The 57671-nt window shown below is 48.5% G+C and carries 52 protein-coding genes and 2 pseudogenes (1 of these 54 running past the window's edge); 23 read left to right on the plus strand and 31 right to left on the minus strand.

Annotation, left to right across the window (positions count from 1 at the left end; all coding sequences use genetic code 11):
- Together Q0380_RS06895 and Q0380_RS06900 are read right to left on the minus strand one after the other, a co-directional pair.
- Nucleotides 1-1588 (minus strand): formate--tetrahydrofolate ligase (locus Q0380_RS06895; RefSeq protein WP_298961829.1); only part of this gene is annotated, 1588 nt, incomplete at its 3' end.
- A gap of 141 nt (nucleotides 1589-1729) precedes the next feature.
- Nucleotides 1730-2488: an exodeoxyribonuclease III gene (locus Q0380_RS06900; protein WP_295152225.1), complete on the minus strand. Its 759-nt coding sequence runs from the start codon at nucleotides 2486-2488 to the stop codon at nucleotides 1730-1732.
- A gap of 67 nt (nucleotides 2489-2555) precedes the next feature.
- Here Q0380_RS06900 and Q0380_RS06905 point away from each other — a divergent pair, with 67 nt between their 5' ends.
- The 4 genes and pseudogenes from Q0380_RS06905 to Q0380_RS06920 all read left to right on the plus strand — a co-directional run bounded on the left by Q0380_RS06905 (nucleotide 2556) and on the right by Q0380_RS06920 (nucleotide 9244).
- Nucleotides 2556-2918, plus strand: coding sequence for a diacylglycerol kinase (locus Q0380_RS06905; protein ID WP_298961832.1), 363 nt, complete (start codon nucleotides 2556-2558; stop codon nucleotides 2916-2918).
- Between the two features lie 380 nt (nucleotides 2919-3298).
- A complete protein-coding gene (locus Q0380_RS06910; protein ID WP_298961844.1) occupies nucleotides 3299-4399 on the plus strand; it encodes a PepSY-associated TM helix domain-containing protein in 1101 nt (366 codons plus the stop codon).
- 34 nt (nucleotides 4400-4433) lie between these two features.
- Nucleotides 4434-6569, plus strand: coding sequence for a TonB-dependent siderophore receptor (locus tag Q0380_RS06915; protein ID WP_298961847.1), 2136 nt, complete (start codon nucleotides 4434-4436; stop codon nucleotides 6567-6569).
- A 220-nt stretch (nucleotides 6570-6789) separates the two neighbouring features.
- Nucleotides 6790-9244, plus strand: a pseudogene (locus Q0380_RS06920) (molybdopterin-dependent oxidoreductase).
- Nucleotides 9245-9272: 28 nt separating this feature from the next.
- Here the strand turns inward: Q0380_RS06920 and Q0380_RS06925 are convergent.
- From Q0380_RS06925 to Q0380_RS06950, 6 genes are all read right to left on the minus strand, one after another.
- Nucleotides 9273-10301 (minus strand): hypothetical protein, encoded by a 1029-nt coding sequence (locus tag Q0380_RS06925; protein ID WP_298961850.1) that lies wholly within the window; start codon nucleotides 10299-10301, stop codon nucleotides 9273-9275.
- A gap of 556 nt (nucleotides 10302-10857) precedes the next feature.
- Nucleotides 10858-12138, minus strand: a complete 1281-nt coding sequence (locus tag Q0380_RS06930) for a dihydroorotase (protein ID WP_298961853.1) — start codon at nucleotides 12136-12138, stop codon at nucleotides 10858-10860.
- Nucleotides 12135-13064: an aspartate carbamoyltransferase catalytic subunit gene (locus Q0380_RS06935; protein WP_298961855.1), complete on the minus strand. Its 930-nt coding sequence runs from the start codon at nucleotides 13062-13064 to the stop codon at nucleotides 12135-12137. The genes Q0380_RS06930 and Q0380_RS06935 overlap by 4 nt, the downstream gene beginning before the upstream one ends.
- 279 nt (nucleotides 13065-13343) lie before the next feature.
- A complete protein-coding gene (locus Q0380_RS06940) occupies nucleotides 13344-13874 on the minus strand; it encodes an NAD(P)H-dependent oxidoreductase (RefSeq protein WP_291935840.1) in 531 nt (176 codons plus the stop codon).
- A 514-nt stretch (nucleotides 13875-14388) separates the two neighbouring features.
- Nucleotides 14389-15162 (minus strand): hypothetical protein, encoded by a 774-nt coding sequence (locus Q0380_RS06945; protein WP_298961870.1) that lies wholly within the window; start codon nucleotides 15160-15162, stop codon nucleotides 14389-14391.
- A gap of 11 nt (nucleotides 15163-15173) precedes the next feature.
- Nucleotides 15174-16304, minus strand: coding sequence for a CinA family protein (locus Q0380_RS06950; RefSeq protein WP_298961873.1), 1131 nt, complete (start codon nucleotides 16302-16304; stop codon nucleotides 15174-15176).
- Nucleotides 16305-16422: 118 nt separating this feature from the next.
- Here Q0380_RS06950 and ileS point away from each other — a divergent pair, with 118 nt between their 5' ends.
- From ileS to Q0380_RS06985, 7 genes are all read left to right on the plus strand, one after another.
- Nucleotides 16423-19182: an isoleucine--tRNA ligase gene (ileS, locus tag Q0380_RS06955; RefSeq protein WP_298961876.1), complete on the plus strand. Its 2760-nt coding sequence runs from the start codon at nucleotides 16423-16425 to the stop codon at nucleotides 19180-19182.
- A gap of 96 nt (nucleotides 19183-19278) precedes the next feature.
- On the plus strand, nucleotides 19279-20637 hold the full coding sequence (gatA, locus tag Q0380_RS06960; protein ID WP_298961881.1) for an Asp-tRNA(Asn)/Glu-tRNA(Gln) amidotransferase subunit GatA: 1359 nt from the start codon (nucleotides 19279-19281) through the stop codon (nucleotides 20635-20637).
- Between the two features lie 2 nt (nucleotides 20638-20639).
- Nucleotides 20640-22091 (plus strand): IMP dehydrogenase, encoded by a 1452-nt coding sequence (gene guaB / locus Q0380_RS06965; protein ID WP_177386726.1) that lies wholly within the window; start codon nucleotides 20640-20642, stop codon nucleotides 22089-22091.
- On the plus strand, nucleotides 22088-23194 hold the full coding sequence (locus Q0380_RS06970; protein ID WP_298961885.1) for a homoserine O-acetyltransferase: 1107 nt from the start codon (nucleotides 22088-22090) through the stop codon (nucleotides 23192-23194). Before guaB ends, Q0380_RS06970 begins: the two co-directional genes overlap by 4 nt.
- On the plus strand, nucleotides 23184-23369 hold the full coding sequence (xseB, locus tag Q0380_RS06975) for an exodeoxyribonuclease VII small subunit (protein ID WP_005872361.1): 186 nt from the start codon (nucleotides 23184-23186) through the stop codon (nucleotides 23367-23369). Before Q0380_RS06970 ends, xseB begins: the two co-directional genes overlap by 11 nt.
- Nucleotides 23370-23378: 9 nt before the next feature.
- Nucleotides 23379-24554, plus strand: coding sequence for a carbon-nitrogen hydrolase family protein (locus tag Q0380_RS06980; RefSeq protein WP_298961887.1), 1176 nt, complete (start codon nucleotides 23379-23381; stop codon nucleotides 24552-24554).
- The gene (locus Q0380_RS06985) at nucleotides 24551-25216 is read left to right on the plus strand and encodes a ThiF family adenylyltransferase (RefSeq protein ID WP_298961890.1); all 666 of its coding nucleotides are present in this window, start codon (nucleotides 24551-24553) and stop codon (nucleotides 25214-25216) included. The genes Q0380_RS06980 and Q0380_RS06985 overlap by 4 nt, the downstream gene beginning before the upstream one ends.
- 9 nt (nucleotides 25217-25225) lie before the next feature.
- Here Q0380_RS06985 and Q0380_RS06990 read toward each other — a convergent pair whose 3' ends face one another.
- The 4 genes from Q0380_RS06990 to Q0380_RS07005 form a co-directional block, all read right to left on the minus strand.
- On the minus strand, nucleotides 25226-26419 hold the full coding sequence (locus Q0380_RS06990; RefSeq protein WP_298961892.1) for an ankyrin repeat domain-containing protein: 1194 nt from the start codon (nucleotides 26417-26419) through the stop codon (nucleotides 25226-25228).
- A gap of 319 nt (nucleotides 26420-26738) precedes the next feature.
- The gene (locus Q0380_RS06995; protein WP_298961895.1) at nucleotides 26739-27149 is read right to left on the minus strand and encodes an Rrf2 family transcriptional regulator; all 411 of its coding nucleotides are present in this window, start codon (nucleotides 27147-27149) and stop codon (nucleotides 26739-26741) included.
- Between the two features lie 80 nt (nucleotides 27150-27229).
- Nucleotides 27230-27865 carry an NAD(P)H-binding protein gene (locus tag Q0380_RS07000; protein ID WP_298961898.1) on the minus strand — a complete coding sequence of 212 codons (636 nt, stop codon included), beginning with the start codon at nucleotides 27863-27865 and terminating at the stop codon, nucleotides 27230-27232.
- 127 nt (nucleotides 27866-27992) lie between these two features.
- Nucleotides 27993-28367, minus strand: a complete 375-nt coding sequence (locus tag Q0380_RS07005) for a cupin domain-containing protein (RefSeq protein WP_298961901.1) — start codon at nucleotides 28365-28367, stop codon at nucleotides 27993-27995.
- 166 nt (nucleotides 28368-28533) lie between these two features.
- On the opposite strand from Q0380_RS07005, the pseudogene Q0380_RS07010 reads away from it, so the two are divergent.
- From Q0380_RS07010 to Q0380_RS07030, 5 genes and pseudogenes are all read left to right on the plus strand, one after another.
- Nucleotides 28534-29409: pseudogene (locus Q0380_RS07010) on the plus strand (ABC transporter six-transmembrane domain-containing protein).
- A 52-nt stretch (nucleotides 29410-29461) separates the two neighbouring features.
- Complete coding sequence (locus Q0380_RS07015) at nucleotides 29462-30418, plus strand: cation diffusion facilitator family transporter (RefSeq protein WP_298961904.1); 957 nt, start codon at nucleotides 29462-29464, stop codon at nucleotides 30416-30418.
- A 354-nt stretch (nucleotides 30419-30772) separates the two neighbouring features.
- Nucleotides 30773-31327 carry a hypothetical protein gene (locus tag Q0380_RS07020; RefSeq protein WP_298961907.1) on the plus strand — a complete coding sequence of 185 codons (555 nt, stop codon included), beginning with the start codon at nucleotides 30773-30775 and terminating at the stop codon, nucleotides 31325-31327.
- Between the two features lie 323 nt (nucleotides 31328-31650).
- Nucleotides 31651-32034 carry a transporter gene (locus Q0380_RS07025; protein ID WP_297902057.1) on the plus strand — a complete coding sequence of 128 codons (384 nt, stop codon included), beginning with the start codon at nucleotides 31651-31653 and terminating at the stop codon, nucleotides 32032-32034.
- 62 nt (nucleotides 32035-32096) lie between these two features.
- On the plus strand, nucleotides 32097-32663 hold the full coding sequence (locus tag Q0380_RS07030; protein WP_298961911.1) for a hypothetical protein: 567 nt from the start codon (nucleotides 32097-32099) through the stop codon (nucleotides 32661-32663).
- Here Q0380_RS07030 and ribD read toward each other — a convergent pair.
- Nucleotides 32655-33812, minus strand: coding sequence for a bifunctional diaminohydroxyphosphoribosylaminopyrimidine deaminase/5-amino-6-(5-phosphoribosylamino)uracil reductase RibD (gene ribD / locus Q0380_RS07035; RefSeq protein ID WP_298961914.1), 1158 nt, complete (start codon nucleotides 33810-33812; stop codon nucleotides 32655-32657). The genes Q0380_RS07030 and ribD overlap by 9 nt on opposite strands.
- Before the next feature lie 533 nt (nucleotides 33813-34345).
- Between ribD and Q0380_RS07040 the strand changes: the two genes are divergently transcribed.
- A complete protein-coding gene (locus Q0380_RS07040) occupies nucleotides 34346-34600 on the plus strand; it encodes a hypothetical protein (protein WP_069435689.1) in 255 nt (84 codons plus the stop codon).
- A 141-nt stretch (nucleotides 34601-34741) separates the two neighbouring features.
- Nucleotides 34742-34912, plus strand: coding sequence for a hypothetical protein (locus tag Q0380_RS07045; RefSeq protein ID WP_298023624.1), 171 nt, complete (start codon nucleotides 34742-34744; stop codon nucleotides 34910-34912).
- 719 nt (nucleotides 34913-35631) lie between these two features.
- Here the strand turns inward: Q0380_RS07045 and Q0380_RS07050 are convergent.
- Together Q0380_RS07050 and rbfA are read right to left on the minus strand one after the other, a co-directional pair.
- Nucleotides 35632-36051, minus strand: a complete 420-nt coding sequence (locus Q0380_RS07050) for a ribosome maturation factor RimP (RefSeq protein WP_297882894.1) — start codon at nucleotides 36049-36051, stop codon at nucleotides 35632-35634.
- Nucleotides 36044-36409: a 30S ribosome-binding factor RbfA gene (rbfA, locus tag Q0380_RS07055; RefSeq protein WP_298961918.1), complete on the minus strand. Its 366-nt coding sequence runs from the start codon at nucleotides 36407-36409 to the stop codon at nucleotides 36044-36046. The genes Q0380_RS07050 and rbfA overlap by 8 nt, the downstream gene beginning before the upstream one ends.
- 65 nt (nucleotides 36410-36474) lie before the next feature.
- Here rbfA and Q0380_RS07060 point away from each other — a divergent pair, with 65 nt between their 5' ends.
- A complete protein-coding gene (locus tag Q0380_RS07060; protein ID WP_298961922.1) occupies nucleotides 36475-36729 on the plus strand; it encodes a hypothetical protein in 255 nt (84 codons plus the stop codon).
- Between the two features lie 521 nt (nucleotides 36730-37250).
- On the opposite strand, the gene Q0380_RS07065 is transcribed toward Q0380_RS07060, so the two are convergent.
- From Q0380_RS07065 to bamA, 8 genes are all read right to left on the minus strand, one after another.
- Nucleotides 37251-37469 carry a hypothetical protein gene (locus Q0380_RS07065; RefSeq protein WP_298961925.1) on the minus strand — a complete coding sequence of 73 codons (219 nt, stop codon included), beginning with the start codon at nucleotides 37467-37469 and terminating at the stop codon, nucleotides 37251-37253.
- Between the two features lie 83 nt (nucleotides 37470-37552).
- Nucleotides 37553-40258 (minus strand): translation initiation factor IF-2, encoded by a 2706-nt coding sequence (gene infB, locus Q0380_RS07070; protein ID WP_298961928.1) that lies wholly within the window; start codon nucleotides 40256-40258, stop codon nucleotides 37553-37555.
- On the minus strand, nucleotides 40242-40469 hold the full coding sequence (locus tag Q0380_RS07075; protein WP_040304108.1) for a hypothetical protein: 228 nt from the start codon (nucleotides 40467-40469) through the stop codon (nucleotides 40242-40244). The genes infB and Q0380_RS07075 overlap by 17 nt, the downstream gene beginning before the upstream one ends.
- 21 nt (nucleotides 40470-40490) lie before the next feature.
- Nucleotides 40491-41372, minus strand: a complete 882-nt coding sequence (thrB, locus tag Q0380_RS07080; protein ID WP_297948777.1) for a homoserine kinase — start codon at nucleotides 41370-41372, stop codon at nucleotides 40491-40493.
- 8 nt (nucleotides 41373-41380) lie between these two features.
- The gene (locus Q0380_RS07085) at nucleotides 41381-41779 is read right to left on the minus strand and encodes a glycoprotease (protein WP_298961930.1); all 399 of its coding nucleotides are present in this window, start codon (nucleotides 41777-41779) and stop codon (nucleotides 41381-41383) included.
- A gap of 63 nt (nucleotides 41780-41842) precedes the next feature.
- On the minus strand, nucleotides 41843-42727 hold the full coding sequence (lpxC, locus tag Q0380_RS07090) for a UDP-3-O-acyl-N-acetylglucosamine deacetylase (protein WP_298961933.1): 885 nt from the start codon (nucleotides 42725-42727) through the stop codon (nucleotides 41843-41845).
- A 50-nt stretch (nucleotides 42728-42777) separates the two neighbouring features.
- Nucleotides 42778-44157, minus strand: coding sequence for a M23 family metallopeptidase (locus Q0380_RS07095; protein ID WP_298961936.1), 1380 nt, complete (start codon nucleotides 44155-44157; stop codon nucleotides 42778-42780).
- A gap of 564 nt (nucleotides 44158-44721) precedes the next feature.
- Complete coding sequence (bamA, locus tag Q0380_RS07100) at nucleotides 44722-46977, minus strand: outer membrane protein assembly factor BamA (protein WP_291935735.1); 2256 nt, start codon at nucleotides 46975-46977, stop codon at nucleotides 44722-44724.
- A gap of 81 nt (nucleotides 46978-47058) precedes the next feature.
- On the opposite strand from bamA, the gene Q0380_RS07105 reads away from it, so the two are divergent.
- The gene (locus Q0380_RS07105) at nucleotides 47059-47889 is read left to right on the plus strand and encodes a prephenate dehydrogenase (RefSeq protein ID WP_298961939.1); all 831 of its coding nucleotides are present in this window, start codon (nucleotides 47059-47061) and stop codon (nucleotides 47887-47889) included.
- A gap of 122 nt (nucleotides 47890-48011) precedes the next feature.
- On the opposite strand, the gene Q0380_RS07110 is transcribed toward Q0380_RS07105, so the two are convergent.
- From Q0380_RS07110 to accD, 7 genes are all read right to left on the minus strand, one after another.
- Nucleotides 48012-48743 carry a metallophosphoesterase gene (locus Q0380_RS07110; protein WP_298961942.1) on the minus strand — a complete coding sequence of 244 codons (732 nt, stop codon included), beginning with the start codon at nucleotides 48741-48743 and terminating at the stop codon, nucleotides 48012-48014.
- 112 nt (nucleotides 48744-48855) lie between these two features.
- Complete coding sequence (locus Q0380_RS07115; protein WP_298061046.1) at nucleotides 48856-49293, minus strand: hypothetical protein; 438 nt, start codon at nucleotides 49291-49293, stop codon at nucleotides 48856-48858.
- A 22-nt stretch (nucleotides 49294-49315) separates the two neighbouring features.
- Entirely contained in the window at nucleotides 49316-50242 is a 927-nt protein-coding gene (locus tag Q0380_RS07120) for a tRNA-dihydrouridine synthase (protein ID WP_298961946.1), read from the minus strand.
- A 539-nt stretch (nucleotides 50243-50781) separates the two neighbouring features.
- Nucleotides 50782-51783: a LapA family protein gene (locus Q0380_RS07125; protein WP_298961949.1), complete on the minus strand. Its 1002-nt coding sequence runs from the start codon at nucleotides 51781-51783 to the stop codon at nucleotides 50782-50784.
- Between the two features lie 2 nt (nucleotides 51784-51785).
- Nucleotides 51786-52142: an RNA polymerase-binding protein DksA gene (gene dksA / locus Q0380_RS07130; RefSeq protein ID WP_005872423.1), complete on the minus strand. Its 357-nt coding sequence runs from the start codon at nucleotides 52140-52142 to the stop codon at nucleotides 51786-51788.
- Nucleotides 52143-52151: 9 nt separating this feature from the next.
- On the minus strand, nucleotides 52152-52604 hold the full coding sequence (locus Q0380_RS07135; RefSeq protein WP_298961952.1) for a 23S rRNA (pseudouridine(1915)-N(3))-methyltransferase RlmH: 453 nt from the start codon (nucleotides 52602-52604) through the stop codon (nucleotides 52152-52154).
- Nucleotides 52604-53503 (minus strand): acetyl-CoA carboxylase, carboxyltransferase subunit beta, encoded by a 900-nt coding sequence (gene accD / locus Q0380_RS07140; protein WP_298953378.1) that lies wholly within the window; start codon nucleotides 53501-53503, stop codon nucleotides 52604-52606. The genes Q0380_RS07135 and accD overlap by 1 nt, the downstream gene beginning before the upstream one ends.
- 93 nt (nucleotides 53504-53596) lie before the next feature.
- Here accD and recO point away from each other — a divergent pair, with 93 nt between their 5' ends.
- The gene (gene recO, locus Q0380_RS07145) at nucleotides 53597-54211 is read left to right on the plus strand and encodes a recombination protein RecO (RefSeq protein ID WP_298961955.1); all 615 of its coding nucleotides are present in this window, start codon (nucleotides 53597-53599) and stop codon (nucleotides 54209-54211) included.
- A gap of 169 nt (nucleotides 54212-54380) precedes the next feature.
- Here recO and Q0380_RS07150 read toward each other — a convergent pair whose 3' ends face one another.
- On the minus strand, nucleotides 54381-54947 hold the full coding sequence (locus Q0380_RS07150; protein WP_005870765.1) for a PAS domain-containing protein: 567 nt from the start codon (nucleotides 54945-54947) through the stop codon (nucleotides 54381-54383).
- A 156-nt stretch (nucleotides 54948-55103) separates the two neighbouring features.
- On the opposite strand from Q0380_RS07150, the gene Q0380_RS07155 reads away from it, so the two are divergent.
- Both Q0380_RS07155 and phsA read left to right on the plus strand, forming a co-directional pair.
- Entirely contained in the window at nucleotides 55104-56336 is a 1233-nt protein-coding gene (locus tag Q0380_RS07155; protein ID WP_298961957.1) for an MFS transporter, read from the plus strand.
- An 85-nt stretch (nucleotides 56337-56421) separates the two neighbouring features.
- On the plus strand, nucleotides 56422-57671 hold the 5' portion of the coding sequence (gene phsA, locus Q0380_RS07160) for a thiosulfate reductase PhsA (protein WP_298961960.1). 1015 nt of this gene lie beyond the right edge of the window; the window shows 1250 of its 2265 coding nt (coding positions 1-1250); its start codon is at nucleotides 56422-56424; its stop codon lies beyond the right edge, outside the window.

Here is a 57671-nt window from a genome sequence, read left to right on the forward strand (position 1 = left end):
CCTTCGGTAGCCCCGGCATAAGCATTATCTTGCCGCAGACGGCGACGATGAAGCCCGCTCCCGTACGGATCTGAAGGTCTTTGACGCTGAGCTTAAAGCCGCGCGCTCGCCCGAGCGCCTTGGCGTCGTCGCTGAAGCTATACTGCGTCTTTGCGATGCAGACGTTTAGCCGCTCAAGTCCCAAAGCCTTGATGTGCTGCAGCGCCTTTTGCGCTTCGGGCTCAAAAACCACCTCGCTCGCGCCGTAAATTTTAGTAGCGATCTTTTCGATCTTGCTCGCCGTATCGTCGCTAAGCTCGTAGGCAAACTTAAGCTCCTTAGCGCGCTCGCACTCATCTACTACGAGGCGGGCTAGCTCAAGCGCGCCCTCGCCACCTTTGGCGAAATTTTCGCAAATCGCCATCTGCACGCCGCACTGCTTGCAGTAATCGCGTACGAAAGCGATCTCTTCGTCGCTATCGAAGCTGAAGCGATTAAGCGCCACGACCGGATTTAGCCCGAAATTTTGTAAAATTTCAATATGCCCGCCTAAATTTACGATACCTCTTTGAAGCGCGGGCAGACCTGGGCTCGCGATACTTTCTTTATCCGCACCGCCGTTGTATTTAAGCGAGCGGATCGTGCTAACCAGCACCGCGGCGTCCGGAGCGATGCCCGCGCGACGGCACTTGATGTCGATAAATTTCTCAGCCCCGAGCTCGCTTCCAAAGCCCGCCTCCGTTACGGCGTAATCGGCAAGACTTAGAGCTAGCTTACTCGCCATTATAGAGTTGCAGCCGTGCGCGATATTTGCGAAGGGTCCTCCGTGCACGAGCGCGGGCGTGTGCTCAAGGCTCTGGATGAGATTTGGCTTCATCGCGTCTTTTAGCAGGATCGCCACGGCATCCGCGCAGCCCAGATCGCGCACATATATCGGCTCTCCCCGCGTATCGTAGGCGACCATTATGTTTGCGATGTTTTCCTTAAGCTCGGCAAGATCGTTTGAGAGGCACAGAACCGCCATTATCTCGCTAGCCGCGGTGATATTAAAGCCGTCCTCGCGCTCTACTCCGTCGGTGCGCCCGCCCTGTCCTACGGTGATATGGCGCAGCGCGCGGTCGTTCATATCCATGCAGCGCTTCCATAAAATTTTATCGATCTTTAGCGGGTTTTCTTGATACAGCGAGTTATCTATGACCGCCGAAATGAGATTATTCGCGGAGGTTATCGCGTGAAAATCGCCGTTAAAGTGCAAATTTAGATCATCCATCGGCACCAGCTGCGAATATCCGCCGCCCGCAGCCCCGCCTTTGATACCAAAAACCGGCCCCAGCGACGGCTCGCGCAGCGCAAGACAGACGCTTTTGCCTAGACGCTTTAGCGCATCGGCTAGACCAATGGAGGTCGTAGTCTTGCCCTCGCCAAACGGCGTCGGATTGGTCGCCGTGACCAAAATAAGCTTCGAAGCGCGCGAGCGCGGCTTGATATTTAGCTTGGCTTTGTAGTGGCCGTACAGCTCGATCTCATCCTCACTAAGCCCCAAATTTTTCGCAACGTTTGAAATTTTATCCGGCTTCGCCGCATTTGCTATTTCGATATCGCTCAACATCTTCTCTCCTTAAATTTAAAATTTTATCGCGCAGCGTTTACGCACCGCCTCTTTAAATCTGCGCATTAGCTCGCGCCGCTATGCGCACCTTAATCCGCCAGCCGCGCAAGATCAAAGCTTACGCTCCGAAATTTGCCCCGGCTAAATTTCGATCTCGATGCCCACGGGGCAGTGGTCGCTGCCCATCACGTCGCTTAGGATGAAAGCGTCCTTTAGCCGCGAGCGCAAATTTGCCGAGATGAAAAAATAATCGATCCGCCAGCCTACGTTTTTTGCGCGCGCGTTAAAGCGGTAGCTCCACCACGAGTAGGCGTCCCGCAGCTCGCCATGCACGGCACGGAAAGTGTCCACGAAGCCCGCCGCCTCCACTTCATCGAGCCACGCCCGCTCGATCGGCAAAAAGCCCGAGGTTTTGGAGTTTGCTTTGGGGTTTGCAAGATCTATCTCGCGGTGCGCGGTATTTACGTCGCCGCAAAATATCACCCCGAGCCCCTGCTCCGCGAGGCTGCGCGCATAGGCTAAGAATTTCGCGTAAAATTCCATCTTATAGGCTAGCCGCGCCTCGTCCTTTTGGCCGTTGGGAAAGTAGATATTAAAAAGCACGACATCGCCGAAGCGGTGCTGCAGCACGCGTCCTTCGTCGTCGGGAAAAAACAGCGCCTTGCTCGTCTCGCTTTTAAATTTCGCCAGGCTCGCCACGCCCGAATATCCCGCGCGCGCAGCGGAATTTAGATCGATCTGAGAAAATCCGAGCTCGTAAAGCCCTTTCGGAGCGTCCTTTTCGCTCACCTTGATCTCTTGCAAGCCCAAAAAATCGGGGTTTTGCTCCGCAAGCCATGCAAAGCCGTCTTTGCCGAGCACTGCGCGCAGTCCGTTTACATTCCAACTAATCAGTTTCAAATTTAGCCTTTGGCCTGAAAATTTTGGTATGATTATACGAAATTTTGACTAAATTTAAAGGAAAATTATGCGCAATCAGCCTAAATACCGATTTTTTGCCAACTGGGGCTACGCGATGGCGGGTCTTTGCGAGATGCTTCGCAGCGAGCGTAGCTTCAGACTCGAGCTTTGCGTGTTCGTGCCGCTTCTGCTGTCGCTATTTTTTTGGAATTTCGGCGCGACTCTAAATCTATTTTTGATCTTCGGCGCGGTCTTTACGCTCACAACCGAGTGCATAAACTCCGCCATTGAGCGCGCGGTCGATCTTGCCACGAGCGAAATCCACCCGCTAGCCAAGGGCGCCAAAGACACCGCAAGCACCGCCGTGATGATGAGCCTATTTCTCAACGCCGCGCTGTGGGGATACGCGCTTATCGGTAAATTCTTTTAATCGCGTGATTGCAAATTTCGCGATAAAAGATTTAAATCGCTGCAACGCAGAGTTTTTTTGGCGAGTGCGGAATTTGCAAGCCACTTGAGTCGTTGATCGTCCACGCCTGCAACCCAAACACGACCCTGCGTGATATTGAAATTTTAAAATCCGAAATTTGCTTTAAATTTAAACTCTCCTGTGCGCGAAAATTTTAATATTCGCTCGGCTCTTAAAATTTTAAAATAGCTTTTAAAAATTTCTATAGATAAATCATTCAAGCAAATTTTACGCCATAAAATTTTAGCTAAAAAATTATAATGACTTTCAAGATGCTTTAATACAATTTTCACTAAAATCACGCCGTCTTAATTAAAATAATTTTCAAGAAAAGGAAAATTTTGTCTAAATCCTTTCACAAAATCTCGCGCAAATTTCATTTGTGGCTATCTTTGATATTTTGCATGCCCCTTATAATCGTATCCGCAAGCGGCTCGGTCTTAGTCTATGCGGAGCGGATCAATGAAGCTTTGCTGAAAGACAAGGTGTTTAGGACACAAGAAAGCGTGGCGAAATTCCCCGTTAGAATGAAATTCAGCGCCTTGCAATCCGAGATAAATTCCAAATTTAAAGAGTACGCGATCATGGGCTGGAGCATCGCGCAAGATGCTTCAAAGACCGATAAAATCAGACTTTTCTCGCAGAAGCTACAAAAGCAAGCCCTAATTTACCTGGACGCCTTTAGCGGCGAGATAAAAGGCGCGCCCATGCCGCGAGATGAGGGCTTTATCGGCGCGATAAATAAACTGCACGCGGAGCTGTTTTTAGGTCGCGGCGGTAGAATTTTTGCAGGCGTTGTGGGGCTTAGCGCGCTACTTATCGGCATTAGCGGCTTTTTTATCTACAAAAAATTTTGGCAAAACTTATTCTCGCTGAGGCTAGATCGGGCCATATATTTTATGCGCGGCGCTCACCGCCTAATCGGAGTCGCGAGCACTCCCGTAATGTTTGCTATAGCTATAAGCGGAGCATGGTGGGAGCTAAGGGCGGTAACTTACAAGCCGCTCGCAAATCCATGCGGCGCGGTCTTGCAGAATTTTAAGACCGAGCAAAATTCCACCGTCGCGGCATCAAACGGAGCGGTAAGCATGAAAACGGCGCAAAATCTTGCGACGCTAGATGAGGCTTTAGCGCGGATAGCGGTTAAATTTAAAGAATTTCGCTCCACCTATATCGCCTTTCCGCTCTGTCCGGGCGGCGCTTTTACCGTATACGGCTTCGAGGCGGGGCAAAACCCGCTGCAAAGCCCTTACGCGAGCCGTATCACGATATCGGATGCAGGCGAAATTTTAAAAGCGGACTTTATAAACGATGCGGATTTTTCGGACAAACTTCAAGACGGCTTTCGTCGCGCCCATGCGGGCTCATACGGCGCAATAACGAAGCTTATATGGTTTTTAGCGGGGCTTGCGCCCCTGTTTTTAAGCATTTGCGGATTTTAACCTTAAAAAATAGAAATTCTAAAAGGAGAAAGTTATGAAGAAAGTATCTCTTTCGCTCGTAGTCGTATTAAATATGCTAACTTCACTTTATGCGGAAAATAACGCCACTGCGAGCACCCCGGAGGACTTAGGCACCATAGAAGTGCAAGATACTCAAAAGCTCCGTCGCGACGACAGAGATTATGAGGCTAGAAAGCTCGTTAAAAGTACCACCAGGCTCGATCTTACGGCGAGAGAAACGCCCCAGTCTCTTACCGTGGTGACCGAAGCCAAGCTAAAAGATATGGGGATAACCGATTATCAGGTGCTGATGCGAAATATCGCGGGCATTACGAGCGGGCGTATGGATGAGAGGCTCTATCCTACGGCGCGCGGATTTAGCATAGATTATTATCTGCTTGATTCGATGCCTAGCTTCGGAGGTTTTAGCCTCGGGGCGAACGATTTAAATTTACTGCCATATGAGCGCGTTGAGGTAGTAAAGGGTGCGAACGGATTATTAGCAGGCGCAGGAAATCCTGCCGCGAGTTTAAATTTTATCCGTAAGCACGCAGATTCCACCATCCCAAAAGGTTATATAAGTCTAAACGGCGGCTCATACGACAAATACGGGCTTAAAACTGATGTGCAAAGCCCGCTCAATCAAAGCGGTTCGGTGCGCGGACGCCTAGCGTTTATGCATGAACGATCGCACTCTTATATGGACTATTACAATCGTCGCAATACTGCCGTTTATGGCGTATTAGATATCGATGTAACGGACGATTCAAGGCTGAGCTTTGGCTCATTTTATCAGACTCTACGCCGACATGGCACGCGCTGGGGCGGAATGCCCGCGTTTAACTCGGACGGCACGCGCACGCACTTCGGCAAAAACAAAATTTTCTCTCAGCCTTGGACGCGATACGACATCTCTACGCTTGATTTTTATGCCGATTTTAAACAATATTTCTCAAACGAGGCGAGTTTAAGCTTGAGTTATTCGTTTCGTCGCGCTCATACCGATTCAAATTTGCTCTATTATGGCGGCAGGGTAGGCCCTGGCGGCATCGGAAACGTCGCCGATCTTAGCGTTTATGCTAATAAGCGCGAAGAAAATATCCACAACATCGACGCCTACGCAAATATCCCGTATGAGCTTTTCGAACAAGATCATGAATTTGTATTTGGTGTGATGTATAATCTTTACAAAAAAGGATCTGATAACGTAAGTAGCTACTGGAATAACCGAAATACTCCAGCAGGCCTTGCTTATGCCGCGCGTACTAGAATAAATTTTAACGACCTTCATATTGAAGATCCACGCTTACCGTATGTAGATCAAAATAATGCCGATCGAACTATTCAAAAAGCAATTTATGCCGCGAATAAACTCTCAATCACCGAGGATTTAAAGCTCTTATTAGGAACGCGGATGAGTTACTATAAATATAAAATTACAGGTGGAGCAGATAATAGAAATTTTACCCGCGAAATTACTCCATATGCGGGGATCACCTATGATTTAGACGATCATCATACCCTTTATGCAAGTTATACGAGTATTTTTAAACCTCAAACCTACAAGGACAAAAACAATAAATATCTTGATCCCATCCAAGGCAAGGACTACGAAGCGGGCATCAAAGGCGAGTATTTTGACGGCGATCTGCAAGCAAGCCTGGGCGTTTTTAAGATCATACAAGATAAGCTCGGCATCCGCACCGACGAATATATCACGGGCACAAATTCCTACGCTTACAGGCAGGGTCGCGGAGTAACCAGCAGGGGCTTTGAAGCGGATGTAAACGGTAAAATTACCGATGCGCTAAGCCTAAGCATGGGGCTAGCGCACTACAAAGCCAAAGACGCTGACGGCAATATCTACGCCAGCGACTCCTCCCGCACCAGCGCAAATCTTTTTGCAAAATATGAGATCGGCACATTTAGAATCGGTGCAGGCGCGATGTATCGCTCAAAGATTTATTCCGACTCGCCATACGGCAGGATCGAGCAGAAAGCTTACACGATTGCAAACGTAATGCTAGGCTACAAAGCGAGTAAAAACCTAGATGTGCAGCTAAACGTCGATAACATAACCGATAAGCGCTATTTCGAGGGTATCGGTTCTAATCGAATGATCTACGGCGATCCGCGCACCTTCAATCTAAGCCTTACGTATAACTTTTGACCCAAATAGTCGCGGCGGAATTTATCTAGTGCTTAGCTCTAATAGAATTCCATCGCGACGCCATAGATAAATGGCAAATTAAGCCTAAATTTCGTAAAATCACCGCTAAGACGCGAGGTCGCGTAATACGTTATAAAGGCAAACGATGCAAAGTTCAACCTCATAAATCCCGCTAAATTTAAACCAAATCAACCACCAAATTTAAATTTAAGGCAGAATCATGAAAAGACGAGATTTTCTAAAACTAGGTGCGCTAGCTGCGGCTTCAGCGCAGGCAAAACAATTTGACGCGGCGGCGCAGGCGATATTTGACGAGCAGATGGGGCTTTGCGCGAATAAATTTGGCGCATTTTACGTCCAAACCATCGGCGGTAGGGTCGTGGGCACAGAGCCATTTGAGGGCGACGCGATGCCAACGGTGCTAAACAACGCCCTAAGCGATCACATCCAAAACGAAACGCGCGTGAAATACCCATACGTGCGCAAAAGCTTCCTGGCTAGTCCCGCAGATCCAAAGCCGCAGCTTCGCGGCAAAGAGCCCTTCGTGCGCGTTAACTGGGACGAGGCGATAAAGCTAAGCGCTAAAATTTTAAAAGAAAACTTCGATAAATATGGCTCAGAAGCCATTTACGGACAGCTTTATCAGTGGGGCAGCCTCGGTAAGGTCGGCCACTCGCAGCGCACCGCAAAACGCATGCTAAACGCGCTTGGCGGCTACGTGAGTGAGCTTGGCGGCTACTCATACGGCGCGGCGACGGCGTTTTTGCCTCACGTGACGGGCTCGATCGATCCGACTCACGCTCCGACGCGCTGGGAGGGTGTGGTAAAGGAGGCCAAAACGATCGTGTTTTGGGGCACGAATCCCGTCGTCTCAAACAAGATCGCTATCGGCGTACCGATGCACAACTCCTACGCCTACTACGAGATTATGAAGGATAAATTTAAAAAAGGCGAGATGAAAATTTACAGCGTGGACGTCTACCGCAACGAAACGGCGGAATATTTCGGCGCGGATTATCTTGCCGTGCGCCCTTGCACCGATACGGCGATGCTGATCGGGCTTTGCGAATATCTTTACGAAAACGGCCTTTACGACAAGGAATTTATAGAGCGCTACACGGTCGGGTTCGATAAATTTAAGGATTATTTCACCGGCGCGAAAGACGGCGTGAAAAAAGATCTTGCGTGGGCGAGTAAAATTTGCGGCGTGAGCGAAAAGGAGCTAAAAAGCCTAGCCAATACGCTGGCTAAAAAAGACGCGCTTATAGTCACGGGCTACGCAATACAGCGCCAGCACCACGGCGAGATGGCGTACTGGGCGCTCATTACGCTAGCGGCGATGCTAGGCGACATCGGCAAGACGGGGCGCGGCTACGTGATGAACGATCAGATGCATAAAAACGCCGATATTAGCTTCATCGCGCCAAAGCTTCAGGCTTTTAATTCCGCGGTAAACGAAAAATACATCGCCCCGCGAGGCAAGCTAGCTAAGGCCAAATACCACGAGATACCAAACAGCAGGCTCATAGACGCAATCATGGAACCGGGTAAGCAGATCGAACGCAACGGCAAAAAATACGTCATGCCGCACATCCGCGTGATGTTTAACGCCAACGGCTCGACCTTCACCCGCCACCAGGGCACCAACCGCGCGGTCGCGGCAATGCGCAAAATCGAAGCTATAATCACCACCGAGCCTTTTTGGACGAGTACGGCAAAGCTCAGCGACATCGTGCTGCCAGCTGCTCTTGAGTGCGAGCGCACGGATATCGAGTTTGCAAACTCGACTAGCGAATACCTTTTTGCGATTAAGCCGCTAGTAAAGCCCGCGGGCGAGAGCAAGAGCGACTTTGAGATCGCGCGGCTCATCTGCGCGCAGTGGGGCGAGGAGTACGAGCAGGCCTTTAGCGAGGGCAAAACCGAGCTTGAGTGGGTGAAGGAAATCTACGCCGATGCAGTTCAAAAAGGCCGAAGGCATGGGCATAGCGATGCCGAAATTTGATGAGTTTTGGCAAAAGGGCTACGTTAAATTTGATCAAGTAGACGAGAAAAAGAGATACTTCACAAACTACTCAGACTTCCGCGCCGATCCCGAGAAAAACGCGCTAAAAACACCATCGGGCAAGATCGAGCTCTACTCCGAAGCGATCGAAAAGCTAGGCTATGCCGACTGCCCGCCGCACGCGACGTGGATGGAGCCGTTTGAGTGGCTGGGCGGCGACGTGAGCAAGTATCCTATCGCCATCAGCGGCGCGCACTCTAAATTTAGGCTCCACTCGCAGCTAAACAACTCACTCATCCGCAACTACGCCGAGATCGCAAACCGCGAACCCGCACTCATTAGCCCCGCCACGGCAAAGGCGCGCGGCATAAAAACGGGCGACGTGGTAAGGATCTACAACGACCGAGGCGAGATCCTCTGCGGCGCGCTGGTAAGCGAGCGAGCGCAAGATAACGTCGTGATCGTGAGCGAGGGCGCGTGGTACGACCCCGCCGTCTGGGGCGAGAAAAGCCTATGCAAACACGGCAACATAAACGTGCTAACCAAGGACGTGCCCAGCTCGCAGCTATCGCAAAGCAACACCGCGCACACGAGCATGGTGCAGATCGAGAAATTTAAAGGCGAACTGCCGAGCGTAACGGCATTTGATAGGCCCGCGACAATAGAGGCTTAGCGTGTTTTCTAGCTCTTGCGCCAAAGCCCTACCAGCCATTTATCGCAAACAAAATCGCTAAGCTTTTCTGCGCCAAGAGCTCGTCCGAGAGGCGGTCGTATTCGCCCCCGAGCCCCATTTCTTGCGCCATAGACGGCGGCTCATCGTCCCAAGAGCCCATCGCACCGAATACATCGGCGATCCCCGCCGCGGCAAACGCCCTCAAGCTCGGCTGCGGCAGCGCTGCAAACGAAACGGCGTAATACTCGCCTACAGCGACTTCGCCCCGCAGCGTCTTAAGCGCATTATCAAACGTCTGCTCAAAGTTTTCGCAGCCTATCTTGCTCGCAAAATCCCTAATTTGCACTAAAACATTCCCGAATTCTGCGCTGTTATCGCGCGCGTTTAGCGCATCCCGCGGCATCCCGCACCAAAGGCGCTCGACGTATTTCACGCGCCAAGCCTTTTTGTTGCGATCGTATTTCCAATCAGGCGTAAAAACGCCGTTAAAGTCCTCAAAGCGGCAAACGATGCCGTTTACGCTCATCCCCGAAAAGCCCAAAAGCGCTCTATTTTTTACGAAAGTTGGAATACTAAGCCCCGCGTCCTTCAGACCGAGCTTTAGGCACTGCTCTATCCAACGCTGCCGTGCGGAGATCGGCTCGTCCTCGCACTCTTTTTGCGCGACTTGCTCAGTAAAAAATTTGCGCGCTTTTTGCAAAAGTGGCAAGTCCGTGCTTTCGTCGGCGCCTTTTTTTCTCGCCGCTTTTTCATTTGCCGCTTCTTTTCTGTTCGTGCGCTTTTGCTCCGCTACCTCATCGCTCTCGGCAGTTTTGTCCATCGCACTGCTCTGTACTGCACCGTACGCATCTTTTTGCTCCGTAGCTTTACTTGCGTCGTTTACGCTGCCATGCGCTGCGCGGCTTGCGCCCTCTGCGGTGCGGAAATGCTCCTTTGCAAACTCAAAATTTAAAAATTTTATATATTTTTGATCTTGCGGCAGCGGCTTAGGATTGCCGCGCAGAGCTGATTTTAGCGCGACGCACAGCGCGCACGAGAGATATATTTCGCCGTTCATAGATATCCTTTAAATTTAGATCGCTCCCGTTTATGCGGCGGATTATTTATGCTCCGCGCCAAAAGCTAGCGGCGGCAAAATTTTAAAATTTTGCGCCTTAGCGACAAATTTAATCACGATAAAATTTACGCATGAAGCAAAAACAAGTCTACGCAAAGATAGAATTCCCAACCGCCGCGAACATAAATTTAAAAGCAGCGACCATATCGAAAAAGGCGCCGTTATAAATTTACAAATGCCGCATACGTCGGTAAAATTCCGAAGCCGAAATCTACGAGCGGCATGAGCAAGGCGATGCGGGTTAAATTTACGCGCACTTTAAAAACGACAAACCGCTTTAAAAAAATTTCAACCGCGCTCGCGCTATGTTTTAAAGACAAGTCGCCGCGCCTACGCTGCCGCCAAATTTAAAATGAACCAATCGCACCGCAAAATTTTAAAAGTAAGCCGTTATACCCAAACTAGCGTAAATTGAAAATAAAGCAATCGCTCCGTTTATGCTACAAATGCCGCTCATCCGCAAGCCGCCGATCGCAAGTCCTACGCCGCGAGCGCCCTACGCTACGACGTTTGGAAACTCATAGACCACGCGGCCGCTTTTGATCGTGCATACCGCAGCGCCCGTAAGCTGCTTGCCGAAAAGCGGCGAGTTGCGCGATTTGGACTTATTTAGCGCCTCGTCGTAAACGTAGGAAATCTGCGGATCGATGATCGCGACGTCGGCCAAAAAGCCCTCTTTGATCTCGCCCTTGTCCTTTAAATTTAGAATTTTAGCCGGGTTAAACGAGCAGAGGCGCACCATGTCTTCAAGGCTGATGACGCCCTCGTTTACGAGCCGAAGCGTAAGCGGCACGAGGGTTTGAAGCCCCAAAATTCCAAACGGCGCATGGTCGAATTCTACAAATTTATCGTCGGTGTTATGCGGAGCGTGATCGGTCACGATGGCGTCAATCAGACCGCTTTTGAGCGCCTCTCTGATCGCCTGCACGTCGCTTTGGGTGCGAAGCGGCGGCGACATTTTAAAATTCGTATCGTATCCCATCAGCTCGCGCTCGTCAAAGGTGAAGTGATGCGGCGTAGCCTCGCAGGTGACGCGGATACCCTCGCGCTTAGCCTGCTCAATGAGCTTGAGCGACCACGCCGAGCTTACGTGCGCGACGTGGATGTGCCCGCCCGTCTTTTTGGCAAGCAGCAGATCGCGCGCGATCATAATCTCCTCTTTTTCGCTCGCCATCCCCTTTAGACCGAGGATCGCGCTTATCTTGCCCTCGTTCATCACGCCGCCGTGGCAAAGCGAGCAATCCTCGCTGTGATTTATCACGAATGAGCCGAAGTGCGCGGAGTATTCGAGCGCCTGTCGCATCACGGAGCTGTCGGTCACGGGCAGCCCGTCATCGCTGAAAGCCACGCAGCCCGCTTCCAGCATATCGCCCATCTCGACGATCTTTGCGCCCTTGCAGTCCTGCGAGATCGCGCCTATCGGTAGCAGATCGATAAGCCCGCGCTGTTTGGCCTTGGCGATCATCGCGCGCGTGATACTGGAGTTATCGTTCACGGGCTTGGTATTTGCCATCGGGAGGCAAGTCGTCACGCCGCCTGCGACCGCAGTTTCGCTGCCGCTGATGACGTCGTCTTTGTATTCGAGCCCGGGATCTCTAAAATGCACGTGCATATCGATGAGCCCCGGCATCACGAGCTTGTCCGCAGCGTCTATTACGCGGTCTGCGGCGAGACACTCGCGCGTGATCTTTGAAATTTTATCGCCTTCGATCAGGACGTTCGCTTCCTCGCTGCCGTTATGATTAACGATCGTGCCGTTTTTTATTAAAATTTTCATCGTGCGCTCCTGTTTAAATTTATCGTATGAAGTATCGCCATTCGCATCGCCTCGCCGTTTTCTACCTGATCTAAAACGCAGCTATAGCGCGGATCGTCGGCTACGTCGGAGTTGATCTCCACGCCGCGATTGATCGGGCCCGGGTGCATTATCATGACGCCCTCTTTCGCAGCTTGCATCCGCTTAGCGGTAAGTCCGAAAAATTTCGAGTACTCGCGCACGCTCGGGAAGCTCGGCTCACCGTCTTGCCGCTCAAGCTGGATTCTAAGCATGATGATGACGTCGGCGCCCTCGATCGCCTCCTCTACGCTTTTGCATATCGGGCAGCCGAACGCGTCGCAGTCGCGCAGCATCATCGGAGGGCCGAAGAGCCGCACGTTTATGCCGAGCTTTCGCATCGCCCAGATGTCGCTTCTAGCCACGCGCGAGCGGAATATATCGCCGATGATCGCGACGTTTAAATTCTCGATCCTACCCTTGTGCTCGCTGATCGTAAAAAGATCCAGCAGCGCCTGGCTTGGGTGCTCGTTCAGCCCGTCGCCCGCATTTACGATCGATGCGTCGCAGTTGGCCGCGACGAATTTCGCCGCGCCCGAGCAGCTGTGGCGCAGTACGAAGATATCCGTGCGCATCGCCTGCATATTTCTGATAGTGTCGATCAGCGTCTCGCCCTTTTTCGTGCTGCTGTCTGCGGCGGTGAAATTTACGCTGTCCGCGCCCAGGCGCTTGGCTGCGATCTCAAAGCTCGTGCGGGTGCGGGTGGAGTTTTCGAAAAACGCGTTGATGACCGTCTTGCCGCGAAGCGAGTCGGATTTTTTGACGTCAGAGCGGTTGAGCGCTTTAAACTCGCGCGCCAGACCGATGAAGTCGTAGATGTCCTCGCGGCTCAGATCCTGCGCGCTAAGAAGATGCTTTAGTTTATACATTCCCTCTCCTTTTTTGGGCCGAATTTCAGCCGTAATTGTATAAAAAAATCTCTGATAAAATTTTAAAATTTAAGAGCGGGGCTCAAATTTAGACGCATAATTTTGCTTGAAATTTTATTTGAGTTCGTATACGAAGCGCGAGCGGAATTTCGGGGTAAAATTTAAAAATTTTGAGATTAAATTTGAGCTTCTTGAGCGAAAATTTTAAAAAATCAGCCGCGCCACTTACGTAAAATTTTAAAGCTTTACGCGCAACAGGCGGCTAGAAAAGCAAAGAATTTAAAGCTTATTTAAATACTTTATATAATTTTTCGCGCTATTTTCTACGGCTTGCTCGCTTTTATCGTAAGTAAAGCCGTATGAGACGAAATTAGGCATAGTCGTTGCGCCGACGAAATTAAACGTAGCCTTAAATGGCGCTAGCACCTCATCCACGCTAAAGCCCACGATGCCGTTTTTAGAATAGTTTGCCTCGGTCGCGCCAAGCGAGATCGCAAGCGCGAATTTTTTGCCTTTAAGCTTACCGCCGCTCTCTGTGCCATAAGCCCAGCCGCGCGTAAAAACGTCCTCAAACCACTGCTTAAGAAGCGGCGTGCAGTTTGAAAAACGAAACGGAAACTGAAGCACGATTTTATCGTGGCTTTCGAGCAGTTTTTGCTCCTTTTCCACATCGATTTTAAAATCCGCATAAAGCGCGTAAAGATCGTGAAGCTCGAACTTATCAGGATGGGCTAGCACGGCATCCCTCCAGTGGCGGTTTACGAGCGAGTTTGCAATATTTGGATGAGCCAAAATAATGAGAGTTTTCATTTCTATCCTTTAAATTTGAAATTGCGGAGTGCATTATAGCTCTACTTCGTAAAATTTTTCTCGTTTTATCGCAAGCAGCCTTAAATTCTAAAGCTTTACCAGCCGCTGCCTGCTTATCTTTACAGCAACTTCAAAGAGCGGAGCTTTGAATTCCAAACTTCATCCACTACTCGCGCTTTATTTTAGAAATGCTCGCCCTCGGGGCACTCGTCGCGTTTTGCAAAGATTTACTACTTTTTTGTAAGTGTTCATCGCACCATTGCGGAAGCTCGCGCGAGTAAAATTTTAACGAAACCGCCGCGCCGAGTAAATTTAATAAAATTTAGCATCGTTTCTCTGCGAGCATTCGCCACAACAAACAAATTTAAGCGAAATTTAGCCGCGCTTAAATTCTAAAGCTTTGTCCGCCGGTGTCGTCTCTCTGATCCAAGCGTCTGTCGCGCTCTTTTGGAGGCTCGCCGCTTCCTCGCAGGTAGCGGTCGCAACGAAAAATTTGAGTAAAATTTAGCGCCGCTTAAATTCTAAAACTTTGCCTATCGGTCGCCTCTTCAAGCCCAGAATTATCGTCGCGCTCCTGCGAGCGCCCGCCGCGCGGCTCATGTCTAGGCTGCACGCCAAAGCCCTCCAAGACCTTGCCTAGGCTTTCATTAGCGTCCTTGATGATGCCTTGCAGGCTCTGCCCCATCTGATCAAGGTTTTTGCCCGCCTCGCGCACCGCCGCCTCGCCCTGCTTTAGCAGATCCTCTATCCTATCCGCGTTGCGAGCGGCGAAATCGTTCAAGACTTCGGGCGCTTTTTTCTGCAAATTTTGCAAGGCCTCGCCAAAAACTTTAGCATCGTTTGCAAGCTCGTCTATCGTGGAGTTCAGATCGGATTTTTGCTTGCTCTCAAGGCCCTGCGGCACGGAGTTTTGAGCGGAATTTTGCCCTTGATTACCCGCGCTAAAATTCTGCTCCGAGCGCGCACTTTGCTCGCGATTTTGCGCGTCCGATCCGCCGTCGCAGCCGCCTAAAATACATATCGCGGCTATCGCCAAAGTAAAATTTCGTGCCGCGTTTAAAAAGCTAAAATCGTTTATAAAACTAAAATTTCTAGCGCGACCCTCTGAGATAAAATTTCGCCCGTCGCTAGCCCGAGTAAAATTCTGCCCGCCCTGCGTCGAAATAAAATTTCGCGCACCGCCGACCGAAACGAAATTTCGCTCTCGCTCAAAGTCCCGCTCGCCGCTAGCTCGGATAAAATTATGCGCTAAATCGCGTCCGCACCCTTTCAAAATTCGTCTTTTCAAAATCCGCTCCTTTAAATTTCATCTCTCGCAATCGCGCTCGGAAGCCGCCCGAAAAACAGATCGCTTCTAAGCTTCAAAAGCAAGCAGATAGCGATATCGGCGCTTTGTTCGCGGATGTAGTTTCGATCGCCTTTTAGATGAAATTCCCCGACGATCTGTTTGCCGCCCTGCTCCTTCGCGCCGATAAAGACCGTCCCTACGGGCTTTTGCGCGCTTCCGCCGCCGGGGCCCGCGATACCGCTTACCGCAAGAGCGAAGCTCGCCCCGCTGCTTTGTAGCGCGCCCTCCAGCATCTCGCCCACGGTCTGCGCGCTGACCGCGCCGTAGCGCGCGAGCGTATCTTCGCATACGTTGAGCCAGAGATTTTTTATCTCGTTGGCGTAGCTTACGAGCGAACCGTCAAAAACGTCGCTTACACCCGCGACCGCGCCGAATTTTGCAGCGATGAGCCCTGCGGTGCAACTTTCGGCAAAGGTGATCTTAGCGCCTATTTCGCGCAGTCTATCCACCACGAAGCCCATAAAATCGCCGCCTTCGATGTAGCAGCTCTCATAATACTTGCCGACGCTTTGCAAAAACGCGTCCAGCGCTCCGAATTTCATCGCACTGGCGCGCACTAACAGCAAAAAGGAGCAGGGCCTACTGATCGTAAGCGAAATTTTATAACTGATCGCAAGGCTTTCTAGGCGCTGCTTTACGCTTTCGTATTCGCAATCGAATAGATAAAAGCTCTCGCCCGCATTCGGCGCGTCTTGAAGGATCGGCGGCAGGCTCTGCAAGCAAAGTGCTTTGATCACGTTTACCGAGCAGCCTCTGACGTTTAGCAGGAAGCTATTTTTCGCCACCGTGCGCGCCATCGAGGGCGCTAGGGTTTCTCCGTTTTTTAGCTCAAGCGAATCGAAAGAGAGCGTCGATAAAATTTTACCGACGACCGCGTAGGCGGAGTTTGCCGCAAAGATCGTGATAAAATCGTACGAATCGATCATCTTTTCAAGCACGAAGGGCAAAACCTTATCGTTTTCGCTTAAGAATTTCAGATCGTCCATCCGCCCAAAAACTCGTTCGTAGCTGCGAGATATATAGCTCATCAAAGCCGCGTCGTAGCGGATCTCCTCGCCGATTACAAGGATGATATTTTTCATAAAGACCCTCATTAAATTTTCGCACATTATAGCATAAACGCAGACTGCTCTTTCAGAGCTTTTTAATGGCGTTTTGGATAAACTTCACAAATTTTTTAAGACACGAAAAGGTACAAATATGGACTACAAAGATACTCTCTTTCTTCCTACTACGGATTTTGCGATGCGAGGCGCACTGCCGCAAAACGAACCTGCGCGGTTTAAGGCATGGTACGAGCAGCGTAAAATTTACGAAAAGATGAAGGCTAAACGCAAGGGCGCAAGCGTTAGCTTTAATATCCACGACGGCCCGCCGTACGCTAACGGACACCTCCACATCGGCCACGCGCTGAATAAAATTTTAAAAGACATCATCACCAAAACCCATTATTTCTTCGGCGAGGAGATCCGCTACGTGCCGGGCTGGGACTGCCACGGCCTGCCGATCGAGCAGCAAGTAGAGATTAAGCTCGGAGATAAGAAAAAATCGCTTTCAAAAGTGCAGATCCGCGAGCTTTGCAGACAGCACGCCAAAGAGTTTATCGACGTGCAGCGCAATGAATTTAAAGATATGGGGATTTTGGGCGACTGGGACGATCCGTATCTGACGCTAAAATTTGAGTTTGAGGCTGAAATTTACAAAGCGCTCTGTCAGATCGCGAAAAAAGGAATTCTGATCGAGCGAAGTAAGCCCGTGTTTTGGAGCTGGGCGGCAAAAAGCGCGCTCGCAGAAGCCGAGGTCGAGTACAAAGACAAAGAGGACTACTCGATCTTCGTGGCGTTCGATCTAAGCGGTGAAGCAAACGCTAAAATCGGCGCGAAAGGCGCTAAAGCGGTCATCTGGACGACCACGCCTTGGACGCTACCTGCAAACGGCGCAATATCTTTGAACCCGAATGAAATTTACGCGCTGACGAGCGAAAATTTGATCCTTGCTAAACCTCTGGTCGAAAGCCTCGTAAGCCTGGGCATCACCAAGGGCGAGATCGTAAAAGAATTTAAGGCTACCGAGCTTGAGGGCTTAAACGCAATCAATCCGCTAAACGATAGGGATTCAAAATTTATCCTCGGCGAGCACGTTTTAATGGATGGCGGCACTGGGCTCGTGCATACGGCTCCCGGACACGGCGAGGACGATTATTTCGTAGGGCTTAAATACGGCATCGAGGTGATTATGCCCGTGGATGAGGGCGGCTGTTTCGACGAGACGCTTAAAACTAAAAAACTCTTCCGCGCAGACGTCGTAGATGAGCTCGTGGGGATGCATATTTTCAAAGCAAACGAGAGAATTTTACAGATCCTAGGTCCCGCGCTTATCAAATCCGGTAAATTCGTCCACTCCTATCCGCACTGCTGGCGCACGCACAAGCCGGTGATCTACCGCGCGACGAAGCAGTGGTTTATCGCTATGGACGAGCCTAAACTCAGCGGCAAGACGCTGCGCCAAGTAGCCCTTGAAGAGATCGAAAAGGTTAAATTTTATCCGCAAAGCGGCATCAACCGCCTAAGCTCGATGATAGAGAACCGCCCTGATTGGTGTATCTCACGCCAGAGAGATTGGGGCGTGCCGATCGCGTTTTTCCGCGACAAAAGCACCAAAGAGCCGATCTTTGATGAAAAAATTTTAAATAATATCTACGAGATTTTTAAAGCCAAAGGCGCGGATGCTTGGTGGCAGATGGAAATTTCGGAGCTCTTGCCGCAGGACAGCGGCTATAAGCCCGAAAATTTAGAAAAGGTGATGGATATCTTAGACGTTTGGTTCGATAGCGGCTCGACGTGGAAAGCGGTGCTACAAAGCGGCGCCTACGATGCAGGCAAATTCCCCGCGGATATGTATCTTGAGGGCAGCGACCAACACCGCGGCTGGTTTCAAAGCTCACTGCTTCTAAGCTGCGCGATTAACGAATGCGCGCCGTACAAGAGCATCCTCACGCACGGATTTACCGTCGATGAGAAGGGCCAAAAGATGAGTAAATCAGTCGGAAACGTCGTCTATCCGCAAGAGGTCGCAAAGAGCCACGGCGTGGAAATTTTACGCCTTTGGGTCGCGATGAGCGATTACTCGACCGATCTGAAGATCAGCGACAATATCCTTAAGCAGGTAAGTGAGCAGTACCGCAAGATCCGAAATACTATAAGATTTATGCTCGCAAGCACCAGTGATTTAAATGAGATCGAGACGAGCAATTTTACGCGGCTTGACCGCTGGATCCTAACGCGCGCGGCAAACGCCTTTGCGAGCGCGGAAGCGGCGTTTAGAAACTACGATTTTTCAAAGGGCTTCAACGCCTTGCTAAATTTCTTAAGCGCCGATCTGAGCGGAATTTATCTTGATATCTGCAAAGATAGGCTCTACTGCGACGCACCCGACGAGCCGCGCCGCAGAAGCGCGCAAAGCGCGATCGCGCTGATCACGCGAGCGCTACTGCCTCTAATCGCGCCTACGCTAACCTACACGATCGACGAAGTGATGCAGTTTGCGCCGAGTATCATCAAAGAGGGCAAGGAAGACGCTTTCGACTTGATTTACAAGCCGATAGAATTTGACGATTTTCTAGAATTTGACGAAATTTTAATCAAATCGAGGGAGAAATTTTTCGAGCTTATCGACGCGCTGAAAAAGGACAAGATCATCAAATCGACGCTTGAGCTGGTTTTAGAAACGAGCTCGAACGAAATTTTATCAAACGACATCCTGGGCGTGGCGGATTGGTTCATGGTAAGCGACGTGGACACTCTGCAAAGCGAGGAGGCTCTGGCGGAATTTAAGATAAACGACGAAATTTTCCGCCTCGTAAAATCCTCTAAACACAAATGCCCGAGATGCTGGAAATTTAACGCAAAAGAGCCGGATGAGCTCTGCCCGCGCTGCGCAAAGGTCATGCATGCTCGCTAGCCCCATAAGTCTCGGCTTCGTATTTTTTACGATCGCGCTGATCTGCGTAGCGACGGGCGTGGGGATCTATTTTGTGAATAAATTTAAGGATGGCAGATGATAAGTTTGAAAGAGGCTCTAAAGCTGAGCGCGGATGAAATTTCGGCGCTTAGAGCGGAGCTAAAGGATAAAATTTTAAAAACCAAAGAGCTCGGCGCCTACGTCGAGCAGCTTACGGGCGAGGCTCTAAACGTCAGCGGCGAGGGCGTGCCGATCGCGATCAAAGATAACATTCAGGTAAAAGATTGGAGCGTCACCTCGGCGAGCAAAATTTTGCAAGGCTACGTTGCGCCATACGACGCGACGGTGATCAAAAAGCTACGCGAACGCGGTTTGGCGCCATTTGGGCGGACGAATATGGATGAGTTTGCGATGGGAAGCACGACTGAAAGCTCATTCTACGGCAAAACTCTAAATCCAACCGATCACTCGCGCGTGCCCGGCGGCAGTAGCGGCGGAAGCGCGGCTGCCGTAGCGGCAAATATCGCCGTAGCCGCACTCGGAAGCGATACGGGCGGCTCGATCCGCCAGCCGGCGGCATTTTGCGGCTGCGTAGGCTTTAAGCCGAGCTACGGCAGGGTCAGCCGCTACGGGCTCGCGGCGTATTCGAGCAGCCTCGATCAGATAGGACCGATCACGCGCAGCGTAGAGGATGCGGCGATTTTATACGACATCATCGCAGGTCGCGACGAGATGGACAGCACGAGCTACGCGGGCGCTTACGAAAGCACCGCGGATAAGCTAAACGCCGATCGCAAGCTTAAGATCGCCGTTATAAAAAATTATATTGACGAAGCCTCGCAGCAGGTCAAAGAGGCTTTAAATTTAACTATAGAAAAGCTAAAATCATTCGGGCACGAGATCGTTTACCGCGATCTTTGTAGCTCCAAATACGACATCGCGACCTACTACATCATCGCCACCGCCGAGGCTAGCGCAAATTTAAGCCGCTACGACGGCGTGCGCTACGGAAACCGCGCGAAGGCTCTAAATTTAAAAGAGCTCTACGCCAACACCCGCGGCGAGGGCTTCGGCGACGAGGTCAAGCGCCGCATGCTTCTAGGCACCTTCGTGCTAAGCAGCGGCTACTATGACGCGTATTACATCAAAGCGCAGAAAGCAAGGGCATTCATCAAAAGCGAATATGAGGAAATTTTAAAAGACGCCGATTTGATCTTTATGCCGATTGCGCCGGGTGTGGCATATAAATTCGGCGAGCTTAGCGATCCGCTTCGCGCGTATCTTAGCGACATCTACACGATCGGCGTAAATTTAGCGGGGCTTCCCGCGATCTCCGTGCCGGTAGCGAAAAACAAAGAGGCTCTTAATATCAGCGCGCAGCTCATCGGGCGCGCCTACGACGAACAAACGGTGCTGGACGGCGGCTTGAGTTTAGAAAAAATCGTGAAAGGATAAGTATGAAGATCGTCAAAAAGGCTCTGACCTTCGAGGATGTTTTGTTGGTACCGCAATACTCTGAAATTTTACCCAAAGAGGTCGATATCAGCACGAGTTTTACAAAGAATATCACGCTAAATACCCCTCTTGTGAGTGCTGCGATGGATACGGTCACCGAGTACCGCACCGCGATAATGATGGCACGCCTAGGCGGCATCGGCGTTATCCATAAAAATATGGACGAGGACTCCCAAGCCAAGATGGTTCGCCGCGTAAAAAAGAGCGAAAGCGGCGTCATCATCGATCCTATCTCGATCAAGGCGGACGCCACGATCAAAGACGCTCTCGATCTGATGAGCGAGTATCACATCAGCGGCATTCCCGTTATCGACGACAACGGCGTGCTGATTGGGATTTTAACTAATCGCGACCTGCGCTTTGAAACCGACACCGCCGCGCTTGTGGGCGAGAAGATGACCAAAGCTCCGCTAATTACCGCTCCGAAAGGCTGCACGCTTGATGATGCGGAGAAAATTTTTAGAAACAATAAGGTAGAAAAGCTTCCGATAATCGACGCAAACGGCCATTTAGAAGGGCTTATTACGATTAAAGACCTTAAAAAGCGTATCGAATATCCAAGCGCCAATAAAGACAAATTCGGCCGCCTTCGCGTCGCCGCGGCGATTGGCGTAGGCCATCTACAAAGAGCCGAAGCTCTCGTCAAAGCGGGCGTAGATGCGCTTGTGATGGATTCTGCGCACGGACACTCCAAAGGCATTATCGACACGCTTAAGGAGCTGAAGCGAAATTTTGACGTGGATGTAGTAGTCGGAAACGTCGCAAACCCCGCCAGCATAAAAGATATCGCAAACGCAGGAGCGGACGCGATTAAAGTAGGTATCGGCCCGGGCTCGATCTGCACTACGCGCATCGTAGCTGGCGTGGGCGTGCCGCAGTTTACCGCGATCAACGATTGTGCGATCGAGGCGGCTAAATTTGGAATTCCGATCATCGCAGACGGCGGCATCAAATACTCGGGCGACATCGCCAAAGCCCTAGCCGCGGGCGCAAGCTCGGTGATGATGGGAAGCTTGCTAGCAGGCTGCTACGAAACCCCGGGCGAGCTCATTACGTTTCAGGGGCGCCAATACAAAACCTACCGCGGTATGGGATCTCTTGCGGCGATGCAGAAGGGAAGCTCGGATCGCTACTTTCAAGACGGTACCGCAAAAGAAAAGCTCGTACCCGAGGGCGTCGAGGGGCGCGTACCTTACGCGGGCATGCTAAAAGACGTGATCTTTCAGCTGCTAGGCGGCTTGCGAAGTTCGATGGGATACTGCGGCAGCAAGGATATCGCGACCTTTCAGCAAAAGGCTGAATTCGTCGAGATCACGAGTGCAGGTCTTAAAGAAAGCCACGTCCACGACGTCATCATCACGCAGGAAGCGCCGAATTACCGAGTAAATCAGTGATCCTTCAAAGCAAAATTCAAAATTTCGACGAGCCGCTCTATCTGGAGAGCGGCCGCGTCTTTTCCAATTTCAAGCTCGCCTATGAAACCTACGGCGAGCTAAATTCTGATAAATCCAACGTCATCGTCATCTGCCACGCCTTAACGGGCTCCGCGCACGCCGCGGGACTTTACGAGGGCGACGTTAAGCCCGGCTGGTGGGACGGGCTCATCGGCGATCATAAAGCGGTCGATACGACGAAATTTTTCGTCATCTGCATAAATATCCTGGCTTCGCCTTTCGGCTCGACATGCCCGCTCGACGTCGATGAAAGCAGCGGCCGCGAGTACCGCTTGCGCTTTCCGGTAGTGGTCGTCTCGGACGTCGTGCGCGCGCAGATGATGCTTTTAAAGTGCCTCGGCATCGCCCGCGCCCGCGCCGTTATCGGCGGCAGCCTGGGCGGCATGCAGGCACTGTGCTATGCGATCGAATATCCGGAATTTGCGGATGAAATTTTCGTACTCGCAAGCACTTACGCTACACAGCCTTGGGCGATCGCGTTTAATAAGATCGCAACCGAGGCCATCTTGCGCGACCCAAATTTCAAAAACGGCAACTACGATAAAAATCTGATCGCCGAGCACGGACTTGACGGCATGGCGGTGGGGCGCATGGCGGGGCATATAAGTTTTTTAAGCCCAAGCTCGATGCAGGATAAATTCGGGCGCAACTACGTCGAAACCGACGGTCTTTACGAGATTAACGGGCGCTTTCAAGTCGATCGTTACCTTGAATACAACGGCGAAAATTTCGCGCGCAGGTTTGATCCACTGTGCTATCTCTACATCGCCAAGATGATGAATATATTTGATTGCACGCGCCACTACGGCAATCTCAAAAACGCCTGCGCGCAGATCAGATCGCGCCTGCACCTCATCTCTTTCAAAGGCGACGTGCTCTTTCCGCCGGGGCTAATGAAAGAAATTTACGATGCGATGAGCGATCTGGGCAAAAAGGATCGCGCGAGCTACGCGCAGATCGACAGCGACTACGGACACGACGCGTTTTTGGTCGAGATAGAAAAATTTGATTACATCATAAAAAGGATTTTGGATGAGTTTTGAGGAAAAAATGGAAAAAATTAATGCGCTTTTAAAAAGCCTAAACGACAAGGATCTAAGCTTGGAAGAGAGCGTGAAGCTGTATAAGCAGGGCGTCGCGCTGCTAAAGGAAGCGAAGGAAATTTTAGAAAACGCCAAACTCGAGGTTGCCGAAATAAACGCACCCGAGCAGGCTTAGGAGGCGACGATGATAAACGTATGCGTTTTGCAACTACCGACGCTTTCGATGAGCGAAAATCGGATCGATTACTATATGAAGGTCGCCAAAGACAACGGCGCGCGGATCGTGCTGCTGGGCGAATATGAGCTAAATTCCTTCTTTAGCGAGCTTAAAAAGATGCCCCGTTCTATCGCCTGCGAACAGAGCGAGCACAAACAGGAGCTGATGGCGCGGTTGGCCGCCAAATACGACCTGCATATCGTAGCGCCGATAATCAGAGCCGCAAGCGGCGCGATTTTGAGGCAGGCGGGCATTTTCGGCGGCGCGACTCAAAAAAGCGCGAACTGCAGCAGCGAAATTTCCGTAGGCCTTAAAAGCGAGCCCGGTTGCAAGGGCGAGCTAAATTTCAAGAGCGATTTAAATTCCAACGATGGTTCAAATTCTAAAGGCGCTTTAAATTCCAAAAACGAGCAGAGTTCCAAAGGCGGCTCAAGCTCCTGCGGCGCAAAATCTTTAAATTTCAAAGCCGCAAATTCCGCAGACGGTTTAAATTTAAGCGCTTCGATCCCGAGTAACTCGAACGCTTCAAATTCAAAAGCCGAAAACCAAAAAGATTCGAGCGAAGAGGAGATCTTTTGCGCGAGCGAAAACGAGCCTATCTGGGTGAAATCCTGCGCGAAATTTTCGCCCTCGGAGGTGAAATTTTACGATCAAAATATCCTGATGGACTATCCGCACTGGAACGAGGAGGGCTTTTTCGCCAACCGCAAAAGCCGCAAAATCGGTAAAATTTCGCCGATGATCTTTAGCGAGGGCGGCGTAAAATTCGGCGTGTGCTTTGGCTACGAGGCGCATTTTGACGTATTTTGGCGCTATTTTATGCAGAAAAACGTCGGCTGCGTGCTCGTGCCGTGCGCTTCGACCTTCGAAAGCGGCGGGCGCTGGCGCGAGCTTTTGAAGATGCGCGCGTTTACGAACTCGCTCTACGTCATCCGCGCCAACCGCATCGGCGAGGCGAAATTCGGCGAGAGCGAGTTTAAATTTTACGGCGAGAGCTTCGTCGTGACCCCCGGCGGCGAGATCGCAAACGAGCTGAAAAACGAAGAGGGTGTGCTGATGTGCGAAGTGGACGCGGACGAGATCGCTGCGGCGCGCGGGCTGTGGAAATTCCGCAAAAATCTAGTTAGCAGGGGGCTTTTATGAACTACTTTCACAGGCAGATTCAGCTTTGGGGCGAGCAGACGCAGCGCGCGCTTGCGGACAAGCGCATCCTGATCATCGGCGCGGGCGGGCTTGGAAGCAGCCTTTCTTACGCGCTCGGCGCAAGCGGCATCGGGCGGATCAGCGTCGTGGATTTCGACACGGTGGCGCTTCATAACATCCACAGACAAATTTTATTCACGCTTGCAGACGAGGGCAAATTTAAAGCGGATGTTTTTAAAAGCCGCACGGAGGCTCGCTACGACGGCGTGAGCGTGGAGGTGCATAAGAGTCGCGCGGAGGAATTTTTCGCTAGCGCGATAGGCTCGGGCGAGAAATTTGATCTGATTTTGGATGCGACCGACAATCTCGCCACGCGTGCGCAGATCGATGCATTTGCTAAGCAAATAGGCGTGCCGTGGGTGTTTGCGTCGGTGGACAGCTGGCAGTGTCAAGTCTGCTTCGTGCAGAATGCGGATTTTAAATTTTTCCCGAGCCTAAACGCGACGGCTGCGGGCATAACGGCTGCGATCGTGATGTTTGCGGCAAGCTTTGAGGCAAACCTCGCTCTGCGTTATCTGGCGGGGCTTGAGGTCGAAAAAGACCTGCTTTACTATGTGAACTTTTTTGGCGGCGAGCTGGAAGTTAGGAAGATAAAATTGTAGCTTGAGGGATTAGTTTTCATAAAATTCTTTTATTGCATTTTTTATCTCATCGGATGAGATCTCATCTATATATTTATCCAGCTTTTTTAAATTATCTTTATACGGCCGATCAAGCTTACGACCGTCTTTATCTCTGGTATACATATGGATGGATACCGCTTCCATTTCATTTAACTTGCTTGCAAATTTCGTATATTCATAAACATCTTTAAATGTAGAATTTCTATCTTTGCAATATTTGCGATATACCGTCGTTATAAGCGAAATTTCACTTTTAGGTATATAATAAGTTGCATCGTAGTTTATTTTATAATAACTATCCAAACTATATATATAGTTTCTATGACAATCATCATATTTTCGTTTTAGAAATTCCGGACTCGGTTGTCCACCTACGTTATACTGCATAAGCAGCTTTAAAATCGGTTCGTAATTTGGAGTGCCCGGAAATGTATCATACAATGAAAAATCATATTCGGTAATATCAAATCCGTCCGTCGGTTCCGCTTTATCATTTAATATTCCTTCAGGCACGACCTTTTTAATATCGTTTCCGTACCTTAGACCTACCGTAGAGTTTTTAAATTTCCAAATATATGGCTTGTAGCCGCTTTCTAATGCCATCTTTGCTATCTCATACATATTCGTATTCGTAAGATATGAAAAGAAATAATTCGGCTCTCCTATACTAATCATAGGGTAGTCGGTCTCATAAATCAACGTAAAATTTCCGTCATCACTTATTTGTAGGGATTTTATATGGTTATAATTCGGCGGAAGCAGTCTGTTTCTAACGACTTCCGCCTCCTCAAATTTAACGCCGTTGTCTAAAAGCAGTCTTACCGTTTTAGTAGCATTATTTTCTATCGCATAAGCCATAGCGGATAGCTTGTATTCGTCTTTTTTATGTATATCCGCACCTAGCTTTATAAGCTCTTGAGTGGTATTTGTATCATTCCAAAAGCTAGAATACATCACTGGCGTTACCCCTCCGTGCATAGTATGCTCGACGGTTAGATTGTTATCTTTCATAAATTTTAAAATTTCATCAGTTTGCTTGCTTTTTAAAAGTCTTTTTAGCTCTACGTCAATGGCGGGTTCTTTAAATACGTTTTTTGGATTTGAATTATAATCTATATCCCAGTAGCGAAACGCAAAACTTTCAACCTCTTCTTGAGTTACGTATTTGCTAAGACCGGGCACTTGGAGACATTTGTATCTGAAGTAACGGTAAAATTAGTTCGTTTGCGCTCCGTAAAACCAGATCTTTCGGCTAGCAGATACAGTGCACATACGACCACAGCGCAGATAGCGTAAATAAACCGAAGTTTGAAGTCTTTCAAAATTTTCCTCCCCTTTAACAAAACGTCATTTTGCTATTTTCGAGCGCATTATAGCCCAGATTAAATTAAATCGAAATTTTAACATGGCGGGCGGGTAAATTTTTATATAAATTTAGCCCGCAAGCCTTGAAATTCGAGCAAATTTAGAATATAAATGCGTATTTAAAATTTTAATAGCTCTATCCTAGATCGTGCAGCAGATCCGCCAAGCTCACGCTTGATAAGGATCTTTTAAAATCATTCTGAATACGAGCAAATCGCGGCGCGAGTACCGCCTCGATCTTGCCGCCCACGGGGCAGGCGCTAGGCGAGCCTTTGTGCAGGCGAAACATCGCGCCCTCCTCGCTCACCGCCTCGTAAATGTCTAAAAGCGTGATGAGCCGCGCGTCGCGAGCCAGCGTGATGCCGCCCACACCCGCGGTCGTGAGTACCAAGGCTGCGTTTCTTAGCTGCGAGATCAGCTTGCGCGCGATGGCGGGGTTTATCCCCGAGCTTGCGGCGACGAAATCGCCCGTGACCTTCTCCTCGCGAAAATACGCAACGCAAAGCATGATGTGAACCGCGAGTGAAAATTTGATACCTACTTGCATAACCAGCCTTGATTTAAATTTAAAACCGCATGTTGATTTCGTGCGGCGTTATTTTAGCTAAATTACGCAAAATTTTAAGCTCACGCTCTCTCGCCGACTGCGGTAAAGCGCTTTTGCACGAAATTTCTATTTTTTAGCTCGTCAATGATCGCGATCGCAAGATCGGCGTAGCTGATGTAGCTCTCGTTTTGCGAGTTTAGTATGACGTGATCGTTACCGAGCACGTATTTGCCGGTGCGAGCGCCATCTGCGTCGTAGTCTCCGGCAGGCGAGACGTATGTCCAGGGCACGTCAGATTTGGTTTTTAGCTCAAAAAACGACTCCGCAGCCGCCCTTGCCACGCCCATATACTCAGGCGGGAAGCCCGGCGTATCCATAGCCATAGTACCTTTGTCGTCCACAAGCAGCGTGCCGGCGCCGCCTACGATGATTAGCCTCGTGCTGCTACCGCTTAGCAAATTTGCAAGATGAACTGCTACCTTTTTGTATAGAGGAAAGGTCGCGTCAGTAAAGGCGCCAAATGCGCTGATAACGGCGTCAAAGCCCGCTAGATCGGGCCTTGCTAGCTCAAAAATATCTTTGTAGGCGACCTTTATATCGCTATTTTTATACTCTTTGTTTCGCACGATCGCCGTAACGTCGTAGCCTTGTTTTAGGGCCTCTTGCACCAAATTTGAACCCGATTTTCCGTTTGCACCTATGATTGCTACTTTCATTGTTTCTCCTTTAAATTTGATTTATTTGATCGCATAACCGCTGCGCCCGCCCCGCAGGGCGCGTCTTGCCCGCCGCACGGTTTAAAATTTACACCCGCGCTTTGCCACATACTTGTCTTGCGAAATTTTACAGCCAGCTTGGCTTTACATCGTCGTTTACCACTCCATCGTCCATCGTGTACTGCTCCAGGCTGCCGCGTTTGGTCTGGATACAGATAAACTTCATCCCCTGCGCGCCCGCCTTGAAGCACCTTTTGCCGTCCGGATCGATGCGGATCGCGTCGCCCTCACCGACTGCCTTCTCCTCGCCGTCTATAAAAAGCGTACCGCCGCCTTTTAGCACCAAGTAAAGCTCCTCGTTTTGCTTGTGCGAATGCACGAACGGCACGCTCGCGTTTGCGGGAAGCTCGTTGATAGAAAGCTCGCAGCCGCTTAAGCCTAGAGCTTCTTTTAGCTCGACTCTCGGTTCGCTTTTCGTTGAAACGATCTTGTAGTTTGACATCTTTTTCTCCTTAGAAATTTTTGTTGTAATGCTATAACTTACAACCTATGAGCGAAGTATAATCAAATTTTGTTGTAATGTCAAGAGTTACAGCAAAAATTCCGAAAAATTTGACGCAAATTTTAAAATCAGCTAAAATCCGCGCGATTTTAAACAAAGGAATTTTATGCAAAATAGCGCATTTAAGACGCTAACGCTCATTGCAAAGAAAAATTTTAAAAAGCTGTTCTTGACGTTTAGCCTGGTTTTGGCGGAAAACGGGCTATTTCTCGTCTACCCCGTACTAGCCGGCATCGCCATAAACGCCATCGTAGCGGGCGATACGCTTTTGGCGCTTAGCTACTCGTGCATGGTGTTCGTGGGCTGAGGGCTAGGCTCGATTAGACGGCGCGTGGATACGCAGGTATTTACTAGGATATACGCGGGGCTTGCCGTAAGCGTGATAATGAACGAAAAAAGAGCCGCAAAAGACGAAAGCGCCGTAATCGCAAGGGCAAATTTATCTCGCGAATTCGTGGATTTTTTCGAGCAGCACTTTCCCGTATTTTTCACCTCGGTTGTTTCGATTTTCGGCTCGGCGATCATGCTTTTATTTATCGAGTTCTACGCGGGTTTGGCAGTTTTGGCCCTGCTCGCGGTTTTTGGAGTTTTGCTACCCAAATACATCGCCAAAAACGACCGCTTGTATCTAAAGCTAAACAACCAGCTGGAACGCGAAGCAGAACGCATAAGCGTAGGCGACGAATACACGCTAAATCGCCACTACGACGTACTTTCAAAGCTTCGTATCCGCATTTCAAACAGAGAGGCAATGAGTTTTTTTATCATCGGCGCGAGTGCGGCGGCGATTTTTAGCTTGGCGATATTTTTACTCTCGAGCAATCATGCAAATGCGGGTCACATCTACTCGGTGCTTACCTATCTCTGGACGTTTGCGATCAGTCTTGACGACGCGCCGAGGCTAGTGGAAGAGTTTAGCAAGTTAAAAGATATAGGCAAGCGCGTAGATGCCGGACTAGAAGGCGATATAGATAAAATTTAAGCGCTTTTTTGGGGTATAATGTATCTAAAATTTGCCGAAAAACGAGGTCAAAATGCACGAAAATCACGCCCATTGCGCGCATTCGCACGCGTCAAACAAGGTCGTTTTGAGAAATTCCTTCCTTATGATATCCGCTTTTATGCTCATCGAGGTCGCGGGCGGCTTGGCGACGAACTCGCTCGCCCTGCTCTCGGACGCCGGGCACATGCTCTCAGACGCTGCGGCGCTCGGGCTTTCGCTGTTTGCGTTTAAATTCGGCGAACGCAAGGGCAATCTGCAAAAGACCTTCGGCTACAGGCGGATCGAAATTATAGCCGCGACGATAAACGCGCTCGCCCTCGTCGCGATCGCCATTTTGATCGTCATCGAGGCGGCGCGGCGATTCCAAAATCCGCCCGAAGTAGCCACCGCTGGCATGCTCGCTATCAGCACGCTGGGTCTTGCCGTAAACATCGTCGTGGCGCTATATATGCTGCGCGGCGGCGACGTGAGAGAAAACGTCAATATGCGCGGCGCCTATGCGCACGTACTTGGCGACGCTGCGGGCTCGGTGGGCGCAATCACGGCGGCACTGCTGATGATGTGTTTTGGCTGGGGCTGGGCGGACGCGGCGGCTAGCGTGCTCGTGGCCGCGCTCATCGTAAAAAGCGGCTGGGGCGTGCTAAAAGAGAGCCTAAACATCCTGATGGAGGGCTCGCCAAAGGGCGTGTGCCTAGACGGGCTCGTCGCGCAGATCAGGGGCGTGGACGGCGTGCTTTCGGTGCACGACCTGCACGTCTGGAGTATCACAAGCGGCGCAAACGCGCTCACGGCTCACATCGTAGTTAGCGGCGAGCTGAGCGTGCGCGAGGCGGAGCGGATCTTGCGCGAAATATCGCACGAAATGGAGCATCTGGGCATCACGCACACGACGCTACAGCTTGAAAGCAGCGAAAACGAATGCGCTGACGAGCTCATCTGCGAAGTAAGATCAAATGGCGCGGGCGGGCATTTAGGACATAGTCACTAAAATTTTTGGATTTGGAATTCCGCTCAATTTAGAATTTAGAATTCCGCTCGGTTTGAAATTTAAAATTTGGCTTGAGTTTTAAATTTTAAATTTGCCCGCGCCGTGGGAATTTCGGAATTTTAGAATTTCGAGATTTTAAATTTTAAAATTTTAATTGCAAAATTCGCTTTGCAGAATTCTCGCCGCAAAATTCTTGCTTCGGAATTCCGCCGCTAAATTCTAACCCCAAATTTTAACTGTAAAATCAGAATTCCACACGTTTCAAATACCGCGAGTAAGCAAAATTTTATCTAAATTTTATAGCGAGGAAAGCAGGAATTTTATATAATCCGGGAAATCTAAAGGAGATGGCTCGTGAACCAAGACAAAAGCCCCATACGGATAATTTTCATCTCGCTTTTGATCTCTTATGCAAGCTTCGGCGTCGCAGGATTTATGCTTTTTACTATTTTAAACGAGCTTGGGATCGAAATCGATTTTGTCTCCGCCCCACGCTCGCCTATTTTTGCCTATTTTCTCACGTTTGCGCAAAAGCTCTTGCCTGCTTTTTTATTCGGCGGGTATTTCGCATTTAGGATGATTAGATACAAAATTCTGGGCATAGATTGCAAGCTGGATTTTATGTTTCTCATAACATTTTGCGCCTGTTTTGCGTCAATGATCGTGATAGGCTCTTTGTGCTTGCTATTTGGATTCTTGCTTTTACGGTACGAGCTTTACTTTTTCGGCGGCGCATTTTTATTGTCTGTGTGCCTAACATACGCGCTATTTAAACGCTCTGGTTTTATGCTAAGCGGGCTTTTGAAAAATCTAGGCGCGAGCTTTAATGTAGATTTTAAGCTCCGCGTCATCGTAACGATACTGCTCGCGCTCATAGCCTGCTTCATGCTTTATTGCAAGCTCGCATAAAAGTAGCAGTGCAAATTGCGTCTACACCCGGCGCGATTCGCGCCGCTAAATTTTAAAATTCCGCGCCGTAAATTGAGCTGCAAATCGAGCCGTAAATTTAAACTACGCTCAAAATTTTGGCTAAATTTAACTCATTAAATTTTCCTGCCGCTTTGAGCCGATTAAAAGCAAATTTGACGTATAATCTCGCGAAATTCCAGGGAGCCAAGGTGCGCAAAAACATAAAATACCTAATTTACAAGCTCTTTTTGGGTAACGTCTTTTCGTCAAAATTTAAATCTATGCATTATAATTGCAGGAATTAAAAAGGACGGCAATCGGTTATGAAAAGAGATATATTAATCGCGATTTTAGGCTTACTTTGCGCCTTTATAGATATTAATTACATAGGTTTTCTTATCGCATTAAATTTGATAGTAGTCTTGGTTTGCGCCGCTTTTCCTTTTATGAAAAAGAACTATATATTTTTTCTACTGCTTGTCGTAAATTTAGCTTTGTATTTGAATAATATCTACACCCCTTTTGAAAAGCCAGAGCTTTGGACTTATAGCATACCTGCGCTGGCAAATGCCACATATGTGCTAGTCGCTTTAGTTTATGCTTCGGGATTTGTCGCTTTTGTCCCGCTTGCGGCATATATCTATTTTTTATATTCGCTCTGCGTCGTTGCCTGCAGCATACGTGAAAAATTTCAAAGCTTACGCTAAATTTGCGATCAAAATTTTAAGCTGCTATTGCGTATAATTTCGCAGAATTTTAAGGATTGCGTATGAAAATATATTTTTATAAATTACTTCTAGGCATCTTACTGACGGGCGTATTCTCGTTCTCGCTCGGCTTTACTTTATCGCACGTGGGCATCATATTAAATGCGGTTTTTGGCGCATCGCTATTGCCTTACGCTCCTTTTAAAGCCGAGCTCGCAAAAGCTATCTTAACGATAATCTCCGCATTTTATATCGCAAATAAAATTATTAATTTTCGCATTTTAGGCATTGATTGCAAGCTAAATTTTATATTTTTTATCGCCTTTTCGACGATAGGCGTGATTATCGTTAGTCTGCTATCTTTATTTATGATCGTCGGCATAATGATATTAAATAAATCAGAAATTGCATTTGCGGCGATGTGCCTATCCCTCGGACCGATTTGGACCGCTTGGCTATTTCATATCAGCGGATACAAGCTCGGAGCTTTCTTGCAAAATTGCAGCCCAACGACAAAATCTACGGCAAGAAAATATAACATAGACAAGGCGCTATTGGTCGTCATAATAATAGTAGCGCTGCTGATCCTCATACCGATAATAGCGAAGCTTTTGCAATTTTCATTTTAAAATTTTAAACCAGCCGTAAAATTCGTTCGCTTCTAGGTGCGGATCGCTCGCGCGGGAGATAAAAAGCGGCTGTAGCGCGGCATTTGCTCTAAAATTTCCCCCGTCCCTCATCTGCGCGCTGTAAAAAATAAGCGCGTGGCTTGCAAACTGCGCGAACTCGTCAAATGAACTCGCCCCCGCCTCTATCATCGTGACTTTCGCGCCCGCGGGCAGCGACTGCGAGACCTCCACCTTGCGAGCCGCGACGCTAAAAAGCGGAATGCTCACATCAAAATCCGAAAGTGCGCGGCGCGAACGAATCCAAACGTCGGGTGCGTGCGGCTTTAGGTTTTGCGGCGCAACGCGCGCGTCTAGCGCCGACATGTCGGCTCTGCCTGCCGAAGCGCTAATTTCGTCAAATTTAGCCGCACGCACGTCCAGCGTCGGCCTATCGGCGCGCACGGTCTGCCCGCCCACGCCTACGTAGTCGCATACGCTGCGCAGCTCGTGCACGAATGCGCGCTGCTTCTCGCTGCCGATCCGCCCATGTACCGCGCCGTTTAGCGTGGCGTTGATTTTGATGAAGCAAAAGCCGCTCTCGCGCGCCAAATAAAACGGCTCCGCAAGCTCCGCCGCCGCGGCAGAGCAGACGTCAAATTTCACCTCTATGCCACCGCGGCGTAAAATTTCCGCGCCGCCCGCAGCCTGCGCGTTCGTATCGCGCGCGCCGATTATCACGCGCGATAGCCCGAGCTGTGCCAAAAGCTCGGCGCAAGACGGGGTCTTGCCGCGATGTGCGCAGGGCTCAAGCGTGACATAGGCGCAAGCGCCGCGCAAAAGCCCGCCGTGGCGGTTTAAGATAAAATCGTAGGTAAAGCTCGGCTGCAAAAGCGCGCTTTTTAGGGCTTCTAGGTTTTGAAATTTAACGCCGAATTTGCGGGCGTATTCGCAAGCGAAATCCTGCGCGAAATTTGCATCCAGATCGCACAGCGCGGCAAAAACGGCGTTTGCCTCGGCGTGTAAAAAGCCCACCTTTTTGTGCGCGCCTATGCCTAGAACTCTGCCGCCCTTATCTAAAAGTACGCAGCCCACAGCGGGGTTGGGCAGCGTCAGAGCCTGATAGCGCCACGCAGCCCGTAGCGCCAAATCCATGTAAAATTCGTCGTTCATACAAAATCCAAAATTTAAATTGTCCCGCTCCACCGCGATTGTTTAGCCGATTTGCGACGAGCGAGCAACCTCGTCTGTTCACAACAGATTGCACCTCGGCGCAAACCGACTCGCCCACCTGCGCTCGCCCGTGCCGTACCGATTCGCCGACTCACGTTCCAAATACATTTGCTGCTACAAGCCTCGCTTTAAGCGCCAAATAAATTTATCGGAACTTGCAAGCCGCGCGCCGTATGTGTGGAGCAAGATTCCGCGCGGGAACAAAACTGCGAAATCTTACCACAGGTTTTAGAATTTTATCCTAAATCGTAAATTTTGCAGCGTCCGTTTCGCGCGCCAAAATTTTCGCCTATCGTGTAAATGAGTGCATCGATAGCGCGCGTAAACGCTAATTTTACGAAGTAAAATTTTAATGGAGCGCTAGGGTAAAACAACGAGCGGGCGCGAATATGAAATTTCAAAAGGCGCGGCTTGATTTCAGCTCAAATTCAGGGGGGGGGTAGAATTACACGAATCTTCTTCAAAGGATTAAAATGTCTGAACAACCGACCGTTCAACCCCAATCAAACGTGCTTGGGATACTCTCCATAGTCTTCGCGATTTTAGGGATCTTTTTCCTAGGGATCGTTTTTGTTCCACTTGCGTTTTTATGCGCGATCGCCGCAACCTATCAAGCCGTCAAAAAGCAAGCCTCGCTCGTAATAGCGATATTAGCGTGGATCCTTACGATCGTGGGGCTCATGACCTCGCCCGTGCTGCTAGCCACAATCGGCATCTCCGCTTCGTAGCCGCAAATACCCGCGCCGCTTGGCGAAATTTTAATTATCTGATGGACGGCGCGCGAACCTCCGCCCACAGAGTTTTAAAACGTAAATTTATGGGCGGATTTAGCCCCTTGAAATTCTGCGGGCAAAATTTTAAGGCGAAATTTGACACAGGAATTTTGTATCAAAAATTTACTGGCGGAATTTCAACGTGGAATTTTACCGCGCCTAAAAGAGCGCGTAAATTTTAAATTTAGCCGCTTTCGAGCGCGACGTAAAATTCTAAAGCAACGCGCAAGCGTCACGCAAAACTTACCTTTTAACGGTGCGGTGTGAAATTCCAAAACGGCACGCGCGGCATGGGAATTAAAAATTTGCGCAGCAGCAATCGCCGCGAAGCTTGCTTTTTAGCGGTACGATCTGAAATTTCAAAGCGCCGCCCAGTGGCGTAAAAATTATCTTTTGTCGGCGCGATCTGAAATTTCAAAACAAACAAGCGGCGCCGGAATTTTAAAATTTTGCACCGAGCGCCGCGAGAGATCAAAAGCAACCGAGAGCGGCAAATTTTTAAAAAATCCAAAATTTAACATGCTCGCGTGCCCATGCGACGCAACAAGGCGGTGCTGCGGGCACGTCCGCGCGAGAGGCTCATATTTATCGAAATTATCGCTCTGCCCGCAGCACGCGCGCTCGTATCACATGCCGATAATCGCGGGCGCAAACTCCGCCGAAAGCTTGGCGAAACGGCGTTTCGCCGCGGTGCGCATGCGAACAATTGCAACGCGGAAATGCTTTCGTGCGATACGATCAAGCTCAATGCGAAAGACTTGCACGCGGCATGTGTTTTTGAAAGCCGCACCGAATATTGCGCGCCAAATTAAAAAGTGAGGCAAGATGCCACGAGCCGTGCATCGCTTGCGATAGGAGCGATACTTAAAGCATGCAAGTAAAACAAATTCAAATTAGCCTCGCCGCTTTAGCTTGAAATTTAAGTCTACGCTTCTCAAACACCACACCCCAAAGCCCCACATACAAAATTTTAAAAATCTCCGCCGCTACCACTGCACGTAGGTTCGCGCCTTTTTGATCTCATCGAGTCGCACGCTCACCTCGCCGCCGTCCGTGCGCAGCCTAAGCACGCCGCCTTCGCAGCCAAGCACCTCGCCGCTTAGCTTCTGCCCGTCCGTGCGGCTTAGGCGCACGAGCTCGCCCACGGAGTTTGCGAAATGCTGCGGCTTGCTTAGCTTGCGCTCAAGCCCGGGCGAGCCGACCTCCAGCGTCCACTCGCCCTCAAGCGGCGGCTCCACGTCGAAAATCGGCGAAAGCAGCCGCGATAGCCGCTCACAGTCGTCCAGGCCCACGCCGCCTGCTTTCGTGATGCTGATGCGATAGATCGTTCTGCCGTTTTCGCTCACCGTCTCCACGTCGTAAAGCTGCACGCCGCACTCACGCGCTAAAGCCTCTAAATCAACCATTTTTGCGCAGCTCCTCCTCTATTTTGTCAAAAAGATCGTCCATTTTGTTTTGATACTCCAAGCGGTCGTCGAATTTGAAGTGAAATGCGGGGCAGCGGTACCAGCCCTCCGCCTCGGCGCAGAAGTTTTGCAAATATCTCGCCACGCGGCCGAGCTTTTCGAGCACGAATTCCTGCTCGCGCTCGTCGAAGGCGTTTTTATCCAGATACACAAACGCGTCGTAGCGCCCGCGCTTGCACTCCACGTCGGTGACGCACAGCCCGCGCAAAAGCTCATCCTCAAGGCTCGCGAGCGCTCCGGGGATGAGCTGTTTTAGCACGCTTTGCGTGCGCAGTCTTCTGAGTTCGGTCGGATTCATCTTTACCTCGCTATCTTAAATCGCCGCAGATTATACGGCGATGGAATTTTATTTCGCATCTTGCGATGACGGAATTTTATTGCTTTGTCGCAGCGGAGCGTCCGTCTTGCGGCGGCACGAAATTTTATTACGTCGCCATAAAAATTTATCTTACGTCCATATCGCGGCGACATAGAATTTTTCTCGTGTCCATCTTATGGCGGCACGGAATTCTATCTCGCTTCGGCACGGCGGAATATCCGTTCTGCGGCGACGCGGTCTGTTTAAATTTGACGCGGCTTGCGTCGCGCAGGTATTGCGAGCGACGTCACGCTTTTTAGAATTTCACTTTTAAATTTAAAAAAGCGTAAGTTCGGCTTTGAAATTTTGCTCTTAAATTTAGCCCGGTGCTCCGCGCTTAAATTTTAAACGCAGATCGCGCAAGAATTTTGCGGCTCGCATACAAAGGCTTGTCGCATATAGCCACACCGCTACCGCAGAAATACTACCGCGCTAAAGCAGGTGCTATTCTGCGCCGTGCTCTTGCTCACCACAGCGCTATATTCGCTGCCACGCTGCCATTTTGGCGGCGCAATAATACAGCGCGCGGCGGCATCCTCTTTGCGCTACGCTCGCTTACTGCGTCGCTATTTACGATATCCGCTGCTGTCTTTTGGCAGCGCCGCAATGACACTGCACGCCGTTGCAGCTTTATTTTGCGCCGCCTGCACCGCGCTATTCTCCGCGCTGCTGTTTTTCCCACACTGCGTCGCTTTAGAATTTATCTTAAATTTTAAAAACGCTTCGATGCTGCGCGAAATCTAAATTTTGCCGCTTTTAAATTTCAACTTCGCGATTAAATTTAAAATTTAAGTCGCGCGGAAAATCCGCAACCTGCAAGCGGCATAAAATAAAATTTGATCGCAAAGACGCGCTGCAAGAAAAATCTAAACATTAAAATTTCAAAACTAGCGCTATGTAGCAGCGCCTCACGCAGAAACCGACAAAATCCAGAGCCTTGCCCGCACGCTTCGCCGCTAAATTTAAAAGGCGAAATTTCACGCCCAAATTCTGCGAGCATAAAATTTCAAGGCGCGATCGAAGCTTAAAATTTAGCCGCAAGCCATGCAAACGAAGCGAATGCCCACGCGGATTTCGCGAGCATTAGTCGATCGTAGCCTGCTCCTCTTTTTGCTTGTAGCTTTCGATAAAATCGCCCACGCGCATATCGTCGTAGCCCTCGATGCCTACGCCGCACTCGAAGCCCTTGGCAACCTCTTTAGCGTCGTCTTTGAAGCGCTTGAGCGAGCTGACGTTACCCTCGAAAACAATGACGCCCTCTCTGATGACGCGGATCTTCGCGCCGCGAGCGATGAGCCCGTCGGTAACCATGCAGCCCGCGATCTGCCCGATCTTAGGCACATTGATGACCTGGCGGATCTCGGCTTGGCCCAAGGCCTCCTCGCTGATGATCGGGCTCATAAGGCCGCTCAAAAGCGCCTTGATATCGTCGATGAGATTGTAGATGACGTTGTAGGTCTTAATCTGCGCGCCGCGCTCCTTGGCAAGCTCTTTGATCTCGCCCGTAGGACGGACGTTGAAGCCCAAGATCACGCAGTTTTCGCTAGCGCTTGCTAAGGCGATGTCGTTTTGCGTGATACCGCCGATGCCGCTGTGGATGATATCTACTTTGACTTCGTCGTTGCGGAGCTTCTCAAGGCTTGCTTTGATAGCCTCCAGCGAGCCCGCGACGTCGGCTTTGACAATCACGGGCAGACTTTTTAGCGAGCCTTCGGCGATCTTGGCGCTTAGCTCGTCGATAGTGACCTTGGTCGATTTGCTAAGCTCTTTTTGGCGCTGATGCTCATAAATTTTACTCGCGTACTCGCGCGCTTCCTTATCGCTTGAAACGCCGATCAGCGTCTCGCCGGCGCCCGGAACCTCGCTAAGGCCTATGATGACGCCGCACTCGCCCGGTAAAATTTGCTTTAGCACCCTGCCCTTATCGTCGCTAAGCGCGCGCACCTTGCCGTACGCGATGCCCGCTACGACGGTGTCTCCAACGCGTAGAGTGCCGTTTTGCACGATGACGGTGGCAACGGCGCCGCGCCCTTTTTGAAGGGAGCTTTCGATGATGGTTGCTTTAGCCTGCTTGCTAGGATCTGCTTTGAGCTCCAAAAGATCGGCTTGTAAAAGCACGATCTCTAATAAATTTTCGATCCCGTCGCCCGTTTTTGCGGAGATCGGCACGAACTCGTAGCTGCCGCCCCACTCGGTAGGCATGATATCAAGCTCTGCAAGCCCCGTTTTTACAAGATCGGGATTGGCGTTAGGCTTGTCCATCTTATTTATCGCGATGATAATCGGAACGTTTGCGGCCTTGGCGTGCGCTATAGCCTCCTTGGTCTGAGGCTTGACGCCGTCGTCTGCGGCCACTACGATAATTACGATATCGGTAACCTCGGTTCCGCGCGCGCGCATCGAAGTAAAGGCCTCGTGACCCGGAGTGTCGATGAAGGTGATCTTCCTGCCGTTTTTTTCGACCATATACGCGCCTACGTGCTGCGTGATGCCGCCCGCTTCGCCGCTTGCTACGCGAGAGTTTCGGATATAATCGAGCAGGCTCGTTTTGCCGTGATCGACGTGTCCCATGATGGTAATGACAGGCGCTCTAGCGATTAAATTTTCTTCGCCTTCGCTGTCCTCGTAGGCCTTGATGTAATCAAACTCCTGCGCCTCATCAATGATATTTACTTCGATACCGAATTCGCTTGCTAAAATTTCTATCGCGTCCTCGTCCAAAAAGTCGTTTTTCGTCGTCATCATTCCAAGCGCAAATAACTTGCCGATGATCTCGCTAGGCTGCTTTTTAATCTTATCGGCAAACTCATAGACGCGGATCTCTTTTGGGATATTTACAGAGCTTACGATTTCGCTACCCTGCTCGCGAGGCGCTTTTTTATGCTTTTTGCGACCGCCGCGACTTATGCCGCCCTCACTGCTAAAAATTTGATTCTGCGAGGCGCGATAAATATTAGGTTGGTTTTTACTTTTGGTGCGGTTTTCGGTTTGGATCGGTTTGACGGTGAAATCGGGCATTACCACGACATCTTCGTCCTCGATGACGATATCCGCCATCTCGTGATCTGGAATAATGTCGATTTTAAGGGCATCCTCTTTTTTGGCAGCGGGAGCTTTTTTCTTTTCGATCTTTTTCTTTTTCAAATTCAGTTCGGCGTTTGAAAAGATCGCCTCCAAGCTCGCGCTCATCTTTTCGCGCCTAGGCTCGATTCTTTCTTGCGTCGGAGTTTGAACTTCCTTCTTCTTTTTAACGATGACTAGACCGCGGCGCTTTTGCAAGCTCTCACTAGCGATGCTATCGCCGCTGTTTATCTGCACCGGCGCAGGCTTTGAGGCGGCGTTTTGCTTTTCCTCTTTCTCCTGCGGGGCGGAGGAAATTTCTTCTTTTTGATTTTGGGATTTTTCGGTTTTCGCCTCGGGCTCTTGCGTACGCGCTTTTTCATCGCTAGGCTCTTTAACGCTCTGCGCGGACTCTTTGGATTCGGAAGCTTTTAAGCTTTCCGCCTTTTTAGGACTCTCTTTTTTAGCGGTTTTTTTAGTTTCGCTCTGTTTTTTAGCGGGCTTATTCTCATCTTCTTGCGCTTTTTCGGAGCTTTTCTTTGCGGGCTTTGACTTTTTCCCTGGCAAAATTCCCGTCTGAATATAATCATAAATAGCGGCAGCTTCTTCCTCGCTTACTTTATTCGACGCGGTTTTTACCTTTTTAAAGCCCATCTCCTGCGCTTTTTCGATTATCTCTTTGCTTGCGTATCCAAGCTCGTCCGCGATATCTTTAATCAGAACACCCATTTAAAACCCTCTCCTTGATATGTCCCAAATCTGCGCTAGACGCAAATTTAGATAGATATTTTGAAATTTTCTCTTTTTGATTTATGCAACCGTCGCAAATATAAAATTGTCTGTTTGAGCTTATATTTTTAAAATTTTGCAAAAAGGCGTGGAGTTCGCGCTTGGCGAAGCGCCCCTTGCAAATAACGCACATCCTAATCGGTTCGCTCATGCGATTATATCTTTATTTTTCTTAGTCAATATTAAAGCCGCCGTTGTCGATCTCTAAAATTTCGACGCGGAAGTTTTTAAAATTTTCGCTAAGGCAGGCTTTAAGCTTTGCGGCGTCGGATCTATAGGCTAAATTTAAAAAGCTTGAGCCGCTTCCCGAGAGCGAGCTCATAAGCGCGCCGTTATCATAGGCAATCTCGCGCACCCCAAAAAGCTGCGGAAGCACGCCCATGCGCATCTGTTCGTGCATCTTATCGATACAGGCATAGCGCAAGCTGTCGTAGTCGCGTCGCATAAAGCAAGCGGTCAGAAACGCCGCGTGCGAGAGGTTGCTAACGCAATCTTTGATCGAAAAGCTCTTAGGTAGCTTACCGCGCGATTCGTTCGTAGGCATCGGCGTATCGGGGATGACGACGACCGCTTGCAGATCTTGCGAAATTTCGCATTTTTGCGTGCGAACCGTCTTGCCGTCCACGACGCTACTGACAAAGCCGCCGAGCGTTGCGGGCGCGATATTATCGGGGTGGTTTTCATATTCCAGCGCCGTGTTTAAAATTTTAGCGCGATCGATCTCAAAACCGCAAATTTTATAAGCGCTTGCGATGGCGCCTACGATCACGGCCGAGCTGCTGCCCAGCCCGCGCGAAAACGGGATGTTGTTGTGAAAAGCAAATTTAAAATTTATCTCTTGCCCGCCGCCTAGTTTTCTGTAAATTTCATTGAAAATATTCAAAAAAGCATTGCCTTTTTTTAGCCACGCTCTATCGCTGCCCTCGCCGCTAAGCGATACGCAAAAAAACTTCTGCTCGGTAATCTCTACTTCGTTAAATAGCCCTAGGCTAAGGCCGAGTGCGTCGAAACCGGGGCCTAAATTTGCGCTCGTCGCAGGAATTCTTATAATCAAGCTCTCTCCTAAACAGCTTCTATGATGTAATTTGGAAGTATATCATCGCTTTTATTTAAAACCGATAAATCCTGCGGCAAAGATAGCGTGGCGGGGGCACATTTTTTCATTTTGATTTCGCCGCACTCGTAAACGTAGCTGAAGTTTTTATTCGCTCTGATCGGCCCAAAGCCGCTTAGCTCAAAGCCGCTGATTGCGTATAGCGGCACATCAAGAGCTATGCTAAGCGTGCGCAATATCACATAGCTTACCTTCATGCCCATAAAGCTGCCTGGAGTATTTGCGTAGATGAGCTCTTTGATCTTATAAGTTTTTAGAATTTCGCTAAATTTGCAGATCAGAAATTTATCGGCTTTTTCGCCCTCATTGCTTTTAAATTCCGCTATCTTAGCGCCGTTTTCATACACGCCGAGTAGGCATGGAGCGCTAAGAGCAGCGATTAGAATTTCAACCTCTTTGATTTTGCGCCCTTAAGCAAAGACTTCTTGATATTCGCGCACAACCTCGGCGGTAAGATCTACTAGCTCGAAATTTTTAGCATCGGCTAAAACTGATAAAGTTAGTTTATGATTTAGATCGTGGCTTCCCGCAAACGCCGTATAATCGCCCAAAATCGGAGCGCCCACCAGCGCCAAATCGCCGATCGCGTCTAAAATTTTATGGCGGACGAACTCATTTTCAAAGCGCAAACCCTCGGGGTTCAAAATTTTATTCTCATCGATTACGACGGCGTTTTCTAAGCTGCCGCCTAGAGCTAGACCCATGGAACGTAGCGCTTGCACATCTTTTAAAAATCCAAACGTGCGTGCTCGCGAAATTTCTTTAAGATAAGCTTTCTTACTAAATTCAAAAACATGGTGCTGAGTGCCGATGAGCGGATGGCTAAATTTAATCGTATAATCAAATTTAGGGCTCTTGCTAGGACTTAGTCGCACGAGCTTATCGCCCTCGCGAATCTCCACGGCACGCTTGATAATAAGGGCTTTTTTATTAGCGTCAAGCTCTCTTACCCCCGCTTCGTCCAAAAGCATACAAAAGCTCGCGGAGCTTCCGTCCATCACAGGAATTTCATTAGCATCGACGATGATACGGATATTATCGATACCATAGGCATTAATAGCACTCATTAGATGCTCTATTGTTGATATATAGCCCTTCTCATTTCCTACGACAGTCGCCATCTGCGTATTTATGACGTTTTTCGGCTCGGCTTTAAAACTAATGCCAAGATCACTTCTATAAAATACGATTCCACTGCCCGCCTCTAAAGGCTCTAACGTAAGTTTGATAGGCTCACCTTTGTGCAATCCGATGCCGACGTTATGGACTTTCTTAGCTATCGTTGTCTGTCTCATTTCTATCCTCGTTTTCATTAACTCGCGCATTATAGCGAAAATTTTAAAATTTACTTACCTTTTTCTATTACTTTTTTGGACGATTCTAAGACGTCGGTAATGTTATCTTTCATCCACTTAGGATCCATCCACTCCTCGGGTCTTACGTCCACACCCTGAACTACGATGCCAAAATGCAGATGATCTCCAAAAGCAAAGCCGCTTGAGCCCGTCTGTGCTAGAATGTCGCCCGGCTTTACGTCGCTGCCGACGCTTAACTGCGTCGCCGAGCAGTGTCCGTATATGCCGTATAATCCGAAGCCGTAGTAAATTCCTAAATTTAATCCGAAAATTCCGTTTTCCTGCGCGAAAACCACTTTGCCGTAGTTACTCTCTTTGATATCGGCGTTTGCGACGCTTGCTAGATCGAGCCCCATATGCCATGACTCGCTTACTTGTTCGTCGTTCATAAAAAATATCCGATGATCGGCAAAGCTTGCTACCGCTGCGCCTTTAGCAAGCGGATAAAAAGGCTTTAGCTCAAATCCATTTATTTTATCCTCGTGCACCGCGCTAGTAGCAGCGTGCAGATCATCTCCGTTTTTCTTACGCAGAGTTTCATTTACGAATTTGAATTTTTCCAGATCGCTCATCGAGTTAAAATTCTGCGCGTATTGGCTAGCCAGATCACTTACTTTGCCGTTAATAAAACCCGGATTTAGCTTGATAGTAGAGACCTTATATTTTTTGTCTTGATAAAAATATTTGATCTGCGAAATGCTTTCGTTGCCTGCACGATCAGTGGCGACCGCTTCTGCGCGAAATTCCTCTAAATTTGCAGGCCACGCTACGAGAGACGCATAATAGCCCTCTTTTACAAAAGGAATTGCTTTAAAAATTTTGCCATAGTTGGTTTTGACATAGACTTCGTTTAGGCGCTCGTCTTTAGCTGAGAATACAACTACAGCGCTACCGCCTTTGGTGATTTTATAGGATTGATTGATGATATTGATGATGGGCTTTTTGTCGTCTATTATTATATTTGCCGTTTTTACGCTCTTATTTCCTTGCGCAAAATTCCACGAGCTAATGTCGTTTGCAAAAACCTCGAGCTTGTAGTTTTTATCTTTATTAAGCATCAAATTTTTAGGAAATTGCACGGCAAGCTCTAGCGTCGTTTGCGGAACGTTCAGCTCCTCATTTAGTAGCGGTATCGTGCTGGCTCCATCGTTTAAATTAACGCGAACGAGCTTAATGCCGGTATCGTCTGAAATTTTAATCTTTAAAGGCGAAGTTAAATTCCAATAAATTTCATTTTCCAGCGCAATTTGCGGAGGATTTTTTTCAAATTTCGGCGAGGTAAAAATTCTAAAAATTCCATAAACCAAAGCGCATATTATAATAAGAAATATTAAAATTTTAAGCTTCGTTCCATTGCCATTTCTACGCATAAAAGAGCCTTTGATATGATTTTAGAGCGCGATTTTACAAGCTTAACTTAAATTATCGGTAAAGCGAGGCAAAATTTAACGCAAATGTTTAGCGATTTACGAGGCGATTTAAAATTTTAAATTCTAGCGACTTTAGAATCTCAAAATTTATGAGCTTTAAAATTCAGTGGCGCGCTAAATCCTATTACAGTGAAATTCCGCGCGCGACAAAGCGGCGTTTATCGTCTATATCGTAATCTTTAAAATTTCAATATTAGAATTTCTTTAAATTATGCTAATGGCTTGTATTGATTTTTTTTAGAACACTTATACTTAAAATTTTGCCATACGAATGAAATTTTAAACTATCTTGATAAATAAAATTCTAAAAAATTCAAAGCAAGCTATGCGTTTAAATTTCATCCTAAGCCGAGCGGAATTCCAATTAAAATTTAGCTCAAACCGCCTACAATAATTCGGCTGCAAATTAGCGCGACACGGAAAGCTAAAATCGTGAGCGTTATTAAATTTTAAGGCGTGCGGTAGAAATTCTACGCACGCCACAGCGTTCGCAAGTCGTCGCGCTTAATTAAATCTAGCACCGATGCTAAATTCGAAGCTATTTGTGTCGTCGTGCGGTTTTTTATTAAGCGGCTTGACGAAGTATAACTGCAAAGGCCCCATCGGCGTCATCCACTCGATACCAGCACCCGTGCTGTAGCGCTCCTCTTCATTCCAGTCATGATCGCCGATCATTCCGTAGTCAAAAAACGTTACAAAGCGCATTTTAAGCCTATCGACCACCGGAAAGCTTAGCTCAAAAGAGTTATTGAAGCTCTGCATGCCGCCTGTTTCGATATAGCGGCAATTATTTGCATTTAAGCAGATCTCTTTTTTCGGGATACTGCGACCTTCGTAGCCTCTAATGCTTTTCATTCCGCCTAGGAATAGCTTTTCGTTGATCGGGATCTTTTTATTACCTTCCCACATATAGCCCGTTGCAGCTTTGTATCTAAAGATAATGTCGTGATCGATATAATCTCGCAAGCCAAAATAGTAGTTAAACGATCCTCGCGCCTTGGTGTAGTCCATATCGCCGCCAAGACCCGCGTACTCTAAGCTAGCACTTGCGATCATACCGCTTCTTGGCAAGTAATAATCATCTGTGCTGTTGTATGTAATAGACGGGATAATCGAGCTTTTTAAATTCTTGCCATCTAGATAGCCTGCTTTGGCGTAATATTCGTTTAAGCCCTTAATCTCGCTTTTTTCGAGATAATATGTAAGGCTTACATCGGTATTACGCCCGATCTTGCGACCGCCCGTGATTGAAAATCCGTAAGATTTCTCATCGTAATCGTCCCAGTCATAGTCGTTGGCAAAGATCGATCCGCCCAAGCTATACTCAGAATCAAATACTCTAGGATTGGTTAAGCTCAAGCGTCCGCTTAACTGATCGTCACTCTTTTCAACCGAGAACGCGCCGTGAAGACCGGTGCCAAATACGTTTCTATCGCTGATACCGCCGCTAAGTAAAATTCCATCCTCGCTGCCATATCCGATACCACCCGTGATAGAGCCTGTAGGAGCTTCTTTGACTGCGACTTCAAGATCGATCTGATCATTAGAAACGCGGTTTTCTTTAATCTCCACCTCATCGAAATATCCCGTGCGTTTTAAAGAATTTAACGAATCGTTGTAGTCGGTTTTGCTATATAAATTTCCCTCGGTCAGATACATCTCGCGGCGGATGACCTTGTCCTCGGTCTTATCGTTACCCGAAATCGTTACGTTTCTAATATAGACTTTATCCTCCGGGATAACCTGATACGTGATAGCGACCGTGCGAGCTTCTTTGTCCTGCTTAGTCTTAGGCACGATGCGCACATAGGCGTATCCCTGATCCGCGACTAAAGTCTCTAGCGTATTCATATCGCGGCGCAAACGCTCGGAATTCATTGTATCGCCCTTTTGAAGCTTGAAATCGTCCAAAACTTTTTCTTTATCAAGCTTGATTATATCTGCAGGATACTCGATATCTACAGAGCTTACGGTATATTGCTCGCCCTCACTGATGTAGTAGGTAAGATCAGCAGTGTAATTATCCATATCGGCATTAAGTAGCGGCGCCGAAACCTGCGCGTCTAAGTAGCCTTTTTTATAATATTCTTCTTGAATTCTATTTGCGTCGTTAGGAAGCTCGGCGGTTTTTACCTTGCCGTCGTTAAAGCCCCACATCCAGCCCAGCATCTCGCGTTCTTTATTGGCAACGGATGGCTCTATATCATCATAGTCGAGCTTGTCTGCGCCTACTAAATTTACCTTATCGATGATGATATTTTCGCCGCGATTTACCTCGATCGTTAGCAAGATGACCGATTTATCGTCGTTTATCGGCTTTGGATAAAATTCCACCACGGTATCAAAAAAGCCCTTGACTTCGTAGTATTGCTTGATACGGGTCTCCGCTTTTTTAGCAGCCACCTCGTCGTAAACCTGACCCGGACGCAAGCCGATGAGCTCATTGATCTTGTCGCGATCATTGGTCACTACGTTTTTGATCTCGACCTTAGCGATAGTCGGCTTTTCGGTTACATTGATAGTGACCGCGCCGCCTTGTTCGCTGATATAAACGTCGCTGAAATAGCCCTGCTCAAATAGCTTCGAGATCGCAGCATTCGTGTTTTCGCCGTTAAGCTCATCGCCTACCTTAAGTCCTGAAATTTGCTGTGCGACCTGTGGAGAAAGATGCCTTAGCCCTTCAAATTTAATGGATTTGATCTGCGCGGCGCACGCCACGGAAATCCCGCCTACTAAGAGTAAAAAAACGCTTTTTTTCATAAAATTTTACCTAAAAACGAAAATAATTTGCGTATAATACCACATTAAAATTAAAACTTGCATATATCAAAAAGGAATTTTATGAAGATAGGAATTATCGGCTTGGGTCTCATCGGCGGCTCTCTTGGGCTATGCCTAAAAAGCACCAAAATAATTAGCGCCGTCTATGGCTGCGACATCAACCGCGAAAACGAAAAAGAAGCTCTGCGGCTCGGGCTCGTGCATGAAATTTTAAGCCTGGAACAGATGAAGCAAAGCTGCGACGCGATCTTTCTCGCAATCCCCGTGGAGGCAATTATTGAGACGTTGCAAAAACTAAGCGACTGCAGAAGCGAGACGACGATCATCGATCTGGGAAGCACGAAATTTAAAATTTTGCAAAACTGCCCGCCGCAGATCAGACGAAATTTCATCGCAGCTCACCCAATGGCAGGTACCGAAAACTCCGGCCCGCAAGCGGCGTTTAAAGAGCTTTTAAACGGCGCGGTAGTCGTCATCTGCGACGATCACGGCGCAGATGAAGTGCATATCAAACGAGCGGTCGAAATTTTTTCATTTGCAGGGATGAAGATTGTATTTATGGACGCAAAAAGCCACGATCACCACGTGGCGCTCATCTCGCACCTGCCGCATGCGATCAGCTATTCGCTCGTAAACAGCGTGCTAAAAGAGGAAAATCGCCGCAATATCATAAATTTAGCCGGCGGCAGCTTCTCGGGCATGAGCCGTATCGCCAAGAGCTCGCCGCAGATGTGGGTCGATATTTTTAAGCAAAACCGCACAAACCTGCTGGGCGCGATCGATGCTTTTAAAAACGAGCTTGAAATTTGCGTACAGATGATTGAGGGCGAGCGCTGGGGCGAGCTTGAGGCGTGGATGTATGAAGCGCGCAAGCTAAGGGATATTATTTAAAATTTCAGCACGACCTGACTGCGCGACGGGTGCTTTAAGAACGCGTCTTTAAATTCTAAAATTTCGCTTTCAAACAGCCCGCACAAATTTAAATTTTAATACGTGCGAGCCTGGATGCGAACTCAAAAATCTATGCATTCTTGCGTAAAAATTTTCTTTGAGGGAAACTCAAACTCGCAAAGCCTCGCCTTCTCGCCCCAGTGCTTTTTATAAACACAGCCCAGATCGATATTTGCGCTAAATTCCGTAATGACGGGCTTTTTTACCGGCGTGTGCCCGTAGACATTAAAAATTCCATCATTCGCGCTATCATCTCCGCGCCCGCTTAGCACGTGAGCGGCGAAGCTTTTCGCGCGCTCTACATCGTGTCTAATCCCCCACGCGCGCCCCACTGCGGAGTGCGATACGACGAGAGCGCGACCGCTTTCATCACACAAATCATACTCCAGGTAAATCGGCAGCCGCGAGACAAACCGCAGATGCTCCTTGCATTGCTTCACGCCTCCGTGACGATAATACGACGCTAGCGTCGCCTCACCGCCGTTATTAAATAGCCAGCTTTCATCCAGGCTAAAAAATGCGTAGAGGTCATTTGAACTCGTAAATTTGCCCGTCTTTGCGCACCTTAGTGCAGTTTTTGCGTTGCCCGCAAAGCGCTTTTCGTGATTGCCCATCACCGCGTCATATCCGCGAGTGCGCACTAGCTCCACCACATCCGCGCTCGCAGGGCCTCGGTCGATCAGATCGCCCACAAAGCAAATTTTGCTATCAAATTTATGCGGCAGCTGCTCTATTAACGCCAAAAGCGATCTGTAGCAGCCGTGCACGTCGCCTATGATATAGATATTTTGCATAATTTTTCCTTAAATTTTAACGCCCTCGCCTTTTAACGCGCGAGCTGTGATTGTAAGCGGCGACCAAGAATTTCAAGGCGAAATTCTGCACTAAATTTTAAAATTTCGCGCGCTAGGACTTGGGCGGATAAATCTGCTTTAGAACCTCGGCTACGACGATCATAAAAAGAACGATAAATATTAATGCGCTAAGCAATGAGGAATAAAACCTCGCAAGATGCAAATCTGAAACAATCAGCGCCACAATCATCATCCCTAAAAATGGCGATAGCATCCAAACCGCTGCTGTAGGCAAAAATAGATTTACGAAAAAATCCGTGAGCTTACCAAAATCCTTTAACTTTGCGGCAAGTATCGCGCAAATCCCGCAGAAAAATATCCACAAAAATAGGAAATATACGCACTTCTGCTGTAGCCATTCTAAGGGATCGTCAAACCGGACGCTAGATGTGTCAAAAATCTGCCCTATAAAAAAACCCATTAAACTTGAAATGCACATCAAGCAAAAACTCATCGAAAATGCGCAGGCTATAATTTTTAAAATAATCATCAGAGTTCCTAAAATTCTAAATTTAGGCTAAAAATTCCTCGATTAGCCGAGTCATTTCGCTCTCAGCAGCGACGTGGTTGATCTGCTCGCGAAAGCTTGCGGCGTTTTCGCGCCCCTTGGAGTATTCGTGCAGATGCTTGCGAAATATCGCCACGCCGTGGCTGCCGTAGTGGCTTAACATCTGGGAGAAATGATAGAGCACGACCTCCCTTTTTAGCGCGTCGCTTGCGCGTTCGCCCGTTTTGATCTCGCGAAAGATCCACGGCCTGCCGATGACCGCGCGACCGATCATCAGCGCGTCTGCGCCGCTAAGGTCTCGCACTGCAGGCGCATTGGCGGAGTTTATGTCGCCGTTTGCGATCACGGGGATTTGCAGCGCGCATTTGGCTCTTGCGATCGCGCCGTAATCCACCGCCGCGCTGTATCCGCCCGCTCTGGTGCGGCCATGAATCGCGATAAAATCGGCTCCTGCGCCTTGTACGGCGCGAGCGATATTTTCGATATCCACGGCGCCGAAGCCCAGCCGCACCTTCGCGCTCGTAAATTTTTTGTTCGAATACTTTTTTATAGTCTCAACCAGGCGCGATAGACGGGGCAGATCGAGCAGCAGCGCCGAGCCGGCACCTTGCTTTACGACCTTGGGGACGGGGCAGCCGCAGTTTAGATCGATGCCGTCGATGCCGTCAAATTTATTGATGAGCAAAACCGCCTTTTTGATAATTTCCGCATCGCTGCCCGCGATCTGCACAAAAAATGGGGTTTCGGCGGCGTTTTTTTCGAGCATCTTTAGCGTCTTTTCACCCTCGAAAACAAGGGCGTTTGCGCTTATCATCTCGCTTACGGTCGCGTCGCAGCCGAATTTTTTCACTACGCCCCGCAGCGGCGGATCTGAAAAGCCCGCCAAAGGCGCCAAAAATAGAGGGTCCTTTTTAAAAAAATCTTCCGTCATTTTAAATTTCTCATTTTGATTTCGTTTGAATTTAAACCTTTAAATTTAATACCGCAGCGCTTGCAGCGGATTTTGCCACGAGCTTCAAAATTTTAAATTTCATAGGCTGTGGCATTCGCATTTAGGCGCAAATTTTATTTTTAAGCTTAGCTAATTTGCATGGCGGCAAAACGGCAGCAAGAATGATCGCCACTAAATTTTATTTGCACGGCGAGCCCAACAGCAGCTTGCAAAACGCCGCGCGGATTTTAAAATTTCATCACTTTATTCGGCTAGCAAGTCTTGCGCTTTACGTTTAAATTTTAAATTTCATCGCGTAAATGCAAAATCCGTTTACGCGCGCACTACACAAACAAATCTTTTAAATTTTACCGCTTGCGCGCATTGATTTTTCGATAAATTTTGAAATTTCAAATTTGCGCGAGTTAGAATTTTATCCGCATTTTAAATTTTATCGCGTAGGCTGTGTTTAATGGACGCAAAGAGCGTAAAAAGCAGCCTCTCTTACCCGCATAAAACGAACTCGTAAAATTACTGAGTTAAAATAACAGCGACGCAGGAACGTTTTTGCCGTTGTCACGCAAAAATAGCAGAATTTTAAACTTCTCAAACTCGTCGCCGTCGGCAAGGCTTAGCTGCTCTCTAAACTCGTCGATCATGCCAAGCTCATATAGCGCGTACAGATATGCCTCGGTTGCTTCTTGATTCTCGTTTTTGAGCCGCTCGAAAAAGGCTTTGTATTGCTCTGGAGCGAGATGATTTTTTAGCTTTTTAGCAAAGCCGATAAAATCCTGCTCGCTAAATTTTTCATTATTTACGAGATCGAAAAGTTCCTCGCTACTGATCTCAAAGCTCGCGTCATTCACCGCGCGATCCACTAAAATATTTACCTCGGCTATATCTTGAGGAATTTTATAAGCTTTGATCTTATCGTAGCTTCCTTTGGCAAGCGCTACGGCATAGGCTTTTTTAGTGATATTTTCACTATAAACGCCCTTGGTTTTTAAAATTTCATACGCATACGCAGGCTCGGCGTCGAGGCGATTGAGCTCGTTTTGCAAAAATAGTCCGTTATCTTTAGGGAGTTTATATTTTCGCAGATCCGCCACTTCGCCGTTTTTAACCTTCTCGATAACGCCTATGACCTCTTTTAGATCCTCATTTTTGACGTCTATGCCGGTGCTATCGTACCACGGAGATAAAATTTTAGTAAGCTCGCTTGGGTCTTTAAAATACTCGGTTTTAAAGTCTTTATTGGTATCAAGACCCAGCAAAACCTCTTTACTCATCGCATCATATGCGCTTAGATCCTTTGCGATCGCCCTTTTTGTGCGGTAAAACGCAAAGCTATGAAAAACGATATGAAAAATCGCCAAAATCATATATAAAATTAACGGCAGCACGATCCACACTGCCACAGGAAGCGTAAACGTAAAACCGAAAAGCCCCAGCGTATAGCTACTGCTTTGCTGCGTAAAAACTAAAATCGCGACGATTGCGATATAGACGATCGAATATAAAAAGAATTGCTTGGTTTTCATAGCTAACTCCTATTTTGCTTTTCCGCCTGTTCCTTGCACGAAATGCACAATCTCGCCTCCGGATTTACCTTAAGACGCTCTAAGCTTATCTGCTCGCCGCAGCTCTCACAAAGCCCATAAGTGCCGTTTTCGATGCGCTTAAGCGCGCTTTCAATCTCTAAAAACGCCTTTTGTTGATTAACATTGAGCGAGTATTCGATGCTTAAATCCGTATTCATGCTCGCTACGTCAAAATCATCCGCAGCTTTATTCTCGCGCAATTCCGAAATTTCATTTACAGAGCTATTAATATTGGCGATGAGTTGCTCTCTTTTTTCTTCTAAAATTTTCTTGTAAAATTTCAACTCGTTTTTCTTCATTCTTTCCCTTTATTTGTGATATGGATGGTTTGCGTTAATGCACAATGCGCGAAAAATTTGCTCAAAAAGCAAAAGTTTAGCGATTTTGTGCGCTAACGTAAGCCTGCTAAGACTAATTATTTTATCGGCTTTTGCCTTAAAATTTTCACTAAGCCCATAAGCGCCACCGATGAAAAACGACACGCTGCTCTTATCCTTTAGCATACTCGCAAATTCCATGCTATCTAGCTCCTGTCCGCGCTCGTCCAGAGCCACGACGTATCCGCTAAGGCGTGGTAGATAAGCTTCATCGTACGCCATAAGTGCGAGTTCGCGGGATGCTGCTTGAGCGCGAGCGATATTAGCGTTAAAAAACGTCTCATCTCGCACCGCGGCAAATTTAGCCGCCATTTTTTTATAATCGCTTATCTCGCTAGCGAACTCGTCCGCGCCCTTTTGGATGGAATTTACCGTTATCTGCACTACTCTTCGCTTCCCTCTTCGTGCAGCGATTTGTCACTCGTGTCGTCAATCTGCACAGCGTTTTTGCTCAGCACGTTGATTACATCGCTTAAATACTGCCTCATCTCAGCTCTAGGAACGATCGCATCAATTAATCCGTGCTCGAGCAGAAATTCCGATCTTTGAAAGCCCTCCGGCAGATCCGCGCCGATAGTTTGCTTGATGACGCGCTGTCCAGCAAAGCCGATAAGAGCGCCGGGCTCTGCGATGATGATATCTCCCAGCCACGCAAATGACGCACTCACGCCGCCCATCGTAGGATCAGTAAGAACGGAGATGAATGGAATTTTATGCTCGGATAAAATTTTAAGCGCGGCGGAGGTTTTGCTCATCTGCATTAGCGAAAAGGTGCTTTCTTGCATCCTTGCGCCGCCGCTTGCGCTTACGATGATTAGCGGCTCGTTTTTATCCAGACTGCGCTTTACGGCGCGCACGATCTTTTCGCCCTCCACAGAGCCCAGGCTTCCGCCCATGAAGTTAAAATCAAACACCACGAGCTGAATTTTTTGGCGACTTATAGCGCCCTCGCCCGCGATCACCGCGCTAAGCCTGCCTGTTTTTTCTTTGCTCTCGGCAATACGCTTTTTGTAGGATTTTTTATCGACGAATTTTAGCGGATCGACGGGCTGCAGATTTTGATCGTACTCCACGAAAGAGCCTTCGTCGCAGATCAGATCGATGCGAGCCTGCGCGTCAAAACGAAGGTGATAGTTGCACTTCGGGCAAACGCTATGATTTTGCTCGACCTCTTTGCTATACATCAGTGCGCCACATCCCGGGCACTTGATCCAATGCGTAGGAGCTTCGCTCGGCGCAGGTTGCGTCCTGCGTATTTTTGAAAATAGATCTCCAAAATTCATATGATTTCCTTTAAATTCTATGAAATGAAACTTCTGATTATAACCTAAAATTCTTTATTTAAATTTATATGTGAATTTCGCTAAAATAGGAAAATGCAAGGATTTATATTAAAAACGACCAATGTTAGGGATGAGGACTGCATCGTGGACGTGCTAAGCGAAAGTGCGCTCGTGCGTGCGTATCGCTTTTACGGCGCGCGCCATTCAAACATCATCCAGGGCTATAAAATCGACTTCGAGCTCTCGCAAAATCAAAACTTCCTCCCTCGTCTTAGCGGTGTGATGCATCTAGGATACGCGTGGCTAGGAAGCCGCGAGAAGCTGCTATTTTGGCAGCAGTTCATGCGGCTTTTACACGCGCATCTAAAAGATGCCGAACATCTGGATAAATTTTATTACGAGCTGCTAAACCACGCTGCTATGCGCTTTGGCAAACAAAATCCGCGCCGCATAATCGTAGAAAGCTACGCCGAAATTTTAAAATTTGAGGGGCGCTTGCACGACGAGCCATATTGTTTTTTATGTGATGAGGAAATTTTAGAAAATATCGCGCTATGCCGCGGTTTTTTGCCCGCGCACGAGCATTGCGCGCAAAGAGCGGGCTTTGCGCAGGATGAAATTTTAGAATTTTTACGAAGCAAAAAGACGCTAAATTTAAACGACGAAACGGCAGAGAGGCTCTACGACATAACGCTTGAGGGACTTTGATCTGTAGCGCGTTTGATGTGGACGTAAAATTTCAAAACTCAAGTGCTAAATTTAAAATTTCGTAGAATTTCAAAATTTCATGAACGGGCGGTTTTGTACTTTATCTGCCTTTTCTCGCGCAAAGCCAAACAATCGCATTGCGCGGGGTTTGCATTAAATTTTAACTGAACTAGCTAAAAAGCTTTTTCATCGCCTTAAAAAACATTGCGGTGAGCGGATTTGATTTGCCTGAGACCTTTGCGATCCAGCTCTCATAGGTCTCGCCTTTGCTTTTTAAAAAGTCCACGAGCGCCTTTTGGCTAGCCTGCATACCGCCGTTTCTTTCAGCATCCAGCAATGCCCTATAAATTGGCTCTATAGTTTCGATCGCGGATCTTGGTGGAGCCTTGCGAAATGCCGTGTATTCGGTGATCTGCCCTGTTACAGGGTCTTTTTTAGAAGTAAATTCTGTAATGACCCAATAAAAGCGCCCGTCTTTGGCTAAATTTTTAACCACAGCGGTAAAATCCTTGCCCTGCTGTATCGTATCCCACATGAGCTTAAACGCTATGCGCGGCATGTCCGGATGTCGTATGATATTATGCGGCTGCCCCAAAAGCTCAAGCTCACTATAGCCGCAAATCATACAAAAATACGGATTTGCAAACGTGATAATGCCCTTCGGATCGGTTTTGGAAACTATATAGCGCTTCTCATCGAGTTTGATCTCCTGATTAATTGGAGTCGGTCTTTGCATTTTTAATCCTTTGCTTAAAAATTTATTGCAGAGTATATAAAATTTTTCTTTTCAGAAATATTAAATTTTCGTTAAATTTTTATAAATGTTAAATCTTTAAGTGAATTTTTAAAATTTAATGTATAATCTCAAATCAAAATTTCAAAAGGCGGCGCGTTGAAAAATCCCTTCCTATCGCTTAAATACTCAAATTTTAGAATTTATTGGATCGGGATGAACCTCTCGCTGATCGGCTCTTGGATGCAAAGCGTCGCGCTGCCGTGGCTAGTGCTAAGCATCACCGCAGACGCTTTTAAGGTCAGCCTTGTAGCCGCGGCGCGGTTCTTGCCCGCGCTACTTTTTACGCCATTTTCCGGTGTACTGCTCGATAAGTTTAATCGCAAAAAGATCCTTTTGCTCGCTCAAATAGGCATGGCGGTGACCGCTTCAATTTTCGCAGTTATGAGCTTTTGTGAGCTATATTCTTTCGGCAAAATTTTATTTTGCGCTTTTGCAAGCGGCATCTTTACCAGCATGGACGCCCCGAGCCGTCAGTCGATGGTAAAAGACCTCATCGACTCGCCCCGCGATCTAGCCAACGCCATAGCGTTAAATTCTATGTCCTTCAACGTCGCTCGTATTGCAGGACCCGCACTTGCTGGGATCGTGATGGCGCTGTGGGGCGTGGGCTTTTGCTTTTTATTTAATGCACTTAGCTTTTTAGGCATCATCGTTTCGCTGTTTTTCATAAAAATTCCGCCATCCGCTACTACGCTATCTAGCAGAAGCGGAGGCGTTTTTGCCTCGATCGGTGCTGGAATTTCGTATGTATCGCACAAAAAAACTCTAAGCGAGCTAATGATAATAGTGCTTATCGTAGCGACGCTGGTGCCAAATTATAATGTAACGATCTCGGCACTCGTTAAGCTTAGCCTAGACGCGGATGAGCGAAGCTTTGGATATTTGATGTCGACTCTAGGCGTGGGAGCCTTTTGCGGCGCGCTTTTCGTAGCAGTCTTTGATAAACTTGGCATCCGTAAAATCAGATCGTGCGCGATCGCTATGGGGGTGAGCTTAGCTCTTACTGGGGCTGCGAATTCCTTCGCATGGGCTGCGGCAGGGCTTGCCGTAACTGGATTTCTTTTCGTAATCACAAACTCAAGCATCAACTCCACCGTGCAAATGCACGTAAGCAACGAATTTCGCGGGCGTGTGCTTAGCTTATACGCGCTATTTTTAATAGGTAGTACGCCATTTGGAGCGCTCATATCGGGCTTCTTTACCGAGCTATTAGGCGCTCGCGTAGCCCTTGCGATCTGCGGCGCAATTAGCATTTTGCTACTGCTGGCTCTATTTTATGGCTTTAAAATACGGCGCAGGACGCATTTTATCTTTCGAGATAAAGTCTAAGCCAAAAGCTGCATTATCAAAATTAACCTTATTTTTACGATGAAGCCTTAGAATTCCTACCGAAACTTAAAGGTAAGGAGTTTTTATGAATAGACGAAATTTCTTAAAAAGCACCGCCGCGATCGGCACGCTAGCGACACTAAATCTAAATTTAAACGCTAGCGCGGTTACAGGCGGGGCGGAAAAGAAAGTCGCCAGCGTCTGCGAGATGTGCTCCTCGCGCTGTCCTATCGAGGTGACCGTCAAAGACGGCCGCGGCGCTCTCATCGAGGGCAACCACAGGTTTGCAAACAAAACCTCCGTCTGCGCTCGCGGCGGAGCGGGCATCAATCAGCTCTACGACGATCAAAGACTCATTAAGCCGCTCATTCGCGTAGGCGAGCGCGGCGAGGGCAAATTTAGAGAAGCAAGCTGGGACGAGGCGCTTAAAATTTGCGCGCAGAGGCTGGACGAGATTTCGCAAAAATACGGTCCGCAAAGCGTGGTTTTTACCTCCAAAACGGGCGAGCACCATACTCAGATGATGAATTTCGCCTGTGCCTACGGCAGCCCGAACATCTACTCGCACTGGTCCTGTTGCCCGGTCACCTACAATATCGCCGTGCCGCACACCTTCGGCACCAACATGCAAAGAGACTACGGCGACGCAAAATATATCGTAAATTTCGGCCACAATCTTTTTGAGGGAATCGACATCTCAAAAACCAAAAAGCTCGCAAAAGCCGCGAGTAGAGAGGACGTAAAGCTTTTGGTGCTCGATCCGCGCTTTAGCGTCGTAGCTTCCAAAGCAGACGAGTGGCTACCGATAAAGCCGGGAACCGACGCGGCGTTTTTGATGGCGCTGATTCACGTCTGGCTGCGCGATAACAAATACGACAAAAAATTTATCGAACAATACGCCGTGGGGCTAGAGGAGCTAAGGGAGTCCGTTAAGGATACGACGCCACTTTGGCAGGAGGCTATCACGGGCATCAAAGCGGACAAGGTAGAGCGCATCGCAAATGAAATTTACGCCGCGGCTCCCGCAGTCATAATCGATTGGGGTCATAAAACCACGACCGCCAAAGCCGAATACGTCCGCACGCGCGCCATCGCGATCGCAAACGCGCTGATGGGAAACGTCGAGAAAAAGGGCGGAATTTACTTCTCTAAAGACTCCAAAACCTTCAACGCGCTTTGCAAAGAGGATCTATTCCCTACCATCTCAAACCCAGATAAGGAGTTTAAAATTCCAAAGACCGCGCGCATCGACGGCTGCGGCGAGGAAGGTAGCGAAAATTTCTTCGTGCCGCGCAAACACGGCGTTTTAATGCAGATCGCGCCTACGATTTTAAG

The sequence above is a fragment of the uncultured Campylobacter sp. genome (genome assembly GCF_937959485.1).
Taxonomy (GTDB): Bacteria; Campylobacterota; Campylobacteria; order Campylobacterales; family Campylobacteraceae; genus Campylobacter_B.

Excerpts from the sequence above, each read along its gene's own strand:
- Q0380_RS07120 (WP_298961946.1), bottom strand. The coding sequence starts at position 50,242 with ATGACGGAAGATTTTTTTAAAAAGGACCCTCTATTTTTGGCGCCTTTG.
- Q0380_RS07095 (WP_298961936.1), bottom strand. The coding sequence starts at position 44,157 with ATGCGTAGAAATGGCAATGGAACGAAGCTTAAAATTTTAATATTTCTT.
- Q0380_RS07015 (WP_298961904.1), top strand. The coding sequence starts at position 29,462 with ATGCACGAAAATCACGCCCATTGCGCGCATTCGCACGCGTCAAACAAG.
- Q0380_RS07030 (WP_298961911.1), top strand. The coding sequence starts at position 32,097 with ATGAAAATATATTTTTATAAATTACTTCTAGGCATCTTACTGACGGGC.
- ileS (WP_298961876.1), top strand. The coding sequence starts at position 16,423 with ATGGACTACAAAGATACTCTCTTTCTTCCTACTACGGATTTTGCGATG.
- Q0380_RS06980 (WP_298961887.1), top strand. The coding sequence starts at position 23,379 with ATGATAAACGTATGCGTTTTGCAACTACCGACGCTTTCGATGAGCGAA.
- Q0380_RS06915 (WP_298961847.1), top strand. The coding sequence starts at position 4,434 with ATGAAGAAAGTATCTCTTTCGCTCGTAGTCGTATTAAATATGCTAACT.
- xseB (WP_005872361.1), top strand. The coding sequence starts at position 23,184 with ATGAGTTTTGAGGAAAAAATGGAAAAAATTAATGCGCTTTTAAAAAGC.
- lpxC (WP_298961933.1), bottom strand. The coding sequence starts at position 42,727 with ATGAGACAGACAACGATAGCTAAGAAAGTCCATAACGTCGGCATCGGA.
- ribD (WP_298961914.1), bottom strand. The coding sequence starts at position 33,812 with ATGAACGACGAATTTTACATGGATTTGGCGCTACGGGCTGCGTGGCGC.
- Q0380_RS07040 (WP_069435689.1), top strand. The coding sequence starts at position 34,346 with ATGTCTGAACAACCGACCGTTCAACCCCAATCAAACGTGCTTGGGATA.
- Q0380_RS06925 (WP_298961850.1), bottom strand. The coding sequence starts at position 10,301 with ATGAACGGCGAAATATATCTCTCGTGCGCGCTGTGCGTCGCGCTAAAA.
- guaB (WP_177386726.1), top strand. The coding sequence starts at position 20,640 with ATGAAGATCGTCAAAAAGGCTCTGACCTTCGAGGATGTTTTGTTGGTA.
- Q0380_RS07105 (WP_298961939.1), top strand. The coding sequence starts at position 47,059 with ATGAAGATAGGAATTATCGGCTTGGGTCTCATCGGCGGCTCTCTTGGG.
- Q0380_RS06950 (WP_298961873.1), bottom strand. The coding sequence starts at position 16,304 with ATGAAAAATATCATCCTTGTAATCGGCGAGGAGATCCGCTACGACGCG.
- Q0380_RS06935 (WP_298961855.1), bottom strand. The coding sequence starts at position 13,064 with ATGTATAAACTAAAGCATCTTCTTAGCGCGCAGGATCTGAGCCGCGAG.
- Q0380_RS07005 (WP_298961901.1), bottom strand. The coding sequence starts at position 28,367 with ATGTCAAACTACAAGATCGTTTCAACGAAAAGCGAACCGAGAGTCGAG.
- Q0380_RS06930 (WP_298961853.1), bottom strand. The coding sequence starts at position 12,138 with ATGAAAATTTTAATAAAAAACGGCACGATCGTTAATCATAACGGCAGC.
- accD (WP_298953378.1), bottom strand. The coding sequence starts at position 53,503 with ATGAATTTTGGAGATCTATTTTCAAAAATACGCAGGACGCAACCTGCG.
- Q0380_RS07075 (WP_040304108.1), bottom strand. The coding sequence starts at position 40,469 with ATGAGCGAACCGATTAGGATGTGCGTTATTTGCAAGGGGCGCTTCGCC.
- Q0380_RS07065 (WP_298961925.1), bottom strand. The coding sequence starts at position 37,469 with ATGCTCGCAGAATTTGGGCGTGAAATTTCGCCTTTTAAATTTAGCGGC.
- Q0380_RS06985 (WP_298961890.1), top strand. The coding sequence starts at position 24,551 with ATGAACTACTTTCACAGGCAGATTCAGCTTTGGGGCGAGCAGACGCAG.
- Q0380_RS07110 (WP_298961942.1), bottom strand. The coding sequence starts at position 48,743 with ATGCAAAATATCTATATCATAGGCGACGTGCACGGCTGCTACAGATCG.
- Q0380_RS07000 (WP_298961898.1), bottom strand. The coding sequence starts at position 27,865 with ATGAAAGTAGCAATCATAGGTGCAAACGGAAAATCGGGTTCAAATTTG.
- Q0380_RS07025 (WP_297902057.1), top strand. The coding sequence starts at position 31,651 with ATGAAAAGAGATATATTAATCGCGATTTTAGGCTTACTTTGCGCCTTT.
- dksA (WP_005872423.1), bottom strand. The coding sequence starts at position 52,142 with ATGAAGAAAAACGAGTTGAAATTTTACAAGAAAATTTTAGAAGAAAAA.
- rbfA (WP_298961918.1), bottom strand. The coding sequence starts at position 36,409 with ATGAATCCGACCGAACTCAGAAGACTGCGCACGCAAAGCGTGCTAAAA.
- Q0380_RS07125 (WP_298961949.1), bottom strand. The coding sequence starts at position 51,783 with ATGAAAACCAAGCAATTCTTTTTATATTCGATCGTCTATATCGCAATC.
- Q0380_RS06995 (WP_298961895.1), bottom strand. The coding sequence starts at position 27,149 with ATGCAAGTAGGTATCAAATTTTCACTCGCGGTTCACATCATGCTTTGC.
- recO (WP_298961955.1), top strand. The coding sequence starts at position 53,597 with ATGCAAGGATTTATATTAAAAACGACCAATGTTAGGGATGAGGACTGC.
- Q0380_RS06940 (WP_291935840.1), bottom strand. The coding sequence starts at position 13,874 with ATGAAAACTCTCATTATTTTGGCTCATCCAAATATTGCAAACTCGCTC.
- Q0380_RS07150 (WP_005870765.1), bottom strand. The coding sequence starts at position 54,947 with ATGCAAAGACCGACTCCAATTAATCAGGAGATCAAACTCGATGAGAAG.
- Q0380_RS06905 (WP_298961832.1), top strand. The coding sequence starts at position 2,556 with ATGCGCAATCAGCCTAAATACCGATTTTTTGCCAACTGGGGCTACGCG.
- Q0380_RS07115 (WP_298061046.1), bottom strand. The coding sequence starts at position 49,293 with ATGATTATTTTAAAAATTATAGCCTGCGCATTTTCGATGAGTTTTTGC.
- bamA (WP_291935735.1), bottom strand. The coding sequence starts at position 46,977 with ATGAAAAAAAGCGTTTTTTTACTCTTAGTAGGCGGGATTTCCGTGGCG.
- Q0380_RS07050 (WP_297882894.1), bottom strand. The coding sequence starts at position 36,051 with ATGGTTGATTTAGAGGCTTTAGCGCGTGAGTGCGGCGTGCAGCTTTAC.
- Q0380_RS07060 (WP_298961922.1), top strand. The coding sequence starts at position 36,475 with ATGACGGAATTTTATTGCTTTGTCGCAGCGGAGCGTCCGTCTTGCGGC.
- gatA (WP_298961881.1), top strand. The coding sequence starts at position 19,279 with ATGATAAGTTTGAAAGAGGCTCTAAAGCTGAGCGCGGATGAAATTTCG.
- infB (WP_298961928.1), bottom strand. The coding sequence starts at position 40,258 with ATGGGTGTTCTGATTAAAGATATCGCGGACGAGCTTGGATACGCAAGC.